Below are 56,403 nucleotides of genomic sequence, written 5' to 3'. Positions count from 1 at the left end.
CACCGGCACCGCCGCCGATACTGACCGTCCACATCAGAGGGAAAGACCCAAGTCCCATCAGAAAGGCACAGCCGCTCGCCATCGTTGTTCCCGCCAGCACGCCGATTGCGACTCCGCTATCTTTTCCGATCCCCATCACCGCGCACCTGCCTTTAATGAGCATTGTTCTTCATTCGGATCGAATCTTACTATGCCCAAAATAAAACAGCTCTATAAGCCGGATCAGTACCGGATCATAGAGCTGTTTGCCATGGTATGGCTGGATAGTCAATACGCTAATGTAGATTATGAATCGTGCAGAATGCAATCCGCGAACAGAATGAATTTCGGAATGCGGAAAAAGAGTTCGGCCCGATCCTGGAAGCTTGGTGACGGCAGGGTTCCCTGATGAAGCCATTTCCGGAACGTTCCGGGATGAATATGCATCCATTCGCTGACGTCGCTGACGGACAGATCATGCACCATGCACAAACCCGTGAGAATCTTGTTGTCTACCGGCGAGCGTGTGAGCGTTCTGCGCATAAACCGTGATGATGATGGCTGGCATATAATGGGACTGTTGGCCGTAACGGTGCGGTTGAATAGAATATGATGCGGATATCCGAGAAACTGGCAGACTTTATCGAGATTCTTTTTACCTGGAATCCGTCCTTCATAGACCCATGCGCTCACGCTTCGCGAAGAAACGCCGAGTTCTTCGGCCAGCTGCGACAGCTTGATATCGTTCGCCATCAATACCGCCAGCAGAACACGGTTGCGGATCTGGCAGCGGGAAGGCTTGCGAAAGCGCTTGACGCGTATACCTTTTCCCAAATATTTGCGGTTGATCAGAGACCACGCCTGAATTGAATGCTGTTCTTGTTGTGTAGGCATATTTCCTCCGAAGTTTTTCTTAGAATTCTACATTTTTATAGCTCTTATTTCAATAGTAACTAACGCCCATTTCTACGCCCTTTTTCCTAGTAAAATGCGGCTTGCGCTAATAGAAACAGGATATTTGGCATATGCCGCCTCCTATCATTCCCCATTAAATCCTTAAATTACCGAAAAGATTACAAAAATGGTTACTGAATTGAAATTGAACGGTTTCGGGATTCAAGGTACAATGCAATGGAACTAGATAAATAGAAATAATGAAAGATTCATCATCTCATAGAAAACTCATGGTGATGATCGAATGTGTTTTATTTCATTTTATACTGGATTACGAGATTCGATTGCATAGGTTTGCATTCGGGATGAGCGCTTTTTTGTCCTGCAAATCTATCAAAATACGCAGAAAAAGGTTGGTAGAGAGAATTGAAAAAGCTGTTACAGTGCACCAAATGGGTTTTATCGTTCATGCTTATCTTCAGCTGCGTTCTTTACGCAGGAAAAAACAATGCAACCGCAGAAGGAAGCTCGGCAAATTCGGTTAAATATTCTGTTTTTGCAGCCGTGAATGACACCCTTGTTACTTATCCGATGTCCCCGGTCATACATAAAGGCACTTTATATGTTCCGATTGTCCAAACAGCAGCGGCGATGAATGTGAGCGTGCAATACGCCAAGGGCAATGTCACGCTGACGCATAGCGTAGGGAAGTCCGTAACCTTGCCGGCAGACGGCAAAAACACGTTTGTTCAAAACGGCAGAACGTTTATCTCATTCCGCGTGATAAGTGAAAAGTTCGGTTTCGGGCTTTCTTATCTTCCCAATCAGAAAGTATACCGTGCTTTGAACAGCGGCGCTTCGCTGACGGATGCCCAATTCGCCGAAAAGTACGGCAGCTACATCAAACAGCATCTGGCTCAAACGGCTGTGCCGTCCAAGCCAAGCGGTTCCGGTTCCAAAACGATTTATATTACTTTTGATGATGGTCCGTCTCCATATACTCCGCAGCTGCTGAATGTGCTGGACCAGTATAAAGTCAAGGCTACATTCTTTATGCTTGGGAACCAGATCGCGAGTCATCCTGCATCCACGGCCCGCATCGCCAAGGATGGGCATGGTCTCGGGCTGCACGGAATGACCCACCAGAAGAATAAGTTCTATGCCTCGCCATACTCGGCACTGAACGAGATGAACATGGACAACAAAAAGCTGCATGACGCAGCCAAGGTGTACACCAAGCTGATTCGCGTGCCGTATGGCAGCAAGCCTTATTTTACAAAAGCTTACCGCGATCAAACGGCAGCTTCCGGGTATCATCTTTGGGATTGGAACATCGATTCCAACGACTGGAGATATCAGAGCAATCCTCAAATCATTTATAACAATGTCATGAGAGATATTAAAACAATGGAGAAAAAGGGCGTTACGCCGATTGTTCTGTTTCACGACCAGCATGCCACGGTGACCATCTTGCCGAAGCTGATCAAAGCGATTCAGGCAGAAGGGTACACGTTCAAGCCGATTACGAATGACATGAAGCCGGTGAATTTCTGGCATGACGAGCGTTAAAGTATTTTTAAGGCCCCGGTCTTCCGGGGCTTTTTTATGTGCATTTTTCTTTCAATCTATGAAATAGGCTACCAAACGGGTGACGTCAGACCTCGCAGAATGTCGACTCCTTTCATACGATATAGCAGAAGGCAGAAAGGGGGACGCTGACGATGAATTCGCTTGCAGTTAACAGTATAAGTGCTTTGGCCGGTAGTTTTTTAACGCTGGCACTCGGAGGATGGGATCAACTGTTATGGATTTTTCTGTTCACTATTGTCATCGATTATGTAACGGGAGTTTTGGCATCGATCAAGGAAGGGACCGGGTTGAAAAGCGACATTGGATTTTGGGGGCTGACGCGGAAAGCGTTGATGCTTGTCGTCATTGTATTGGCCCATCAAATGGATCTGCTGCTGAGCGGAGGAACGGACGTGATTAAAACCGGCGCCATATTTTTTTATATGTCCAATGAGCTGATCTCGATCACGGAAAATTACGGTCGGTTAGGACTTCCAATGCCGGGGAAGCTCCGCCGGGTGATCGCTGTCCTTCAGGATAAAGATAAGCAGGATGACAAGCCGAAGAGTTGAAGGCATATAACTTCTCTTTTCCTGCACGGGTGGATATGGTATATTTTTTTTGTAACCTTACGCGTTGGACAAGGAGAATGCATGCCATGATTAAACATATTGTCTTCATAAAATTAAAAGACAGAAGTTCCGAAAGCGTTGACAAAACGGCCGAGATTCTGCGTGCCATGAAGGGACAAATCCCGCAATTGCTTGCCATCGAGGTTGGTGTGGATGTCATCCATTCGGAGCGTTCATTTGATATTGCCCTCGTCACCGAGGTATCTTCCCTGGAAGATTTACAGGCTTATCAAGTGCATCCCGTTCACCAGGAAGTTGTTCGCCATTTGAATGAAGTAAAAGAGGTATCCGTTAGTGTTGATTACGAAATCTAGCAGATAGGAAGACTGATTATGAGCGATTTGGAATACCCGATGGAAACATTGTTTTTGCTTGTGGTGTTTATCGTGGCCATTTTTGTCACGTTTTTCTGGTTGAAGCGCCGGGGGAAAAAAAGAAAATAATATCTGCAGCATGGAGGTACAGGCCGTGTATTATGTAAACAAGGAACAAATCCAGCATCGTCTGGACGCGATTCCGCAAATTGCCCAAGGATTGACAACAGCAGCCGAGTCCTGGGACGGAGGCGTCGTGCTCGGGATGGTTCAGGAGCGGGCGCTGCATTTGGCGATTGAGGTCGTTACGGATGTAGGAAGTTATTTAATTGACGGCTTTATCATGCGCGATGCCAGCAGTTATGAAGATATCATGGAAATCAACCACGAAGAAAAGGTGTTCGACCAGGAAATCTTCGATGTTCTTCTAAAGCTGGTAAGTTTGCGCAAGCCTTTGGTGCAGGATTATTACTCATGGAGCCGGAGCGAGCTTCATCCGCTGACGCCGGTGCTGCCGGAAATCCTGAATAAGTTTGCTGCTCAGGTACGCGATTATATCCAGCAGGAGCTCGTAATGTAGTAATGGAATTTGAATTTTTGAACAATCAAGCCTGTAAGCCCATTCTGATATCCAGATTGGGCTTGTTGTTTTATGGCGTAATTTTTTTAAAAAAATAAAATGCTGTCCTTTGTGTCACGACAAGCCCTCCCTGCTTATAATATCCTACAAATAGGCATTAGCCCGTAAGGGTGAAGGGAGTGACACACCATGGCGGAATGGGGAGCTGTACTACTTGCTTGCGGATTCATATTGTTCGCCGCTGTAGCGATAATTCTTCTACATACCTTAAGAAGAGTGCTGCTGCGGACAGAAGACGTTCTTGGCAAAGCCGGGCTTGAGATCTCGCAGCTGGCTTCCGAATCCAAAGAGCTGCTCGTGCAGGCTTCGGCAACACTATCGCTGCTTCAGGACCGGGTGGAGGAAGTGGAGCCGTTCTGTGAATCGCTGAGGCTGGCCGGTGCCAGCCTGTCGAATACGCTGCAGCGGGCCGACTCCGTCACGAAGCAGATCACAGACTCTGCCATGGAACGCTTGGAAAGGGCCCACCGGGAGAATGAGCTCCGTTTAGCGGAAGCATTCCGGTGGCTGGATGCCGGCTTATCGGTCTGGCATTCCTTTAAGCGGCAGTCGCAACCCCCTGCGGACGATCATGCCTGAGCCGAAGGAGAGATGATAGTGATGAAGGAAAAGAACAAAAGCTTGTTGTGGGGCGCTTTGATCGGAAGTGTAGTAGGCTCGGTAACGGCACTGCTGCTTGCGCCGAAATCAGGCAAGGAGCTTCGTCAGGATATCGCTGAAGGCGCCAGAACGGTTGGAAGCAAGACTCAGGAGCTGGCAGGCAAGGTCGGTGAACAGGGAGCTAATCTGATCGTAAAGGTCAAAGATACAGCGGGAAACGTCATTTCGGATATTCGTGGCTGGCGCAAGTCGGAGAGTGATCCGGAAGATTCGGACGAAAGCTGCGAACTGGCCCAAATATCATCTTTTGCCGATGGCGGCGAACAGGAACCGGATTTTGCCGAGGAATCGAAGCAGGATGCAGGAGATTTATAAATTGCAGCATTAAACAGAGCGGGCCCGAATTCCTGTCAGCAGGAAGGAAGGGGCCTGCTTTTGCGCGTCAGGATTGAGCCTCCGGCTATTTGATAGCGCTGCAGAATTGATTTATGATGTGAGGTACGTTTGATCATTATTTTTCATATGTTAGCAAAAGAGAGAGCATAAATCGACAAAAGGAAGCGGTGTGTTCGTGCAGCAAGCAATCGCAATATTAGACTCGGGTGTGGGGGGCTTAACCGTCGTCAAGGAAGTCATGAGACAGCTCCCACGGGAAAAAATCATCTATTTTGGAGACACTGCCCGCACACCTTACGGACCCCGTTCGTCCGAAGAAGTAAGACATTTTACAGAGCAAATTGTGGATTTTCTCATTCAATTCAATCCGAAAGCGATTGTCATTGCCTGCAATACAGCAACGGCTGCGGCATTGGATTATATTTCGGAGAAGGTGTCCATTCCTGTCATAGGTGTCATCCATCCTGGGGCACGGGCGGCGATCAGCGCCACCAAGACCGGGAACATCGGCGTTATCGGAACGCTCGGCACCATTGGAAGCGGCGCATACACAGCAGCACTTCAGCAGCTTTCGCCTTATATACATGTGTTGAGTGAGGCATGTCCCGCGCTGGTTCCATTGGTGGAGAAAGGGCAATTCCGGTCAGATGAAACGACGGCAGTTGTCGATGATTCGCTTCGCGGCATGAAAAGCTCTTCGATAGACTGCCTGATCCTGGGGTGCACGCACTATCCTTTTTTGAAAGAGACCATTCAGGAGGTCATGGGTGAGAAGGTGAGGCTGATCAGTTCAGCGGACGAAACCGCGAGGGAAGTCAGCACCATCCTGTACGATAAGGGACAGCTGGCCAACAGCAATGAGAGCCCGGTGCATCAATTTTTCTGCAGCGGAGACGCGGATATATTTCAAAAAATAGCCAAAAACTGGCTTGGAGAGCACATCCGACGTACTCCGGTGGTTTGGCAGGTATCCAGGTTCAGCGATACGTAAGTTCAAACAGGATTCATGAGAGAACTCCGTTATAAGAACGGAGTTCTTTTTCGCATGGGCCAAGTCATCGGCGTCATACAATCTTCACAAGAGCAATGCTTAAGTGCGGTTTGAATCAAGCCGCGGGAAAGGAAGACGCCTATGCAGCAGTACACCGTACGTAAAGGGGATACCCTGGATCGAATCGCCGCAAGCCGGGGATTGTCTAGAGCCCACATCATCAATGCCAATCCTTGGGCAGGAGAGCAGCCGTATTTGCTGCCTGGACAGATTATTTTTTTGCCATCCTCCCCGAGAAGAAGATATGTTATTCAGCCTGGCGATAGCCTCGATCATGTAGCAGAGGCTTTCCAAGTCAAGGAAGCGATGCTGTTGGAAATGAATCCGGGCTTATCCCGGAGTTACTTTCCGGAAGGGCGTATCCTGGTGCTGCCCCATGCCGAGAAGAAATGGATTATACACCCCGAGGGGGAATACGGATACCAGCACCTTAATCATGATATCAGCCGGCTTACGAAAACCCATCCGCGAATTTCTGCAGGGACCATTGGTGAAAGCGTGCTTGGCAAGCCAATTCCCTATTTGAAGATCGGTGAAGGACCTAGAACCATTCATGTGAACGCTTCCATCCATGCGAATGAATGGCTTACGACGCCCTGCATTATGCGTTTTGTTGAGGAGTATGCCTGCGCGCACAAGGAGGGTAAGCGCTGGAACGGATATGACCCAAGACTTTGGTTTGCCCAGTGTACCTTATGGGTAGTGCCTATGGTTAATCCGGATGGCGTGGAGCTTGTCCAGGAAGGCGTTCAGCCGAATAATCCTTATTACGGGCAGCTGACCGATTGGAACGGGGGAAGAATTGATTACCGTCACTGGAAAGCCAATATCAACGGGGTAGACCTGGGGGATCAGTTTCCAGCCCATTGGGAGGAAGAAGTGCAGCGCCGCGGAAAAAAATCGCCTGGTCCGAGGGATTATGCGGGGGTCGCACCGCTCAGCGAGCCAGAAGCTGCTGCGCTTGCGGCTTTTACCGTGAAAACATCCCCGGATGCGGCCGTCTCCCTGCATAGCCAGGGCCAGGAGATCTATTGGAATTATCGTAACTATGAGCCGAAGGAAAGCAGGGAAATGTCGCGAAGACTTGGTCAGGCAAGCGGCTACCGTCCCGTCAAGCTGGAAGGCAGCGATGCCGGATACAAGGATTGGTTTATTCAGGAGTTCCGGCGTCCGGGATTTACGGTTGAAATCGGAATGGGCAAAAACCCGCTTCCGCTTGAGGATTTCGGTAATGCTGCTTTGGAGACCGGCATGATCGTAGCGGAACTGTTATCGATATGAAAACATTTTGAAACATTTTCTGTAAAATTACGTATAATACATGTGAGGGAGCGGGCGTCGGTTGCATTGAAACGTTCGTTTCCTCTTCTTATGAAAAATGCATATTTGGATCAAAGGAAGGAGTGCATCTGTATGAAATGGAGACGACTGCTCTCCATCCGGCGTTGGTCCCAGATGACAGGCCAATTGTGGCGTTATCTAAGCTCCTCACAGGTATCCATCTTGGACAAGCTTCTATTTCTGGTTCCGGTACTGCTGTACTGGGTTTTGCCGGATGTCATGCCCTTTGTCCCGATTGATGATATAGGCGTCACCCTAATCGTAATGGGATGGTTCGTATCCCGCATGGAGAAGAAGTATCCTTCTTTGACTTCAACAGTCATACATGGCCCCCCAAAGGGGAGAAAACGATAATGCCGTCTTGCGAAGCGAGAAACGTTTCTTTACAATGAGAAGAGCTTTAGTTTCATGTATCGTGTCTGAAGGATTCGCATGAAAATCCAATCTTTTAAAAACAGGAGATGCAGCCACAATGAAATGCAAAATTACGCGTAATGCTGCCAAAGTGCTACAAAAGGAACTGGAAAAAGAGGAAAACAGCGGACTTTCGCTGCGCGTGCTGGTGACCCATGCACATGGCGATCATGCTCATTATGGGCTTGATCTGGACAAGCCTGGCGAAAATGACGAAGTGGTAAGCACGGACAAGGAAATCGAAGTTCTTCTGGACCGCAATGAGCCGCTGCTCGACGGAGTGAAAGTGGATTATTTGTATTTCCCGAAGGAAGGTTTCGTCATTACCAACCCATCCAAAGGAAATCACGGCGACCACTAATGGTTATTTGATCATGGAAGAAAAGGGTGCGAATCATGGCCAACGATATCCGTATATGTGATAAATGCAATCATATACAGCTGAAAAGCATTGTTCCGAAGCTGAAGAAAATGGCTCCGGACACCGAGATCAAAATTGGATGCAAGTCGTATTGCGGTCCCTGCGGCAAACGGGCATTTATTTATGTGAACGGGCGTTATATCAGCGCGCAGACTGAAGCGGAAGCGCTCGCCAAAGTGGAGCCTTTCATCAAGTCTTAGCAGCTTACTGGAAAATGCTTACGGGATTGCCGTGCATAGTTCTCTGAAGGAAGCTCCATCCTACAAGGTGGATAGGAACTTTCGAGTGAAGGAGAGAGCAGCCCATGGCATCCAGATATGATTCCAGTCTGCAATCGCAAAATCCGATTTCCCAAGCACAAAATTCAGTGGAAAAGCTGCATTACGCGGTTTCCCAAGCTTTGTCCCATCCGAATGAGCAGATGGTTAAACAAGCCCAAAGCAGGCTTGCCCATACCGAGCGTGCGGTGGACCAGGCTGGTGACAGCCTGAATGGACAAGCCGTTGAATTGGCGGAGGAAATGCTGACAGAGGAAAAAAGCCGATTGGCTTCCCTTGCTTCTGACGAGCGCGGAGAACAAACGAAATAAGTTACCTGTCTGATCCTGCAAAGCGCCAAGCTTTGCGGGATTTTTTTCGTTTTTGGGGAGGGGCTTTTTGGGAATCATTCCTCGCTATGCTATAATGGACATGCTTTCTTAATCATGCATCTCATTATATATGGAAGGTTGTGAAGAACATGAAACACATTACGGACTGCACCATTCTGAACAACGGCGTTACCATGCCATGGCTTGGGTTCGGTACATACCAAGCGAAAGGCAATGAAGTGTATGAAGCGGTCAAGGTTGCACTGAAGACGGGATACCGCAGCATTGATACGGCTGCCGTATACGGTAATGAACAGGAAGTAGGCAAGGCAATTGCCGAAAGCGGAATTGCTAGAAATGAAATTTTCGTCACGTCCAAGGTATGGAATGATGACCAGGGTTATGATTCCACGCTGCGCGCGTTTGAAGAAAGCCAGAAACGGCTTGGACTAAATGTGATTGATCTGTATTTGATTCACTGGCCGGGCAAAGATAAATTCAAGGACACCTGGAAAGCGCTGGAGCGCCTTCATGATGAAGGAAGCATTCGCGCTATCGGCGTGAGTAATTTCCACGTTCATCATTTGGAAGAGCTGATGAAGGATAGCAATGTTGTGCCTGCCGTCGATCAGGTGGAACTGCATCCGGGACTGGTTCAGCAGGAACTGCAGGACTATTGCGGCGCACACGGAATTCAGATCGAAGCATGGGCGCCATTAATGAAAGGCAAGCTCAGTGACAATACAACGCTGCTCGGCATCGCCCAAAAATACGGCAAAACACCGGCGCAAGTCATTTTGCGTTGGGACATTCAAAATAAGATCGTCACGATTCCCAAATCGGTTACGCCTTCGCGCATCCGCGAGAACGCGAACATTTTCGATTTCGAACTGTCGCAGGAAGAGCTGAAGCAAATCGATGCGCTGAACGGAAATAAGCGGATCGGCACGGATCCGGATAAACTCTTTTTTTAAAACAATGACAAAACCCGGTTTGCCTGTTGGAGGCGAACCGGGTTTTTCTGTTCATAGCTTCAGCAATTAATGTTTGCGGGGAGGAAGAGGTCCGAGGAACTGATAATACTGGCACTCGATCCGTCCGTTATACAGCTTGCGTCTTTTGTCGGCTTTGCGTCCGAAGTAATGTTCGAACTGTTTGGTCGGGCTGATCGCAAAGAAGGACCAGGTTGGCAGCTGGGCAGCCGTATGACCTAACTGGCGGATCAGCTTCTCAACTTCATTCTTCTCGCTTAGGCGTTCCCCGTAAGGAGGGTTCGTAATTAAGCAGCCATATTCCCCTTCGGGCTTTGCCTTGGCCGCAGGAATCACGTTGAAGGTAATCTCCCGCCCAAAGCCTGCGCTTTTGGCGGCGGCCTTGGCCACTTCAATGGCTTGCGGATCGATGTCGCTCCCTGTCAGCTGCAATGGCTCGTCATCGCGAACTGAGTCGAATGCCTCTTCGCGTGCCTCCGTCCACAGCTTTTCGGGAATAATCCGCCAGTGCTCGGATGGAAAGGATCGGCGGAGTCCCGGCGCGATATTCCAGCCCATCAAGGCAGCTTCGATCAGAAAAGTGCCCGAACCGCAGCATGGATCGTATAGCGGGCGCGAGGCATTCCAGCGGCTGAGCTGCAGCATGGCAGCGGCCATTGTTTCCTTGATCGGCGCTTCCGTCACGAGCTTGCGGTAGCCGCGCTTATGCAGGGCTGGTCCTGTCGTATCGAGGGTAAGAAGGGCCATGTCTTTATGCAGGTTTACTTCAATGACATAACGCGCTCCATTTTCCTGAAACCAATCGGTGTGGTAGCTTTGCTTCAGTTTTTCTACGATGGCTTTTTTCACGATTCCCTGGCAGGCAGGTACGCTGCTCAGTTGGGAATGATGTGAGCGCCCTTCCACCGGGAATTCTCCGTCGGACGGAATCCAATCTTCCCACGGAAGCGCCTTGGTACCTTCAAAAAGCTCATCGAAGGTTTTGGCCGGAAATTCTCCCATTTTCACGAGAATGCGGTCCGAAGTGCGAAGCCACAAATTACAGCGGCAAATATCTTGGAGATCTCCAGCAAAAGTCACTCTGCCGTTCTCGACCTCCATGTCGGTATATCCCAAATCTTTAAGTTCGCGCGCCACGATGGCCTCGAGGCCCATCGGTGCGGTTGCAATCAGTTGCAAGCGGGGCATAAATCAATTCAACTCCATTTTCAGCCTTTATTTCATATGGTTCAACATAGAATTCGTTCTTGACTAAATGCGTGCAGCCGCTGCAGTTACGGATCGATCTTCCGATCGCTGTTGTCTCCGAATTTTCCGAATATACTCTAAAAGGTTAAAATTCGGAGACAAAGGCGAACGCTCCGCTTCTTCAGATCGATTCCGTTCCTTCCGCTACCATCGCTTCTTTGTCAAATACTAATCTGAATGTTTAGCCTATCATAAATAATGAATTGAAGCTCGAATAAGTCATCAATTCATTCTATAGAGATAGAATGGGATTGAAGCTCGAATAAGTCATCAATTCATTCTATAATAGTATAGGGTAATGTGAGGTTATAAACAAACCTTTAGTGAACACCATTGATAAGTGAATGATGAATGAAAAGGGGAGTCAAATGATGAGTCCTGAAGAATATGCGGACCATTTTCTTGAGAATGATCGTCAGCTTGCACGCGTAAAACAAAACATTGCCGATAAAGGCATGCCGGAAATCTCCATCGCTCCCGGCTATGGCCGGCTGCTGACTATGCTTGTGGCAGCAACCAAAGCCTCGCAGGTGCTGGAGATCGGTGCCTTGGGCGGTTACAGCGGCATCTGTCTGGCCAGAGGCCTGGCAACCGGAGGATTGCTTACGTCCTTGGAGCTTAAACAGGAATTCGCGGATGTTGCGTTGGAGCATCTGACCGAAGCGGGGTATGGTGATCAGGTCGAATACATGATCGGCCAGGCTGTCGATAATCTCGAGAAGCTAAAACTGGAAGGCCGGAAATTCGATTTCTTCTTTATCGATGCCGATAAGGAGAACTACCCGGTGTATCTGGAATATGCCATCGAGCTTGCGAATCCGGGTGCCATCATCGCAGGCGACAATACATTTTTGCGCGGCAGAACTTTGAATACGGACAAAAACGGACCATCGGTGCAGGCGATCCGCCGTTTTAACGAACAGATGGCGACCGATGAACGCCTGATCGGCACGATTTTGCCGGCATACGACGGATTGGCCGTCGCGATGGTGAAGACGCAAGGGAAATAGAAGTTTGCGATTAGCGATAGGCTATACAACGGGATGAATCAAAAAAAGGTGGTGCAGGATGTCATCCTGCCCACCTTTTTTTGACGGTTATGGAATGTTTAAAATATCAGGGGTGTGAACCGCTCCATTTTAACGGTATTGAGGCGCTTTACGATTTTTAAATAGCTTCAGCCGCACCCATACCATATTCAACAGGAGCAGGCAGCCGGAGATGATAAACAATCCTTCAATGCCAATGAAGCCCGATAAAAATCCGCCGACCAGCGCTCCCAGCATATTGCCTAGCGCAAGCGTACTTGTGTTGAAGCCGAATGCACGGCTCTCCATGCCATTTGGCGTATAAGAACGGATCAGAGCATTAACGCTTGGGAGCAGACCGCCCATGAAGATGCCCATGAGGAACCGGACGATGATCAATTGCCACACATTTTGAACGAATGCCTGAGGGATCAGGCATAGCCCTGCTCCAATCAAGGCAAAGGTGAGTATCCGATGCGCCCCCACCTTATCGCTGACCTTGCCGAGAATCGGCGAGGTAATCATATTCGACAATCCGGTCACGGCACTGACCATGCCCGCCCAGAATGCGATGTCCACAGCGGAGTTATGCAGTTTTTGCACATATAACGGAAGAAGTGACATCGGACTCATCATGGCGAACTGCAGCAGAAACGTTACCGCGAACAGAGCCGGTAGCTGCGGAATTTGGGCAAGCTCTTTGAAACCGGCAAGAACGGAAACCTGCGGCGCCTTTGCGGCTTCTTCGCGGTTAAAGTTCTCTTTAACCATGAACAGCGCGAGCAGCGAAGCGGAAAAGATCAAAATGCCGATGATGTAAAAAATAGGCCGGAAACCGAATACATCCGCGAGACCTCCGCCAATGAGTGGTCCGAGAATGGTTCCTGCCACGGAGCCGGACTGCATGATGCCCATCGCAAAACCCATCCGGTCTTTCGGGGTTGTGCTGGATACCAGCGAAATCGAAGCAGGATTAAATCCGGAAATCGTACCGTTCAGCAGACGGAGCAGCAGGAGCTCCCACGGACTGCGGGCAAAGCCCATCAATGTAATAACTATGGCCATCCCAAATCCGGAGCGCAGCAGCATAATTTTGCGTCCATAACGGTCGGACAGCTTTCCCCATAGGGGTTGAAAAATAAATGAGGTCAGGAAGTTGGCGGCAAAAATCAATCCTGCCCACATCCCGATTCGATGATCACCCTGAACTCCCAGATCCTTCGCCAGATACAGGGACAGGAACGGAGTGATCATCGTCATACCGGAGTTGACCAGGAACTGGCCAATCCAAAGCACAATTAAATTGACTTTCCACGATTTCAATGTGCTTTTCACTTCCTTTCACTTGTGACTGATTGCATGATGAAAAACACAGATTAAATCAGTATAACATATTTACCCAAACACCCCGAAAAGCAGATGTCATACTATTGTCATGGGATGTTAGGTGCACCCGGTTGTTACTTACTTTTAAAAAGGGCATAATATAGATTAGAGAAATTCTAAAAAACATTGGAGGCCTCTTCATGACCTACAACGATACACTTATACAAGCCAGCTATAAAAAGAAAGTGGATCATGTTCCTGTCTGGTATATGAGACAAGCGGGCAGGTACGACCCTGAATACCGTAAAATCAAAGAAAAATATACGCTTCTGGAAATTTGCCGGCAGCCGGAGCTTGCAGCGGAGATCACGATGATGCCAGTCCGCAAACTGGGCGTGGACGCTGCTATTTTGTATTCGGATATCATGAATCCGGTAGCGTCACTGGGCGTGGATTTTGATATCGTGAAGAATATCGGACCGGTGATTGATAATCCGATTCGCAGCAAAGCCGACGTGGAGAAACTCCGCCCGATCGACGTTGACAAGGATCTTTCCCATATTATGGAGACGATCCGCATTCTTGACCGCGAGTTGGAGGTTCCGCTGATTACGTTTGCCGGTGCTCCGTTCACGATTGCGAGCTATCTGATCGAAGGCCGTCCTTCCAAAAACTATATTTTGACGAAGACCTTGATGTACAGCGAACCCGAGGTATGGAATCTGCTGATGAACAAGCTTGGCGATATGGTGATTACATATGTGCGTTCCCATATTCAAAACGGCGGCAAAGCCTTCCAGATTTTTGACAGCTGGGTTGGAGCTCTTGCGCCAAAAGATTTCCAAAAGTATGTGCTGCCAACCATTACCCGTATCTTTGCCGAACTTTCAGATTTGAATGTACCTAAAATATATTTTCCGGGCGTAAGCTCCGGCGAGCTGCTTCCGACTCTTACACAGCTTCAGGCGGACGTCGTCGGACTGGACTGGAGAGTATCCATTGCGGAGGGCCGCAAACGTACCGGAGGCAAATTCGCGATGCAGGGCAATCTCGATCCATATATTTTGACGGCACCAATGGACATCATCAAGCAGTATGCCAAGGAAATCATTGATGAAGGCATTAAGGAGCCGGGTTATATTTTCAATCTGGGACATGGCTTGTTCCCTGAAGCATCACTCGATAAGCTGAAGGAGCTTACGGAGTTTATCCATGAGTACTCGGCAACTGCTTTGAAGAACGGAAAATAGAAATACCAACATAAATGAAGAGGTGAATGTTTCGTGAAAACAAAAGTAGGCGTGCTCGTGATGTCCTATGGAACTCCTGAAAGCATTGAAGGCATTGAAGCGTATTATACGCATATCCGCCGTGGAAACGCTCCTTCTCCCGAGCAGCTGGAAGAGCTGGCTGACCGCTATAAAGCGATCGTGGGCGGCGTGTTCCCGCTCCGCGAAAATACGAATCATCAGGTGGACAGCCTGCAGAAAGCCCTTAACGCCGACACACGTCTTCCTGAGGTTGAATTTGTCTGCTATCAGGGTCTGAAACATGCCAGTCCCTTCATTGAAGATGGCGTGGAGCAAATGGCCAAAGACGGTATCAAAAAAGCAGTCGGCATCGTGCTGGCTCCCCACTATTCGACCATGAGCGTGGAAAGCTATGTAAAGCGCGCTCAGGCGAAAGCGGATGAGCAGGGCGTTGAATTCACCTTCGTGAAGAGTTACCACCTGCATCCGCAGCTGATCGAAGCGCTCAGCGATCGTGTGAATGCGAAGCTTGATCTCTTCAAAGAGGCGGGCGCAGAACGCGACGAGGTGCGTGTATTGTTCAGTGCGCACAGCCTGCCGGAGAAAATTCTGGAGCTTGGCGATCCGTACCCGGAACAACTGCTGGAAACCTCCCGCGCCGTTGCCGAGAAGACGGGAATCACGACTTGGCAGTTTGCATGGCAGAGCGCCGGCCGTACGTCGGTGCCTTGGCTGGGTCCGGACATTCTGGACACACTTCGCAATCTCAGCAAGGAACAGGTCAAGCATGTGCTGGTGGCTCCGATCGGTTTTGTATCCGATCATCTGGAAGTGCTTTACGATCTGGATATCGAAGCGCAGGACGTCGCCAAGGAGCTGGATATGCGCCTCATGCGTATCGACATGCTGAACAGTGATCCGCTCTACATGCAGACCCTTTGCGATTCTGTTATTGATCAGCTCGGACAATCAAATATGGCCTAGAACAGAGCCGTTCTATCTATGGAGCCTCCCGCAGCAGCGGGGGGTTCTATTTGCTTCCGTGAACCTGATATAATAGTATGGATTCCGAGGAGAATCTATTAAAATATGAACATTTTTAAGGAGGAACGATGTATCCGCCGAGATCGCAGAAGAAACGTTCCGGTCAAAAAAACCGGAAATTGAGGCAAAGGCGTTTATGGTTGACCATGAATGCCGCATTGCTATTGATGATCGTCATTTTATTATCCTATTATTTTATCAACGACCGACAGACTGCAGCGGGGGTTCAGCCTCCGAATTCGGCTCCTGCTGATACAGAGAATAAAGAAAGACTGCCCGAAGACAAGAACTCCCCTCCGGATTCGAGTGCTTCCCCAAGCGATGTCCCTAAAGAGGAGACTACACAGGAGAAGGCTAAGGAGCCTGAGAATCCGGTCCAGCCGCCAAAGGATCAGGGTACACAGAATACGGATAAAGAACAGGTGCCAGAGGAGAAGAAAGACGTGCCTCCGACATCTTTGCCTAACAAGGTAAGCGGAGCAGAGGATACCTCGAAGAAAGATTCAGGTACTCCGGAAGCCCAAAGCACGGTTTATGATAACGGCAAGGCCGTCACCATTCATTTTGTGGGTGACATGATCTTCTCTGGCAAGGTGGAAGGTTTGCTGGAGAAACAAGGCTATTCATACCCTTTTACTTATTTGGGAGATACCTTCAAAAAGGATGACCTCACGTTAGGCAATCTCGAAACGCCGGTAACAACAGGCGGCGTGAGCGCCCAAAACAAGCAGTTTGTATTCAAATCCTCACCGAAAGCGCTGAATGCCCTGCATGCGGCTGGCATGGACGTTGTCAATCTGGGCAATAACCATATTCTCGATCAGGGAGAGGTTGGTTTACTGGATACGATCAAGTATTTGGACCAAAGCGGCATCCAATACGTGGGTGCGGGCAAAAATGCGGCACGCGCTTATGAACCGTTATTTTTCAAGCGGGGCGGCATGACCATTGCCGTCGTCGGCTGCAGCCGGGTGTATCCTGAACCGAATTGGGCCGCCGGGGCCAATAAGCCAGGTGTGGCGAGCGCCTATGATAAGGCTTCCCGTGTCCTTGCTTCGATTGCAGAAGCCCGTAAACAGGCAGACTTGGTTATTGTCATGGCGCATTGGGGCATTGAACGTTCCTTAACGCCTAATGACATCCAAAAAAAGCTCGCACATGATTTCGTCGATGCGGGAGCAGATCTGATCATCGGCGGGCATCCCCATGTGCTGCAGGGGCTTGAGCAGTATAAAGGCAAATGGATCGCATATAGTACAGGGAACTTTATTTTTACAAAATCGAGTACTCCTTCGACATGGAAAACAGCGGTGTTCCAGGCTACCTGCAAGCCAAAATCCGGCTGCAGCATGAAGCTTGTACCATACCATGCGGAGCTTGGGCAGCCGGTGCCGATGAATGCTCAGGAAGGCAGCCAGCTGATGAAAGAACTGCAGAAACTGTCCATCGGCGGCGTGAAAATCTCCGAAGATGGTGTAGTAACGCCGGGCTGAGCCAAGAATGTAAGAAGCAGAGTTTGGGGGGAGAAGGATGAATAATCTGTGTGTGGCTCATCGCGGTTTTTCCGGTAAGGCACCGGAGAATACGATGGCTGCCTTTCGTATGGCGATAGCGGAACCTTATGTACAGTGGATGGAAATTGATACCCAGCTTACGGCAGACGGGATTCCGGTGGTCATACATGATTTTAGTCTGGATCGAACGACAAACGGCAGCGGAAAAGTGAAGGATCATACCTGGCAGCAGATTCACCGCTTGGATGCGGGAAGCTGGAAAGGCAGAGAGTTTCATGGGGAGCGTATTCCCTCCTTGGAAGAGGTGCTTCACCTTAGCTGCGGCTGTGTTCGCCTGAACATAGAGCTCAAAACCTCGGGGAATATGTATCCGGGGCTTGAACAAGCGGTCATTAACCGGGTTTCATCTTTTCACATGGAGCAGGATGTCGTCCTGACTTCATTTGATGCGGGTGCACTGCTCAAGGCTAAGCAAATAAATCCGGATATCAAGACCGGTCTGATCATCGATGCCAGGCCAAAGGATTTGGTGGAGCGGCTGCAGTCCCTTCAATGCTCATTTCTGTCGATCGGGCATCCTAACCTGGATCATGAACTTTTAGAACAACTGCAAGCAGCAGGAATAACGGTGATGGGCTGGACGGTGGATGATGCCAAACGCATGAAGCGGCTGGCGAATATTTCCCCGGAAATTTTGATTTGCACCAATCGACCTGATGTGTGGAAAAAGACCTTTGGGTACTGAAAACCTCTACTAAACGACAAAAGGATGATGTGACGATGATTCATAACGTATATTGTGTTGGCCGTAATTACAAACTTCATGCTGCTGAACTCGGAAACGACGTACCTGAAGAACCTATGATTTTTATGAAGCCGTCTCATGCGGCTGTTGAATTGGAAGGTAAGATCTTAGCGCTTCCTCAAGACAAGGGAGAGGTCCACTATGAAGGAGAACTGGTTCTCCGCGTGAGCCGTTCCTATGAGCCGGGGATTAAGGTGGATGATCTGGTGGATAAAATGGCGCTCGGGATCGACTTTACCTTGCGCGATGTTCAATCGGTGATCAAGAAAAAGGGCCATCCATGGACGGCTGCCAAAGGCTTCCGTAATTCTGCTCCGATTTCCGGATTTATGGATTTCCCTGGCGTAGAAGCGACAGGAGCCCAGGATTTTACGGTACATAAAAACGGCTCGGAGGTACAGCGGGGGAATATTAAGGACATGATCTTTTCTCTTCAGGAGATTGTGGATTATATCGGCATCCATTACGGTCTCGGCGAGGGAGACATTATCTTTACGGGCACACCAGCCGGTGTTGGACCATGCGCTACGGGAGATACGTTTGAACTCCGTTTTGGAGACCAGCTTCTGGGAAGCTGCGTGATCGGCTGATTATGGCATGGCTGATCGGAGGACTGTGCGCTCTTATCGTCGCTGGAGGGGCTTACTTAAAACGTTCGCTTACCCTGTCGGGAGCGGCAGCCGCCTTTGTCATGGGGACGATCTATTTTGGCGCGGGGAGTTTGCTATGGTTTGGCATTTTGCTGGTGTTTTTCATCAGCTCTTCGCTGCTTTCGAAGTTCAAACAAGCCAACAAGGCGGAGCTTGAGCAAACTTACGCCAAAACGGGGACGCGTGACGCCGGTCAGGTGCTGGCCAACGGCGGCGCTGGCATGCTTCTGTGCATTCTGAATGCTATATGGCCTCATACGGGTTGGGTGTATGCCTTCATAGGCGTTATGGCTGCCGCAACTGCGGATACCTGGGCAACGGAATGGGGAGGACTTAGCCGCAGGCCTCCGCGCTCCGTGCTTACGGGAAAGGTGGTACCTCCGGGCACTTCAGGCGGTGTAAGCTTGCTGGGAAGCACGGCAGCAGCTCTTGGCGGACTGATGATCGCTTTGTTTGGCTGGCTGTTTGCTTATGGCGCTGGAATGGATCATATGCTATTGCATTTCCTGATCGCAGGCATTTTTGGCGGGCTAGCGGGTGCTTTTACCGATTCTATTATCGGGGCAACGCTGCAAGTCATGAACGGATGCCAAGTATGCGGCAAGGAAGTCGAAGTGCTGACGCACTGCGGACAGCCGACCCGTCAGATCCGGGGACTTCGCTGGATGAACAATGATGCGGTGAATTTTCTGTCATCCTGCATCGGCGGCCTAGCGGCGTGGGCTTTGTCCCTTTTGGTGTGAATCTGACGTTGATCGAATATCCTGAACGTGCAGTAGACAGTAGGAGGCGGTACCAATGGGCAGTTTACACAAGGACAAGCATGAAGCCATCTTGAATGCGGGTTATGATCTTTTTGGAACCCATGGCTTTTACGAAACCAAAATGTCCGATATTGCGGAGCTAGCCGGCATCGCCAAAGGTCTATCTCAAGCATTTTATGGAGAAGTACACCCGAATCGTTGTAGGAATCCTGGAGACGGTTTGCCGTGAAGACGCCGTGCTATACGCGCAAACCTATATCGGGATGCTGGACCGGCTGAAGATGGATATACTGTATCATCCGGATTTTGATGAAGATGATTTAAGCAAAAGAATCCGTTTTGCCTCAGGCTTATTCATTCATGGTTTCATGCCGGCAAAGTCCTAGGAAAAAAAGGCTTATCTTTAAGAATAGACCGTCCGTATAACATGAACTAAAGAACAGGCGAGCCATTTCTATTACAGTGGTATAGATCGGGAACGCTTAGAGATGCTTTAGTTCATTTTATATTCGAAGACGGTTTTTTCTGTTATGAACAGGGCTGATTGCGGATCTTGCCTACCGGAGTTGTTTATATCGGCATGGAGCATATGCTAAAATAGTATTACGAATTCCAATTCAGAGAGAGAAGTAGGGAAAATAAAGATGAACATTATGACCGTTGAACATATATCCAAAAGCTATGGCGAGAAGATCCTGTTTGAAGATGCATCTTTCGGCATGGAAGATCAGGACAAAATCGGTATCGTTGGCGTAAACGGAACGGGGAAGTCCACGTTTTTGCGCGTCATCGCAGGATTGGAACAGCCGGATGAAGGCGGGATCTCGATCGGAAATCAGGTCAGAGTTCGTTTTCTGGCGCAAAATCCGGATTTTAATCCGGAGAATACCGTGCTTCAGCAGGTTTTTGAGGGGAATGATCCCAAACTGAAGGTGGTAAGGGACTATACGGAAACCATGGAGCTGCTTGAATTGAATTCCGCGGATACCGGACTGCAGGAAAAGCTGATGAAGCTGAATCAGCAAATGGAGTCACTTCAGGCCTGGCAAATGGAGAGCGAAGCGAAAATCATTTTATCCAAGCTTGGCATTGAGAACTTTGAGGCAACCATGGGGACGCTGTCCGGCGGCCAACGCAAGCGCGTCGCTTTGGCGCAGGCCCTGATTGAGCCTTGTGAATTGCTGATATTGGACGAACCTACGAACCATATTGACAATGATTCGGTCATTTGGCTGGAACAGTATCTTCAAAAGCGCCGCGGCGCTCTGCTCATGATTACGCATGACCGCTATTTCCTGGATCGGGTAGCCAATGTCATGCTGGAACTGGACCACGGGAGATTGTTCCGGTACGAAGCCAATTATTCCAGATTTCTTGAGCTGAAGGCCGAGAGAGAAGAGCGCGAAGAAGCATCCGAACAAAAAAGACAAAATCTGCTGCGGAATGAGCTGGCCTGGATTCGCCGCGGAGCTAAAGCCAGATCGACCAAACAAAAGGCACGGATCGACCGTTTCGAAGCGTTGAAGGACCAGCAGGGCCCGACACGCGGCGGTTCTGTTGATATGGCTGCAGCTTCAACGCGTCTGGGACGTAAAATTATTGAGCTGGAGCACCTCGGCAAAAATGCCGGCGAAAAGGTTCTGATACGGGATCTCAACTATATCAGCGTGCCTGGAGACCGCGTGGGTATCGCGGGACCGAACGGAAGCGGGAAATCGACGCTGCTGAATATGATTTCCGGAAGATTGCAGCCGGATGAAGGAGAGGTCATCACAGGCACGACCGTGAAGATCGGCTATTTCACGCAAGAACATCAAGACATGGACGGCAACATGAGGGTGATCGAATACATCAAGGAAGAAGCAGAGGTTATCCGCACAGATGACGGCAGCAGCATTACCGCCTCCCAGATGCTGGAGCGGTTTCTGTTCTCGCCAGCCATGCAGTGGACGCCGATTTCCAGACTGTCTGGAGGAGAAAAGCGCCGGCTTTATTTGCTGAGGGTGCTCATGTCTGCACCTAATGTTCTTCTCTTGGACGAACCGACCAATGACCTGGATATCCAGACGTTGGCTGTTCTGGAGGATTATCTGGATGATTTTCCGGGCGTCGTCTTCGTTGTATCCCATGACCGTTATTTCCTGGACCGGACCGTGGATAAAATCATGGCTTTTGAAGGTGAGGGACGTATTCGCGTCCATGTCGGCAACTATACCGAATACAGCGAATGGTTGGCGAAGAATAGCGAGCCTGCCGCAGCTGAGCGCCCTGTTGATAAAGGTAAGACGACTGCGCAGGCTGCAGCACCTGAAGGGACTCCCCGCGAAAAGCTGAAATTCAGCTACAAGGAGCAGCGGGAGTACGAACAAATCGATGAATCGATCGAAGCCTGTGAAACTAAGTTGGTGGACATTCAGAAAAAAATGGAGGAATCCTTTAGCGATTCGGCTCTGTTGCAGGAGCTGATGCAAAAGCAGCAGGAAACAGAGCAGGAACTTGAGCATCTGATGGAACGCTGGACCTATTTGAATGAGCTGGCTGAAAAAATTGAAGCAAGCAAAAATTGAAAATGTACGGGGAAAGACATGCTAAATCAGCTGATTTAGCGTGTCTTTTTATTTATTGTCCAGATGATGGGGTGAAAATACAGGCGAACACTTGGTTGACATTCAGGATTACATATGTAATATTATCAACAAGGATTACACGTGTAATCACACAAGGGGGAATATGGTTTGAATAAACTGCCCATCATCTCCGAGGCGGAGTGGGAAGTCATGAAAGTATTGTGGCAGAGCTCCCCGATGACCGCAAATGAAGTCATTGCGAATCTCGCTTCCCGGATGGACTGGAGTCCAAAGACCGTACGGACGCTATTGAATCGTTTGGTGGCTAAGGAAGCCATCACCTATCATCCAGACAGCAAACCTTACTCCTATTATCCGCTCATTACCGAGGAAGAATGCCAGAAGGCGGAGACCAAAAGCTTTTTGAAGCGGATCTACAGCGGTTCTTTCAAGCCGCTGATGGTGAACTTCCTGAAGGATGAAGAGCTCTCTTCTGCCGATATTGAGGAGCTTAGAAGGCTGCTGGATGAAAAGTCGGATTCAACGAGGAGGGACTGAACATGGAAGTGCTCACGAACCCCTCAGTAAACCACTTTTTTGACTGGGTCATTCAAACGACCGTATTGGCAAGTATCATGACCGTTCTCATCCTATTGATTAAAGCCGTCATGAAAAACCGTCTGAAGCCGGGCTGGCATTACGTCCTATGGCTGCTATTGATGCTGAGGCTGCTGATCCCGTCCGGACCGCAAACGGAATTCAGCATTTATAATTTATTTCCCTGGACGGGAGCTGCAACGCAAAGTGCGGCAATTCCACCGGCAATCAGCCCAGGCGACGAAGGGAAATCTCCTTCTTCCCCACAAGCGTTTTTGCCTGCTATTCATCCGGAAAGCAGCGGACCGCACACGGTCGATTCGATGATAGGATCAAGCAATAGATGGTCCCTAAAACGGGTAATGATAAGCATATGGTTAGCGATTGCCGTATTGCTATTGATCCACCTGCTTGCAGTAAATCTATTGTTTTCTATGAAGCTTCACCGAAAGGCGCAACCGGCATCAGAGGATGAAGTGATGGTTCTGGAAGAGGCAAAGAAAGCGATGGGTATCAGACGGAGAGTACGCCTAACCTACTCCTCTGTCGTGCCTACACCGACATTGTTCGGCTGGATTCGTCCACATCTTGTAATGCCCATGAACAGCAAGAGCCTCGGGGTAGAACAGCGGCAGCACATTTATCTGCATGAGCTGGCTCATATGAAGCGTGGCGATATTGTTGTGAATTGGCTCATGCATCTGGTGCTCGTGCTACATTGGTTCAATCCCTTGCTCTGGTACGCTCTATTCCGAATGAGAGAGGATCAGGAGCTTGCTGCGGATGCGCTTGCTCTTCGAAAGATCGAACCGGAGCGTGTAGCGGAGTATGGACATACAGTTATCACGTTGCTGGAAAGAACGAAGCAGCGTGCGCATATTCCCGGAGCAGCAGGCTTGTCAGGCTCTAAGCAGCAGCTGAAGAGGAGGATTATCATGATTAAAAACTTCAGAAGAAGATCGGTCGGCTGGACCGTAGTCGGCTTAGCCTTGGTGGTGGCATTGAGCGGATGCGCGCTCACCAACGGAAAAACAGCAAGTAACGGCGACGCGTCCCCGCCGCCTGCGACCACACCAGCGAAAGAGGCGCCGACGGAAACGCAATCCGATGCACAAGGCAAAGATGCTGGCGAAGGCGATGCACAAGGAACGAAAGATGCCCAGAACGGTTCGGCGGCAGATACGTCTTCCAAGAGCGGCACCCCTTCATCCAATCACACCGACAGCAATCAAGGCAGTACCGGTTCCTCCGGTGCCAAGCAAACTTCATCCGGCGGGTCCGTCACGAGTGGACATGAACGGCAGCTTAAAGATATTTACGCGTTGGCCAAAAAAGGGAAAGTACAAGGCGCCGATTTCGTTGCAGGCAAGACGCTAATCGACGAAATCCACGCAGCTTGGGGTGATCCGGACCGTCCATGGCAGCCAAACGACCGGTATGCCTATGATTCCTATTCTCCCGGAGCGGGCAGGGGCACATATGCCTTTGGCATCGGCCGCGGGGAAGTAGTATACGACATCCGGTATTTCGGTTCCCAGGCGGACAAAAGCGTGGCCTTCAATCAGATCAGCTTCGCCGAGATCCAAAACACGTTTGGCAAACCAAGCTCCATGAAGACCAACAGCGGTGACGATATCCTGACTTATGAGCTGGGGGCATACGAGTTGAAATTTGTAGGACCGCATAAGACAGCACGTCTGGACCATATTTCCGTATATTCTCCGAAAGCAGCGGCTCCAATGGGCGGCTCGACAAAATAATATAAGCAAGATTTACAGAGTTACTCATAGAAGACGTCTTCTGCTCGAAAAAACGGCTATCCTTAGTCTCATGGACCAAGGATAGCCGTTTTGTTATCGATCTAGGTCAAACCATTAAGCTTTTACATAAGCAGCGAGCAGTTTGGTCGTATTGAAAATCGCCTGCTTATGGGTGCGTTCCATGGCATGGGATGCATGAACGCCGGGACCGATCAGAGCAGCACGGATATTGTTTCCGGCGGATAAGGCAGCGGAAGCGTCGGAACCGTAGTGAGGATAAATATCCACCGCGTATGGAATGCCTTCTGCTTGCGCAAGCTCAATCAATTTGCTGGTCATGTCATAATCATAAGGACCGGAGGAGTCCTTGGCACAGATGGACACGTCGGTCTCCTTGCAGCTGAGATCATCGCCGATACAGCCCATATCGACAGCAATCATTTCATCGATGTCGGAAGGAATGTAGGCAGCACCATGACCCACTTCCTCATAGTTGGAGATGAGGAACTTCAGGTTGTATTTGGGTTTCCAGCCTTCGCGCTTCATCGATTCAAGCAGGCCGAAGAGCGCGGAAACGCTGGCTTTGTCATCGATATGACGGGACTTCACAAAGCCGCTCTCCGTAATCACCGCACGGGAATCAAACGAAACGAAGTCCCCGACGGAAATACCCAGCTTCAGCACGTCATCCTTGGAGTCCACAAGCTCGTCGATGCGGACTTCCATATGATCCTCTGACCGTTTGAAATCACGCGCATCGCTGTACACATGCACGGAAGGATGGGTGCTCAGGATGGTACCTGTATACGTTTTGCCGCTGCGGGTATGAATGACGCAATATTCATTTTCGATGCTGTTCATCATGAATCCGCCAACGGATGTAAGCCGCAGCGTCCCATCGGATCTCACCGCGCGAACCATGGCTCCCAGCGTATCCACATGCGCGCTGAGGCCAAGGGTACGGGAGGTGTCTTCGCCTTCAACTTCGAGGATGGCGCCTCCTTTTTGGTTCCAGGACAACGTGACGCCAAGGGAAGAGGCCTCTTGTTCGACGAGCTTCATCGCTTGAGCCGTAAAACCGCTTGGGCTTGGGGTATCAAGAAGTTTTTTCAAAAAGGTTAATATGTATTCTTCGTTTGGTTGTATCGACATGGTGATGTCCTCCTTTTATGTCATTCGTTCGAATTAGGTTGGAAGCTGATCATTTTCCTTGGAAGTACTCGTGCCTTCATCTTCCGGGAGCGGAGCCGTGTAGCCGGTTTCGTTCTGAATGTGCGTGAGCTGGGCGGACAGAAGCTTGATTTCCTTCTGCAGCTTATACTGTCTGAAGATACCGTAAGACCCAACGATAATTCCGCCGATAAGCGTACAGCCGACAATTAGCAGGATCAGCGGGATATTGACTTCACTGAACATAAAATTAACCCGCACAGGGTCCACGTTGATGACTGCAAAAATAGCGGTTAACAGCGCAAATACCAGTCCGGCAATAAGTGACCACTGGATTTTCATACGGACACCTCCTCTAATAGACAGTATAAAATCCCTTGACCACAGCGGACAAGGGATTTTATACCTCTAAACTGCATTATTTCGTCAATTGCTCCAATTGTTCGATGACATTTTCAAAGACGCTCATCGCTTCGCGAATCGGCTGCGGCGAAGACATGTCAACGCCGGCTTTTTTCAGGATGTTGATGGAGTAGTCGCTGCCGCCGCTCTTCAGGAAGCCGAGATAACGGTCAACGGCAGGCTGGCCTTCTTCAAGTATCTGCTTGGAGAAGCTGGTAGCCGCAGAGAATCCCGTTGCGTACTTATACACATAAAAGCTGTTGTAGAAGTGAGGGATACGGGCCCATTCCATTTCGATATCTTTATCGACGGCCATTCCTTTTCCATGATATTTCACGTTCAAATCATAATAGATTTCCGACAGAGCCTGAGGCGTCAAAGCCTCGCCTTGTTCGGCGCGCTCATGGATGAGCTTTTCGAATTCCGCAAACATTGTTTGACGGAATACGGTGGTGCGGAACTGATCTGCATAATACGTCAGCAGGTACATTTTTTCCTTCGGATCCGTCGATTTTTTCAGAAGGTAATCCATGAGCAAGGCTTCATTGGTTGTGGAAGCTACTTCAGCCAGGAAAATGGTGTATTGTGCGTCACGGTATGGAAGCGTATTGTCCGAGTAGTAGGAATGCAAGGCATGGCCCATTTCATGCGCGAGCGTGAACATGCTGTTCAGGTTGTCCTTGTGGTTCAGCAGTACGAACGGATGCGTGCCGTAGGCTCCCCAGCTGTACGCGCCGGTACGTTTATTTTCATTCTCGTACACGTCGATCCATTTATTGTCGTAGCCTTCCTGCAGGGACTTCAGATAATCCTGGCCAAGCGGCTTAAGTCCTTCGGACACGGTTTTTTTAGCCTCGTCATACGTAATGTCCATTTTGTACTCATCCACAAGGGGAGCAAACAGATCGTACATATGAAGCTCATCGACGCCGAGCAGCTTTTTCCGCAGATTCATGTATCTGTGGAGGAGCGGCAGGCTTTCATGGATGGTGTCGATCAGATTGGAGTACACTTCTTTCGGGATGTTGTCGCCGTAGAGGGACATTTCCAGTACGGAAGGATATTTGCGCACGTTCGAATAGAACATGTTTTTGTTGACGTTCGCGTTCAGCGTTGCGGCAATCGTGTTCTTTTGCTTGGCATAGGTGGCATATACCGCTTTAAAAGCACGCTCGCGCACTTCGCGGTTCGAACTCTCCAGGAACTGGATGTAGTTGCCGTGGGTCAGCTCGACTTCCTTGCCTTCTTCGTTCTTGATCTTCGGAAATTTGATATCCGCATTGTTCAGCATGCCGAAAATCGTTTGCGGCGCCTGGGAAAGGTTGCCGACTTGCGCAAGCAGAGCCTCTTCGTTTTTGGTAAGAATATGCGCTTTTTCACGCTTCATTTCGGTGAGAGTGAACTTATAGGCGGCAAGTTCCGGATCTGCAATGAACGCATCCAGTTTGTCATCAGGCAGCGAAAGGATTTCCGGAGTTACAAAAGAAAGAGCCTCGCCGATCTGCACGCTCATTTTTTTCGCTTTTTGGGAAAGAGCTTGGTATGTAGGATTTGCTGTATCTTCGTCATGATGCAAGTGAGCGTAAACATAAAGACGTTCGGTTTTAAGGGAAATGTCGTCTTCCAGTGCAAAGCATTCTTTCACGGATTTGGCGTTATCCAGCTTGCCTTCGAATTCAGCCATTTTCTTCACTTCCTGTTGAAGCTCGGCATAAGTTTGGTCCCAGGCTTTCTGACCGCCGACCAAGTCTTCAACATTCCATTTGTTCTCTTCAGCTACTTCAGAGCGCTTCAATAATTGTTCCATGGGAATCCTCCTTAAATGTTGGGATGAAATGTTATGGGTTCCACTTGACGAAACCGCAGGAGGAAAGAGGGGAACCGCACCCACAGTGAACGTGAATGCGATGGCAAGCCTAAACGTCTTGTTGAAGTCCACAAGCAGGGAGCCTCCTTTACAGGAAATATGCTCCTTAGTATGAACTTTTCCCCTCAAAAATATTTATTTTTTCCTTCAAGGGCTGGAACCCATGGTGAAGAGACTGTATACAATAAGAAAAAAGGCAAACAGGATCATGACGGCGGCAATGCTCGCCAGACCCCGTTTCAGCTTCTGCGGAACCGAGTTTCTCATCATGATGAGAACGGCACCAAGACAGAAGGCGGAAATAATGAAGATAAGAGTGCTATTATATTCCATTTTGAAGGACTAGACTCCTTTAAAGGCGGCCATGACTCGGCGCCATTCATCCATATTATCTTCGTACTCTTCCTTGGGAAAGCGGGTATCGGCCCACTGCATGAGAGCCGGGCGGCTCATGAAAGTATGGGTTTCCTCACCCCATTGATCCGAGATTTCCCGAAGGACGATATACCGTCCCTGAACCTCGACGGTCATCATGTTCCATTTGTCTTTTTTGTATATTTCATGTTTTTTGATCATATGCATTCTCCGTTTGCTCTTTTGGTAAAATGATACCGCAGAGGAAGCTCCAAAAGCAAATGAAATGATGGATTTTCGTCAAAAGAGCGATTGCATTGTCAAGTTGCATGCAGTATAATGTACTTATTCGCCACATATGGCGGTATTTTTAGGAGGTTGTTCATTTGAAAGGTACAGTTAAATGGTTTAACGCAGAAAAAGGCTATGGCTTTATTCAAGTTGAAGGCGGCGAGGACGTATTCGTACATTTCTCCGCAATCCAAGGAGACGGCTTCAAAACTTTGGACGAAGGTCAAGAAGTTGAATTCGAAATCACTGAAGGCAACCGTGGCCCTCAAGCTGCAAACGTAACTAAATTATAAGATCGACTCCGATAACGGATTTCTTATAGCTTTGGTTAAATAAAAGCCTATAAAAGCACAGTTCTCGTCAAGGGAACTGTGCTTTTTTGTATGTATTCTGAGGAGTGGAACTTAAGCTTGTATTCCTCAGCTATTGCCGCTTTTCACACCTGGCAGCAGCGCGCTCTGATATCCGATGCTACTTGCGATTAGAAACTGGGCGGCATAATAGGTGGTCATGATCCAAACCCCGGAGTATTCGATACCTGAGATGAACATGTTCCACGAAAGGATCGAGTCGGAGGCAATGAACAAAAGTGCACCGCAAATAGCCGGCAGGCTGCCCGACATGATTGCGAAGAATCCCATCAATGAAATGACAATCAGGTATAGGATGACGGGAAAAGCCATTCCTTCATTGCCGCCGTTTTGCAGACCTTGAAGCAGTCTCCATCCCATAAACCCCGCAAAAACGGTAATCGGTACGATGGATAGGAAGCGAATGCGCGAGAACCTCCAGCGGGCGGCAAAGGCAGACAGGTAAAAAAGATGCCCGATGAGAAACGCGGACAAGCCGATGAGGAACCAGTGCAAAAGTCCGTCACCCAGCATACAAAAGAAAAGGCCCGATAATGTTAGCAGAGCATATCTTTTTTTGGCCGCAGGTACCCGCAAATAAGCGTAAATCAGGATCAAACCCATGGGGATCAGTTTGAACAAAAGGCTGTGAAGCAGGAAAATATACAGCAGTCCCATGATCAGGATAGCGGCGGGCAGCAACCGTTTTAACATACGTTGAACCTCCTAGGAACGGGAATCTGTCGAATTTTAAATATATTTCGAGAAGTAAGGAAAAGATTCCTTTATTATTTGATAGAACGCTTACATGCAGTGGTCAAGCGAATGGAAGCCTTTTCTTTATATTGTATTTCAAGCTTTGACGACCCATGACGTGATCTAGTTTATTTGTGCTATTTTCAGGTCCATATTATAATAAAGAACATTAGGATAGATACAAGTAGACAACAATGTGGAGGCACCGTCTTGAATGAAAATGGGCAAAGTCAATATCAAGTTCCACGAAACCCTATAAGCTTAATGGGACGAGTGTATAAGCATGTTTTGCCAGAAGTGAGGAAGGAATTGAACGGATGGCGCGTGGCTGCCGACCAAATTCCGGATCCCGAGCTTCGCAAGCAGGCCCTTGCCAGCATTGAGACCAAGCAGTTTCATTGCGAGGGCGGAGGCATATATGCTGCCGTCCCGTTGCCGGACAGATTGGTTCTGACCAAGCTGATTGTCGCTTATCAGACGATCAGCGATTATCTGGATAATTTATGCGACCGCAGTACTTCCATGGATCCGGCTGATTTCAGGCTTCTTCATCAATCCATGCTCGATGCCACCGATCCGGAGGCGGAGACGGTAAATTATTACGCGCTGCGTCAGGAGCAAAATGACGGGGGATATCTGCGCAGCCTGGTAACGACATGCCAGAGCTGCATCCGACAGCTCCCCGGCTACTCAGCTGCCATGCCTTACATCCGGGATTTGGCGGGGCTGTATACCGACCTGCAGGTCTACAAGCATATCAAGCCCGAACTAAGAGAACAGGCGCTGCTGGATTGGTGGGAGCTTCACCGTGAACGGACACCTCATCTCCAGTGGAATGAATTTGCTGCAGCTACGGGCTCGACACTGGGCGTATTTATGCTGTTTCTTGCCGCGAGCGACAAGCACTTGAACGATACGGCTGCGGCCTCCATTCATGCGTCATACTTTCCACATGTTTGCTGTCTGCACATTATGCTGGATTACCTGATTGATCAGGAAGAGGATCGGCTTGGCGGAGATCTTAATTTTTGCAATTATTATGATTCTCCCGATAGTATGCTGGACCGGATTGCCTTGATTGTGGAATCGGCGCGCAAGGATGTACTATCCATACCTGTGCCGCCGTTTCACCGGATGATCATTGAGGGACTACTGGCAATCTATTTGTCCGATCCGAAAGTCAGCGAGCAGCAGGAAGTTCGCTCCGTATCCAGACGCTTGATGAAGGGAAGTCCGCTGACTCGGCTTTTCTTTTTCGTTAACAGCCGCTGGATCCGCAAACATTTGTATGAGTGATTACGAGGAGGAATTTTTCATGACAGTGAAAAAGATTGCAGTACTAACCAGCGGCGGGGACTCCCAAGGGATGAACGCGGCAGTTCGCGCGGTGGTTCGCAGCGGACTTTATCACGGACTTGAAGTGTACGGCATTCAGCGCGGTTACCAGGGACTGTTGAATGATGATATTTTTTCCATGGATCTTCGAAGCGTAGGAGATATCATCCAGCGCGGAGGCACGATTTTGCAATCTGCACGCTGCAAGGAATTCATGACCGCAGAAGGACAGCAAAAAGGTGCTGAAATTTTGCGCAAGCACGGGATTGACGGGCTGGTTGTGATCGGCGGCGACGGATCTTACCATGGTGCCAACAAGCTGAGCAAGCTTGGCATCAAAACGATGGCACTGCCGGGCACCATTGATAATGATATTTCATATACGGATTTCACCATCGGCTTCGATACCGCTGTAAGCATCGTCGTGGATGCGGTTAACAAGCTACGCGATACGATGTCCTCCCACGAACGTTCCTCGATCGTTGAGGTTATGGGCAGACATTGCGGCGATATCGCCCTGCATGCGGGACTGGCTTCCGGAGCGGAGACGATTCTCGTACCTGAGGTTCCACATGACATGGACGAAATTACCGAGCGGATGAAGCAGAACTTTGCCCTGGGTAAACGTCATAGTATCGTTATTGTCGCTGAAGGCGTAGGAAGCGGGGAAGACGTAGCCAAAGCGCTCACGGACCGCTGCCCAACGCTTGAGCCTCGCGTAACGGTGCTCGGACACATTCAGCGCGGAGGTACGCCAACTCCTGCCGACCGGAATCTCGCAAGCCGTCTTGGTGATTTTGCGGTACGGAAGCTTATTGAGGGAGAATCCGATAAAGCCTGCGGTATTATCAAGGGAGAGCTCGTGCTTACAGATATCGACAAGGTGGTTAACAGCAAGAAGGATTTCAACATGGAAATCTATGAGTTGGCTTCCCGGCTGTCTCAGTAATCCGGAGCTGTATATGCTAAAGAAAAAGCCTTGCAGAGATCATTCTCTGCAAGGCTTTTTGGCATAAAGATACAACAAAGTATGAACCTATAGACGCTACATTATGCGGATGGAGAAATCCGCTGGTTGGCGCGCTGAACTTTAACCAGACGTCCCAGTAGAAGGGTGGCGCCAACGGCGAGTCCGGTGATGAGTCCGATCCAGAATCCGTAAGCGCCAAGCTGCGTGAAGGTGGCAAGGACGTATCCAACCGGCAGACCGATGACCCAATACGAGATGAATGTAATGATAAACGCAGGATTGACATCCTTATAGCCCCGCAGGGCCCCTTGAACCGGAGTCGCGATGGCATCGGAAATCTGAAAGAATATAGCGTATATCAGGAAATGCTGCGTCAACGCGATGACATTGCTTTCATCGGAATAAAGCCCTGCAACATATTTGCCTGCCACGAGCAGCACAACGGCCGTCACGAGCGAGAGGGCTACCGCCGATAGAATGCCTAGGATGCTGTACTGGCGCGCATCCTTGAGCCTGTCGGAGCCCTTTTCAAAGCCGACGAGGATCGTGAGCGCCATGCTGATGCTAAGCGGTATCATATACAGCGTTGTAGCGAAGTTCATGGCTGCCTGATGGGCTGCGATCGTCAGTGTGTCGAAGCGGCTCATGAGAAGAGTAACGGCTGCGAAAACCGCAGTCTCGAAGAAAATGGAAAACCCGATCGGCACGCCGATTTTCAGAAGCTCCTTCCATGCTTTCAGGGATACTCCATGGAAAGTGCGGAAGATGCCGAATGAAGCGAAGGGCTGAAGCCGGGTAACGAAAAGGACCGCAATGATGAACACGCACCAATACGTAATAGCGGATGCGATGCCGGCCCCTGCGCCTCCAAGTCGCGGGAATCCCCAGTTACCGAAGATGAGCAGGTAGTTCAAGAAGATGTTGATCGGCAGAGATATCAATGTGATGGTCATCGAAACGCGGGTTTGGCCAAGCGCATCGATATAGCTTCGGATAACGGTATATCCGAACATCGGAATAATGCCAATCGACAGGTAGCTCAGAAAACGAAACGCGATATTCCGGACATCGTCTTCCAGATTCATAAAGCCAAGAATCGTGGGAAGCAGAAGACTTCCTATGGCTAAAATGGCGACCGCAAGCAAAAGGGCAAGCCATAACCCCTGCATGACATGATAAGCTACCTTTTTAGCATGTCCGCCGCCCATTAAATGGGATACGATCGGTGTTATGCCCATCAGGATTCCGCTCAGACCGGTCTGGAGCGGTATCCATAGACTCGATCCGATGGCTACGCCTGCCAGATCGGTAGAACTTGCTTTGCCCGACATGTTGGTATCAAAGAAGGTGATGGCGGAAAGAGCGATTTGCGTAATAAGAATGGGCAGTAATATAACCAGAAATTGTTTTGATTTTTGTTGCAGCGTAACCGTTGGTTTCATAGCATGTATGCCTCACAGTTTTTGAATTCTGACATCATGGTGACAGTAGTCTATTGTAGAGCAGAAGGCCGTGTTTGAACAGGGGAAATCCGAAAAGCCGGCAGCGCGCCTGAAACGGAAGCTGTCCAGCTTTATTTGTCCGCATGAGAAAAACCCGGCCTGAGCAGCCGGGTTTTAATTTGAAGTTATGTCGAAGCTTTTATTTGTAATCCACACCCTGGGAATAACGGTTGGTCGCATTCCACAGCAGGTATTCGTCGATTTTCATGTCCTTCAGGGCACGTATTTGCTCCTCGACTTGAGCCTTGCCGTACTTGATGTAATGTCCGCTGCCAAGCCAGCTGGCCGTGAAATCCTGAATCCATGGGCGCACGATTGGTTTTTGATCTTCAAGCGGAGTCAGTTTTTTGAACGTATCCGTCATTGAACCCTTAATCGTTTTGTAGGGTTCTTTATCCGGATCCTTCGCTCCGAACCAGCCTGTCGTGTAATGGCTTGGATATACCATGGGACTGATAACATCGACGTTTTCGGAGATCTTGTTGAAGTCCTGTCCAATCCCTTCTGCTGCAGGAACGGATGCTGCATATCCGAAAATATCAACCGATACACGGACGCCCAATGGAGCGAGCTGTTTACGTGCGTATTGAACGAATTCGGCGACGGCATCCACGCGAGACTTGCCGTTCTTGATGTACTTCAATGAATCGGCACGCTTCTCGAATCCTTCGGGAAAGCGAACATAGTCGAATTGGATTTCCTTGAATCCGAGCTTGGCCGCTTCTTTGGCGATTTCGACGTTGTAATCCCAAACTTCCTTACTGAAGGGATTAACGAAGCTGTCGCCTTTGCCGTTTTTCCATACGGTTCCATCACTGTTAACAAAGGAAAGATCAGGACGTTTTTTGGCAAGAACCGTATCTTTAAACACGACGACGCGCGCAATCGGATAAACATTATGTTTTTTCAGACGGTCCATCAGTCCGTGAACGTCACGAATAAATGGTTGGGGATTGCCCTTTTTGATCAGGTCCGGATTATCCGTCTTGTACGTTATGTATCCTGCGTCATCCTTGATGTCGATGACCATTGCATTCAGTTCCGTCTTGTCCAACAGATCAAGAAGCTGGGTCATCCGGGAGCCGCCGGCGCTGTAAGCTGTTACGTATACACCTTTGACCTTGGGAGCTGTCACCTGGGGGTCTACCTTGGCTGGCGGGTTGTCCGCACTTACGGCCACGTCTTTTTGCTGCGAAGCAATGATGGCTGAATTAATGGATGATTCGATGATTTTTGCAACTTGATGATTGTCGTTCTGCGGATGATGAGCCGCGCTGCTGCCCAAAATCATCAGCAGAGCCCAGATGATGTTCATAAAAATTCTCTCCCTTGTTAGCGTTCACATTATGATTATATAAGAACAAATGAGCTTAAAAACAACAGGTTTGTAACAATTTGGCGGAATAATTCGAATGGAGGCACCCCTCCTAGTTTTAATAAACCGAACGGTTCTGTGTTAAACCATTTTATACTTTCTAGCTTTGCCTAGGTGTGCCTGAAATACGTATGCAGCAAGGGATTGGCAACATTTTTACAATTTTGCGAATATCGGAAAAACAAAAATGCCGCCTGCTTTTCAGTATGAAACAGGGACTGAAAAACGGACGGCATGATCAATCTTCATACTACTTCCCAAAGCAATCTTAATTATTGGAGAGGCGCAGAGCTTTGATGTTCACAGATACTGTACTGGATAATCTCCATAGCATCATCTTGTTCCAGGATACCCAATCCGTCCCGCAGCACGATGAGTGAATTCAGTTCATTGTGCTTCAAGAAAGGCATCATATCGGGGAACCACTTCATGACGATTTGGGACAACTTTACCGTTTCCATTTCCACAAAAATCACCCTTTCCTCTCGAGATTCTTTGAGCCCTAAATACTCTAAAGCCAAGGAGAATCGGAAAAGCGTTTAAGTGCTTGGAAAAATTCGGGTCAATCCTAATCTCATGGAACTATTGCAGGAACCGCGCACCATTAATATACCACAAAACACCTCTTTTTTACACAGCGGACCTAAAAATCAGCTTCTGCGGAAGGAACCCATGACGCCGACCGTTTCGACGATGTTGACGAATGCCTTGGGATCCGTTTGCTTGATGATCCGTTTCAGTTCCTGAAGCTCATAGCGGGTAGTGACGGTCATGAGCATATCTTTGGATTCATGCGAATAGGCGCCTTCGGTTTTAATTTTGGTGATGCCGCGCGGTCTCACTAACAGTTGTTTCAAGAGCTCTTCGGTTTCGTTGGTGATGATGTATACCGTAACCTTGAAATGGCTGACATGAATCATATCCACGATTTTGCCTGTCACAAAAATCGATACCATGGAAGCCAAGGCCAGGTTCCAGTCTTTTTGCAGATAGCCGGCGGCCAGGATGACGAGTCCGTTCATTGCAACAAGCACGTTGCCGACGGGGAAATCACGATAGCGCGTTACGATGGAACCGGCGATATCGAATCCGCCTGACGAACCGCCCGCACGAAACGAAATGCCTGCGCCGATTCCGACCAGTACACCTCCGAACACGGCTGCCAGCAGCGTATCTGAGGCGAGGGGATTGACCGGCACGATGGCGATAAACCAGGTGGTAGCGACTACCGACACAATGCTGAGGATGATGAACCGCTTGCCCAGCATGAACCAGCCCGCAACCAGGATCGGTACGTTAAACACGAAGTATAGGATACTGAGATCCACGGGGGTAAAATAATTCACCAGCATGGATAGGCCTGATACGCCGCCGCTGAGCAGCTGGTGCGGGACCAGAAAGAGATTGAATCCGCACGCGATGAAGGCGGCACCCAAGATGACGACGAGATATTTCCAGATATTGCCGAGCCGCAAAGTGCTCCACCTCTATTTCATATTTAATATTGTAAAGTGAAAAGAAAATAAACCTTTGTTTTCAAGCCGCTGGTGTTTGTAATTTATTTTGTGATATAATGTATTAGATGTTCTTGAGTAGGCTTGTACAATAGTATTATTCTGACATTGTTTCAGGAGAAAAATTACCGTTTACTTAAATTCTGTAGGCTGTTTTTGCCCTGGATAAACGCTATAGAGAATATAAGCCATGCAATAAATTTTGAAGAATGGCTAACCTATATAATGTTTACCGCTACTTAAGAATACAGACAAGATTGTGGAATGTCCACTATATAGAAGGAGTATGAATATTTTGAAAAATTTCGCAGATTTAGGCCTTGAACCAAAGGTTCTTCAGGCCATCACAGAGCTTGGATTCGAGGAAGCAACACCGATCCAGGCGCAGTCGATTCCGATTGCTATGTCCGGGCGCGATATGATCGGCCAAGCGCAAACGGGTACAGGTAAAACCGCAGCTTTCGGCATTCCTCTGATTAATAAAATTTCCAAAGACACGGATAAAATCGTAGCGCTGGTTATGACCCCGACCCGTGAGCTTGCTATCCAAGTTGCTGAAGAGATCGGAAAGCTGACACGTTTTAAAGGCATCGGCTCGCTTCCAATCTACGGCGGTCAGGATATCGGACGCCAGATTCGCGCATTGAAAAAGAAACCGCAAATTATCATCGGTACACCAGGACGTTTGCTCGATCACATCAACCGCAAAACCATTCGTCTTGATGATGTCGAAACCGTCATCCTCGACGAAGCCGATGAAATGCTGGATATGGGCTTTATGGAAGATATCCAATCCATCCTGAAGCTGGTACCGGATGAGCGCCAAACCATGCTATTCTCCGCAACAATGCCGCCAAATATTCAAAAACTGGCTCAGCAATTTTTGAAAAACCCTGAACATGTATCGGTTGTACCTAAACAAGTCAGCGCACCACTGATTGACCAAGCATATATCGAAGTACCTGAACGTCAAAAATTCGAAGCGCTTTGCCGTTTGATTGATATGGAATCGCCAGAGCTTGCCATCGTATTCGGACGTACAAAACGTCGTGTCGACGAACTGTCCGAAGCTCTTCAAAAACGCGGATATTCTGCAGACGGCCTTCATGGCGACTTGTCCCAAAACCAACGTGATACCGTTATGCGTAAATTCCGTGACGGAAGCATCGATGTTCTTGTTGCAACAGACGTCGCAGCTCGCGGACTCGACGTATCCGGCGTAACTCATGTTGTCAATTTCGACCTTCCGCAAGATCCGGAAAGCTATGTACACCGTATCGGACGTACAGGCCGCGCGGGTAAAGAAGGAACAGCATGGTCTTTCGTTACACCTCGTGAAATCGATCATCTGCACTTGATCGAGCGCGTTACACGTCACCGTATCACCCGTAAGCCGCTTCCTACGCTCGCTGAGGCGATTGAAGGCAAACAACGTATCATCGCAGAACGCCTGCTCGAAACCATCGAATCCGGCGAATTGAACGAATACAAAGGCCTTGCCATTCAGCTTCTTGAACAGTACGATTCCGTACAGCTCCTCTCTGGCGCTATGAAGATGTTGACAGGGGAGAAACGCGATTCCGAAATCCAATTGACACCTGAGGATCCGATTCGCGTGAAGCGCCGTTACAATAACGGTAAGCCAGATCTTCGCAACGGCCGCAAACCATCCGGTAACTATGGCGGATTCCGTGGAGGCAATAGCGGCGGTGGAGGAAGAGGCGGATATAACCGTGACCGCGATAATAACGGCGGACGCGGCGGATACAACCGCAGCAACAGCAGCGGCGGTGGTCGCAGCGATTCCTCTTATCGTGACAGCGGAGATCGCAAACCGCGCACGAACAGCGGAGAAGGAAGAAGACCTTCCAAACGTGACGATTCCTACAACAGCTAATAGAACGAAATGAAGAAGAGCCGAAGTGCAGAATTGCACTTCGGCTCTTTTTTTAGATATCAGAAAGTATAAGCTTTTTGGATTCGTATCATATCGCACTCACGGAAGGTTAATTCCTGTTTACTTTGTATGAACCCTAAGTTAGAAAATGAATGCGCGTGTGATGATAACCAGCAGGATGAAGAGCACCAGAATTGCTCCAGTGGAACCCCACATACCCATACCATAACCGTATCCAGCAACATTAGACATTTATAATTACCTCCTTAAGTGTTTGATTCCCTTGGGTTACTGTGTATATTATGAGGGTTCATGTCTTGAGGTATAGACCTATACCCATATCCCGGAAAATTAGGCTCTGGCAATGTAAGGCTAAAATGCGGTATATTATTATGTACAGGCATAGATAGTGGAGGAGGAGGCTTTTTCTTGGAATTTAAGGGTGCAATGGGCGGTATTTACAGAATAACAGAATGGATTACCCGCTTTGCTTACAGTAACATCCTGTGGATGTTATGTTCGTCGCCGTTTTTCTTTTTCCTGGTGACCAAAATGCTGGTAACAGGTGCGAATGAGTCGCTTCAAATGAATTGGGCTATGGGTATTGTGGCACCGTTTACATTATTTCCTGCAACAGCCGCGCTGTTTGCGGTTGTCCGTAAATGGGTGATGGGTGATCCGGATGTGAAAATCTTCAGCATGTTTTTCAGATCCTACAAGGAAAATTATAAGCAAAGCATGATCGGCGGCGTGTTCTACGTTCTATTGCTGGTTATCATGCTGGTCGATTATACCGTTTATATGACGCAGTTCAGCAATCTGCAGATCATCGGTATTGTGATGCTGATATTGCTGATTGTGCTGTTCGTTTCGTTGTTTAATTTCTTCTCGATGATTGTTCACTACCATATGGGCATTTTACAAATTCTCAAAAATGCGGTGCTTATCACGATCATTCGGCCGCTTCGGGTCATTACCACCGTTCTGGGAAGTGCTGTGGTGCTGTTTATCGGATCGAAGTATCCGGCGCTCATCTTTTTCTTCGGGGGTAGCTTGATCGCTTACTGGGCATTCTTCAACTTCTACGCGACGTTTACGAAGATGCAGGAACAGGCCGAACGTATTAAACTAAAGGAACTTGAGGAGCAGGAAGCAGCTGAGCTTGAAGGGAACTCGAATGCATACGATAACGACCCGGAAGACGAAGATTATCGGGAAAAGGAATCGGTTAAAAAAGATTAGCAGGAAATTCGAGCTTTTATCGAATGTTCTCCATCAACGTTTACATTCTGTTGAAATAGGTCTATAATAAGACTACATCCTGCGATGTTCGCCACGGTTAATCGTTGTTTTGAACCAATGATAATGTCTAGGGAGATCATTACGAAGCGTAGCTGAAAAGCCCTGTCTATATGACATGGGGACTTCAAAAGCGCATCCGAGGTCACCCACCTGCCAAAGCAGGTTCAGAAGACAATTTAACCGGACGGCATAGGCGGGTTTTTATTTGAACAATTACCAGACACTCCGTTTGCGGATCATTTCCGGAATTCAGGGGTGTTTTTTGCCTGTAAAGGCACATTTTACCCGAGTTTCTCTTTTGTTCTGTCCCTAACAATGATACACTGTTAAGTATTGATGATGCTTACTACAAAGGGGGAAAGGTCTTGTCGTTAAAGAGAGTTCTAGTGGGGATCGTTCGAAGCCAGGAGGGTACAAGCGACCGGGCAAAAGATCCTAAGATGAAGACGCGCTATTACAATTTATCGAGAGACAAGGCATGGGAGGAAATATCCTCGACACTGAAAAAAATTCCGGGTTACAAAGTGCTTCATGAAGTTCCTTCTGTCGGTGAAATTACGCTGGAGAAAAGAACATCTCTCGGACGCACAATAGATATTACGGTTTCCGTATTATCGGTTGGTCCCGTTCGCAGTGCAGTGGATATGTACTCGGCTTCCAGAGGCTCCATGGGTGACCTCGGAGCGAATTACCGCATTATTTTGAATCTGTTTTCAGCACTCGACAAAAAATTGGCTAAATACAAAACAACCCAATCATAAGACTGAAAAAGCGAGAGAAAGGACAAGGCTCTTTCTCCCGCTTTTTTTAAGATTATAGATTCTATAACTTTCAGCGTAGCTGAACCATTCTATAATCGCAGAAAAACTACTCTTAATGCGGTCTGTCATCTGTGGAAAACTTCGGCCTTAGAGCAATTCTTTAACAGCGGCTACCGCTTTTTCATAATTCGGATGCTCGGTCATTTCGGGCAGATATTCCACGTACGTAAGTTTATCGTTTTTGTCGACAACGAAGATGGAGCGCATATCCAGACGGAATTCCTTGATGTGAACACCGTAGGCTTGTCCGAAGGACATATCTTTGTGATCGGAAAGTGTGACCACGCGGTCCACACCGGCTGCACCGCACCAGCGTGCCTGTGCAAACGGGAGATCGGCGCTGATAGTCAGGACGATGACTTCGTCTCCCAGAGCCCCGGCTTCTTCGTTGAAACGGCGGGTTTGAGCATCGCATACTCCCGTATCGAGGGAAGGTACAACGCTGATCAGTTTGATTTTGCCTGCATAATCCTGAAGTGTAGCTTGTTCAAGCAAATTTTTACTGACAGTAAAATCTGGTGCCTGATCTCCTGCTTTGAGTTCTGGACCTACCAATGTGAGCGGATTGCCTTTGAAAGTGGCAACACCTGTACGTTCTTGTGTCATGATGATTCTCCTTTCGGATCTGGAAATTGGCGAATCGTGCCAAGGATCATTATAATCTTTTTAAAAAGGCATTGTCCAATCAGTTTGCTAGGGTATGCTGATGATTGAGCGAAAATAAAGCGAGCGGATCATTCGGGCGACCCAGGTCCCGGTGGTTCTAGCAAAGGAAGTGTAACATGTTATTTGTTCGCTATGAAAACTGGAAAAGTTATTTAAGGTACTACCCCATTACGACGATATTATTTGTGGCCAATATCATTATGTTTATTGTAGTGTCTTTCAACGGAGGCTCCTCAAATAATGATACGCTCGTCAGGTTTGGCGCTTTGACCAATGTGGATGGCTACAATGAGTGGTGGAGATACGTAACGTCGATGTTCCTTCACGGAGGCTTCTCTCATCTGTTGTTTAATGATTTTGCGATCCTTGTATTCGCGCCTCCCCTGGAACGGCTCCTTGGAGCCTGGAGATACGCGTTGCTGTATCTTCTGAGCGGCGTGATCGGCAATATTTTGTCTGTTGCCCACTATAATCGGATTGGAGAGACGCTGCTGACGATCGGAGCTTCAGGAGCCATCTACGGCGTCTACGGGGCGTTTCTGTACATTGCCCTGCTGCAGAGAAACGGGATGGACGACTCGTCGCGAAAGACGGTGTATGCGCTGCTGATTGTTGGCGTTATCTTTTCCATGGTATCACCGGGAATGAACATTAACTGGATGGCTCATCTGGGTGGATTGGTCGGCGGATTTTTTATTTACGGATTAATGGCAAGAATGTTGAGGAAGAGAGTTAAACGGTCATAACGACATAAATTGAACTAAAGAATGAGTGCATTCTTCTTCTAACTTTCGTTCATTTTATATAGCGGACTCACGTAAAAGCAGAATGGAGCGAGTAACAGGTGGAATTAAGACAGTTGCAGTATTTTTTGAAGGTAGCGCAGAAAGAGCATGTCACCCAGGCGGCGGAAGAGCTGCATGTGGCCCAGTCTGCGGTTAGCCGTCAGATTCATCAGCTGGAGGAGGAACTGGGAGTCCAATTGTTCATGCAGAAGGGCAGAAACCTGCAGTTAACGCCTGTAGGCCAGTTGTTTTGCAAACGGGTGGACAGCATTCTGAAGGATTTGGATAAGGCTGTCGTAGAAGTTCATGAATTTCTCGACCCGGAGCAAGGCGAAATCCGGATTGGTTTTCCACACAGTCTGGGCATCCATCTGATCCCTTCTGTCGTTGCTGAATTCAAGCGGCGGTATCCGAATGTGAAATTCAGATTCAAGCAGGGGATGTTTCCTTCATTGATTCGGGACGTAATCTCGGCTGAAGTTGACCTGGCTTTCATATCACCTTTCCCGGAGAAACATGAGCAGGTGGAGGGTGAGATCATGCTGACGGAAGAGCTGTATGCGATTCTACCTCCGAACCATCCGTTGGCCAAGGAAGAGAGCATTGCCTTGAATCAGTTGAAAGAGGACAAATTCGTCTTGTTCAGCAAAGGTTACTCCCTGCGGCCGATTGTTTGGCATGCCTGTCTTGAAGCTGGCTTTACTCCAAAGATTGCTTTTGAAGGTGAAGAAACGGATACGATCCGCGGGCTGGTAGCTGCGGGCATGGGCGTGAGCATTTTGCCGGAGATGGCATTGTTCCAAACGAATCCGCTGCAGCCGGCGAGAGTGAGAATTTCGGAACCGAAGGTGACGCGTACGATTGGGCTGATTCACCGTTCCGATGACAAGCTGCCGCGGGTTGCGCAAGCGTTCCGATCCTTTCTGCTCAGCTATTTCGGACTGCAACAACAAAATGGAAATCAAAAAAACACCCCGGTCGGTTCGTAACCGACCAGGGTGTTTTTTTGATTCATATCTTAATCGCGATTATTGTTCGTAAAGATCATGATGTAGCGGAGCAGCTCCAGAACGGAAATGAGCGCGGCAGCTACATAGGTAAGAGCGGCAGCATTCAGAACCTTGGCGACGCCTCTCTCCTCATCATTCGATATATAACCCTCGGATACCATGATGTCACGTGCCCGGTTGCTCGCATTGAACTCGACAGGCAGCGTAATCAGCTGGAATGCAACGGCAACGGAGAAGAAGATGATACCGATGCCGAGCAGCCCCATCCACTGGAACAGGAAGCCTGCGATAATCAGCAATGGTGCAATCCCCGACGCGAAATTGACAACCGGGAAGATCCGGTGTCTCAAAACCAGCATAGGATAATGCTGCTTATGCTGGATTGCGTGTCCGATTTCGTGGCAGGCTACTGAGATCGCTGAGATGGAGCTCTCATAATAGACCGGCTCAGACAATCGGACAACGCGGTTGATCGGATCGTAGTGATCGGACAATGCACCGCGTACAGGCTCGATCGGGATATCATGCAGACCGTTGCTGTCCAGCATGTGCCGCGCGGCATCGTAACCGGTCATGCCGCTGGTTGCTGGTACATCAGACCATTTTTTGAAGGTTCCCTGGACCCTGAACTGAGCCCAAAGTGAAAATCCGAACGCAATAATAATTAGTATGAACATTCCCATGTTACACCCTCCTGCTTGTCATAAGAAAAATCTATCGAAGCACTTTCTAAGAAGACAGACCGCGTTAAGCAGTTGTTTTCCCTGCAGAGATAAGGATGTTAGCCTTTGAAGATTTTTTCTTATCTCTTAAAAAGGTACTTCTTATGATGAGACCTGCTACAGCGTAGGTCCCTGCTCAAGGAAGAGTCTAATTGCTTCGATGCAAGCCGCTCCTTGCGGGAGCAAATTCAGCAGCAGATGGCGGGCTTGCCCTGGTTTCATGCTTTTGAGAAGGGGGCTAAGCTCCTTCACCTCGCGTTCAAGCTGCTGCATATGCAGTTCCAGATAGGTAAGTTTGTCGGAAACCTGATGGATCTCAGGCCCGGCATCCCACTTATCAAGCGTTTGCCTGATCTCTTCCAGAGTATATTTCTCTTGTTTCAAATCATTAATACGTTTGAGACGGAGTAAGGTTTCATGGCTGTACAAACGATAATTTTTAAGAGTGCGTTTTTCGGGAGAAATGAGCCCCAGTTTGGTGTAATAATCAATCGTACGCTCGCTTACAGCCCCAGCTTTAGCCAATTCGCCGATACGGTATAGCTTTATATCCCCATCTAAAATCACCTCGCCGGAAAATAATCCATGATTGAGAATTAGTACAACTTTAATTCCATCCATGTACTCATTGTAATAAAAGATTTATGAAAATATGATACATGAAAGTTAACCATACAGTCAAACGTTACACTTTAAACATATTACAACTCACGTTATGTAATATTACATTTTGTAAAATTATGAAAAATATCTTGTCAATTACACTTCTTCCTGCTTATAATGTGATTAATAATTTCGTTATATGTAATATAACCTAACATTAAAGAGGAGTGGGGAGTATGAAGAGAAAGTGGTTTGGCGGTGCTTTGGCATTTCTTGCATTAATGGCTTTTCCGGCAACGGTGTTTGCGGATGACGGGCCAACGAACGTGCAGCTCCAAGCGGGACTCAATACCTTCTTTGTATTCATGGCAGCCATGCTCGTGTTTTTCATGCAGGCAGGATTTGCATTACTGGAAGCCGGATCGGTGCGGATGAAGAATGCCGGTCATATTGCAGGCAAAACCGTGTTGACGCTCGGTATCTCCATCATCGTATTCTGGGCCTTCGGTTTTGGACTTGGATTCGGTAACGGGAACAGCCTTTTCGGAACCACCGGGTTTTTCATGACTGGCGATTCCATGGCCAAAGCCTTTGATGCGCTATCCGCATCCGATGTATCCCTTTCTGTGAAATTCTTATTCCAGCTCTCCTTCGCGGCGGTGTCTCTCGCCATAGCTTGTGGCGGTATGGCCGAACGTGCCAAACTGAGTGTATATATTGTTTTCGGAGCATTGTTCATGATCGTCATTTATCCGGTTGTAGCTCATTGGGTGTGGGGCGGCGGCTGGCTCGGACAACTGGGCATGCAGGATTTTGCGGGTTCGACGGTCGTTCATTTAACAGGCGCGACTGCAGCCTTGGTCATTACCTATATGCTGAAACCGCGTCTTGGCAAATACAATAAGGATGGCAAGCCGAACAGCATACCCGGCCATAATCAAGTCCTGTCCGTGCTGGGCGTCTTCATCCTCTGGATCGGGTGGTTTGGCTTCAATCCCGGCAGCACCTTGTCGGCAATGATGGACGGTTTCTTCGGCTATGTGGCATTAACGACGAATATCGCGGTTGCAGCCGGAGCCATTGCAGCATTGTTGATTTCGTGGGCAGTCTTTGGCAAGGCGGATATACCAAGCATGTTGAACGGCGTGCTGGCTGCCCTTGTAGCGATCACGGGCTCTTGTGCCTTCGTGGATGCATGGGCAGCGGTAGTCATCGGTGCTGTGGCGGGTATCGTAACTTTCTTTACGGCACAATGGTTTGAGCGGGCAGGTATTGATGATCCGATATATGCGTTCTCCGTTCACGGCATCGCAGGGATTTGGGGCGCCATCTCCACAGGGCTGTTCGCGACTCCGAAGCTGGTTGAAACCACAGGCGTCGGAAAACCGGGTCTTTTCTATGGCGGTGGTCTGGAACAGCTTGGTGTTCAGCTACTGGGGGTTCTCGGAGCATTCGTATTCGTGTTCGCGATTTCGTTCATTATTATTGGATTGATGAAAGTGACGATGGGTATCCGCGTTTCTGAAGAAGAAGAAATGTTAGGGCTGGATATCAGCGAACACGGAACTTACGGTTATCCTGAGCAAATGAAGCTGATTGCCGATGCGGCTGCTGTAAAGCCTTCTCCTGAGCTGTCAGCAGTTAAACCGGCAGGAGCCGGAGAAGCTTTTAATTAAGAAACGTAGAGCTTACAAAGTTTGCGGAAATCATAGCTACCGGCGGCGGTTTGACAGGAGGTGCAGCGGTGGAGCCCATGAAATACGCGGATATTGAACCGGACTTGGAAGGCATAAGATACGCAGCTTCAAGGGAACAGTTGAGGAACAAGAGACAGGAATACCAAGGACAGCTTGAACGCTTATATACCGTTTTGCCGATTGCAGAATGGACATCATTAGTGAACGATATGCATGACGATGTTGCAGCCAGGGCGGCTATGATATGCGAATATGAGCTGGACGCGGCGGGTTACGGCCCGCCTCCGGTTCCTTATGCATTTGTCGTATTCGGAAGTTCGGGACGCCGTGAGTCTACGCTCTGGAGCGATCAGGATAACGGGCTGATCCTCAGTAATGAAGCTCATGAAGACAAAGAAATGTATTTTCACGCATTTGGGCGCCACTTGTCCAATTTGCTGGAGTATTTGGGATATGAAAAGTGCAAAGGAAAAGTCATGTGTTCCGAGCCGCTGTGGCGAAAGACCCTTGAAGATTGGCAGCGGCAGATGACCTGCTGGCATCAAGATTTTAGCTGGGAGCCTGTCCGCAGTTTGATGATTGCTTCGGATATGCGTTTTATTGCTGGAGACCGAACACTTGCATCGGCATGGAGGCATTTTTTTGAACAAAGCTTGCACGAATCGCCGGAGATGAACACAGCCATTTTGCGTAATACGGTCAGGCATAAGGCGACCTTGAACATTCTAGGTCAGGTGGTTACGGAACGCTTTGGTGAGCATGCTGGAGATTTCGATGTAAAATACGGGGTTTACATTCCACTGGTCAATAGCATTCGGTACATGGCTTTGCAAGAAGGTATCAGTGAAACGTCGACGCTGAAACGGCTGGAAAGACTGACGCTGCTAGACGGTGGCAACATGCTGTTCGAGAACTGCCAGCGTGCTTTTCTGACGGCGCTGACGCTCCGCGCTGCTGCATCCTTTACGGTAAAAGACGGCGTGTACTCCAGCAGCGGATTCCTGCCGCAGTCGGAGCTGAAGAAAAAACCGCTGCTATATAAACTTCGTGACAGTCTTACGACAGTGAGACGCACTCACCGAGCGCTGCAAAGAAGATTGCGATTTGCGGAGAGGGGAAGACCATGAAAACTCCGGAGCGCGGTAACGGCGGATTCTGGAGCATGTTGCGCCAAGGCGGGGTGCCGTCGGCAATTGCATCCGTGATGGGAGGAAATTCGGCACAACAGATGGCTTTTATCCGCTCTCTGATGAGAGAACAGCGTCGGCCGGAAATGCTGCATACACCATTACACAAGCTTAAAACCGTCATTTTTGATCTTGAAACCACCGGGTTCCGCGTTCAGCAGGGGGATGAAATATTGTCCATCGGAGCGCTCAAGGCTGAAGGCGAAGATATTATGGAAGGAGAGCCCTTCTACACACTGGTTCAAGCCAAACGGCCGGTTCCCCGTCAAATCACTGAGCTCACAGGTATTACCCAGCCCATGATTGACCAGGCGCCGCCGCTGATCGACGGGTTGCATGATTTTATGAATTTCGTGGGTGATCGCGTATTGGTAGCGCATGCGAGTGCACATGACAAGTCTTTTTTGAATGCCGCTCTCTGGAAGACATCCAAGGTGAATCTCAGCCATCGCGTCATTGATACGATGATGATTGCACGCTGGCTGGAACCTTATCGCCAAAGCTACGCACTGGACTCCTTACTCATGGGACGGGGAATTCCTATAGAAGGAAGGCATCATGCGCTGGAGGATGCGAGAATGACCGCGAAACTCTGGGCTTCTTACCTGAGGGATATTGCAGAGAATAGCCGAGCGGATACGCTTGGAGATCTATATGCCTGTCTCAGTCATGCCTGACATTGCATGCTTGAAGACTGAAACCACCATCTGTTCCTTTAAGGATGGAATACCCGTTTAACTGGATGATTCCCTCTGTCTTACCGGGGCTGCCGATCAGATATGCTGTGAGCATACCGCCAAAGAGCGGCAGTTGCCGCAAATCTTCTTCAGAGGGAACCGGAAGCGAATGAGGGTGCGAATGAAAGAGGCCAACCAGGTCTTTCCCCCGCAAGCATTCTCTCGTCCAATCCTCGGGATGAAGAATAAAACGGTGCAGCGGGTCAGGCGCTACGTTGCGCATCGGAACGAAGGTATCGATCCGCATGCCGCCCGCTGTAGCTTTACCCCGCAATACACCGCAGGCTTCATAAGGTAACCTGAGAAACAGGTGCTCGGCTATTTGCCTTCCGCACGAGGCGCTGAGCCAAATTTCTTGCCTGGTTTCATGAAGTTCTGTCAACCGTAGTTCTCCCCTCTCGTATGGCCCCTGCTATGAAGCAGGGGCATTTTTTTGTCATGTTATACATGGTCCCGCCTACGAATTAAATATCGTACTTGTTTGCCGTTTTCGCCTGAACGGTTCTTGTGCAAGTTGTAATTTCTGATTTTTGCAAATTTCTTTCAAACCATTTGTAAGTTACGGTGAAAAGAGGGTACAATACAAGATAGAATCTCTATGAAAAGGAACGAAGACATCCATGAAGCGTAACCTATATATTCTTCTTGGCGTCATCGTATTGATCGGCATCGCAATTTATCAGAATGCGGGACCTGGCATTCAGTCGGTTTTCTCGCATGAAAAGGTGATGCCAACCGAGACGGGGCCCAAGGCGGGGCTGCTTGCCCCTGCGTTTACTGCCGAAGGTTTAGACGGAAAAGAGTATCACGTCGGAGGACAGCAGGACAAGGCAATTTTAGTGAATTTCTGGGCCTCCTGGTGCAGCCCTTGCCAGCAGGAAGCTCCGGAGCTGAACGCCTTGGCCGAGAAATACAAAGATAGCCTGAACATCTATGGGGTCAACGTGACCAAATACGATAATAAGAAGAATGCCCAGAAATTCATTGAAAAATATAGCGTGAATTTCCCGGTGATGCTTGATTTGAAAGCCGATATTTACGAAACGCAGTATAAAGGGCTTGCTTTCCCGACGAATGTGCTCATCGACAAACGCGGGGTCGTCCAGGAAGTGGTGCTGGGCATTTTGCCTCCGAAGGACTTGGAAAAGAAAATAAAGCATCTTGTGAAATCCTGATGTTAAGAGAAAAACCCCGGTGTCCAACAAGGACAGCGGGGTTTTTTTCTCGCTCTTCACGGGAAGGATTAAGGATTAATGGTTGACAAGACCCCGCTGCTCTGCGGAATCTCCCTCCTGATCACGCTCGTTAAGCAGGTTTTGCCCGAGCAAAGCGTACCGCATACTGTCCACCAGTGCCTCCCAGCTCGCTTCGATGACGTTGCCCGATACCCCGACGGTATTCCAGGAATTGTTGATATCCCGGGACTCGATCAGTACGCGGACCTTGGCAGCGGTTGCGTCCTTCTCATCCAGAACACGAACCTTATAGTCGGACAGGTGCATTTCCTTAATGGCCGGGAAGTATTGAACCAGCGCTTTCCGCAGCGCATTGTCGAGCGCGTTGACGGGACCGTTGCCCTCGGCAGCCGTATACACGTTGTTGCCGGCAACGTTCAGTTTCACGAACGCTTCGGAGACAACCGGCCGTCCGGCTGTTTTTTCAACCAGCATCTTAAACGATTCAAACGTGAAAAGTTCCTTCATGTCCTCGCCGGCTTCGCGCAGCAGGAGCTCAAGGGATGCATCCGCGGCTTCGAATGTATAACCTTGATGCTCGAGATCTTTGATTTTGTCGATAACCTTACGGGATTGTTCATTCGTTGAATCGAAATCAATACCCATATCATGGGCTTTGGAGACGATGTTGCTTTGTCCGGCTAGATCGGACACCAGCACCCTCTGTTTATTGCCAACCCATTCCGGAACGATATGTTCGTAGGTTCTGGAGTCCCGCAGGATCGCGGACACGTGAATGCCGCCCTTGTGGGCGAAGGCCGCATTTCCGACATAGGGCTGATTTACCGGCATATTGACGTTTGCGATTTCGCTCACATAACGCGCGGTGTTGGTCAACTGCTTCAGACGATCCTCGCCGATACACTCATAACCGAGCTTAAGCTGCAGGTTCGGGATGATGGAGCAGAGGTTGGCGTTGCCGCAGCGCTCGCCATAGCCGTTAATGGTCCCTTGCACCTGACGGGCGCCGGCCTGGACGGCACTGAGCGTATTGGCAACCGCGAGTTCGCAATCGTTATGGGTGTGGATGCCGAGGTTTGCCTGCGGCAATCCGGTGTGAAGCGTCGTGACGATGCTGCTGATTTCATGTGGAAGCGTTCCGCCGTTGGTGTCGCACATGACAAGCCAATCCGCTCCGGCTTCCTGGGCTTTTTTCAATACGGAGACAGCATATTCGGGGTTGTTTTTGTAACCGTCGAAGAAATGCTCCGCGTCGAAAATCACCTCAAGACCCTGCTGCTTCAGATAGGCGATGGAATCGTAAATCATGGCCAGGTTTTCTTCAAGCGTCGTTTGAAGTGCGGTATGCACGTGGAAGTCCCATGATTTTCCGACGAGCGTCGCAGCCTGGGCACCGGACTCGATAATGCGTTTCAGGTTCGCGTCCTGATCTGCGTGGCTATCTTTGCGTCTCGTGCTGCCGAATGCCGTGATTTTGGCGCTGAGTCCGAGCTGCTGCACTCTTTTGAAAAATTCGATGTCTTTGCTGTTGCTTCCCGGAATCCCACCTTCAATATATTGAACACCAAGATCATCGAGCTTTTTGGCAATTTTGAGTTTATCGTCGGCCGACAAGCTGACTCCTTCTCCTTGGGTGCCGTCGCGCAGGGTTGTGTCGAAGATGGATATGGACTTTGACATGAAGCGTCCTCCTTTGGAAGTCTTATAAATTCGATTTTTATTTATAGTTTAATATTATAACATTTTTACGCGGGAATGTAACAAAGAATTCCGTGTTTTCCCGCATGTGGTTTCTTGACCTCCTTTTCGAGGAACGTTATGCTGGAAGTAATGAAATTTGCGAAGGTGATAAGGACTCATGAAGAGTGATGTTGACGCCTATTATCCATCAAACGGAAGGGTCATTTTACATGTCGATATGAACGCTTTTTATTGCTCTGTCCATGAAGCGGAGGAACCGGAAAAATACCGCGGCAAGGCGACGGCAGTGGCCGGAAGCATTGAGCTGCGCAAAGGAATCATCGTCACCTGCTCCTATGCCGCAAGACAGCGGGGGATATCTACCGGCATGCACGTGAATCGGGCGCTGAAGCTGTGTCCTGATCTCATCGTCATCCAGCCCAATTTCCATTTATATCGCAAGTACTCGAATGCATTCATGAAAATAGCCTATTCCTATACGCCGCTGATGCAGGCGACTTCCATTGACGAATGTTATCTGGACATTACCGGTTCAAGGCAGTTCGGCACGCCGCAGCAAATCGCGGAGGAAATTCAGCGGAGAATAGACGAAGAGCTCGCGCTGCCGTGTTCGGTAGGAATCGCCCCGAATAAACTGCTTGCCAAGATGGCCTCTGACATGAAAAAGCCGAGAGGGATATCGGTACTTCGGATCCGCGACGTAGCCCGTATTCTATGGGATAAACCTTGCGGAGAACTATTCGGAATCGGCGGCAAAACGGCTGAGAAGCTGAGGAAAATCGGGATATACACCATTGGACAGCTGGCAAAAACGGAAGAGGAAACGCTCACCCGGGCTTTTGGAGTTGTCGGCGTCTGGATGAAGCAGGCTGCTAACGGTATCGATCACTCGCCCGTTCTGGAAGAGCGGGAACAGAATAAATCGATCGGCCATACCACGACGCTGCCAACCGATATCCAGGCACGCGAGGATGTTAACCGGGTACTGCTGAACATCAGTGATCAGGTTGCGCGCAGGCTGCGGCGCCAGGAGCTTGTTGCAGGCGGCATACAGATCACGATACGCACGCCGGATATGAAAACCATCACGCGCAGCCGGGCGTTGGCTACGCCTACTGAAAATGCAAATGACATATACGATGAAGCACGCCGCCTCTATGCTGAACACTGGAACTGGGATAAACCGGTGAGACTGCTTGGAATTACACTTCAGCAGTTAACGCCGAAGTGCGAATCGGCCATTCAACTGGATCTATTTGAATACGAGAAGCAGCCGAAGAAAGAATCGTTAACGCAAGCAATGGATATGCTCCGCAACAAGTTCGGGGAGAATGCGGTCGTCACTGCTGGCATGCTGGGCGATGATCCTTCAGTTCTGCTCCGCAATCATAAGTTGAGGGGAACTTCGCTGCAGATGGATTATGTTAATAAAGAGGGACTGGATCTTCCTTAATCATTCAATATATACAGCATGAAGCCAAGAAGTAAGTGATATTTATCATAGGCTTCCCCTGGAAAGATGCTATAGGATAAGATTTGCGACCGGATTAGGCCGTACGAAATGCTGTTTTTGCAATAGGAGGCAGAGGGAATATCATGGCAAAATACTGTTGGGTTGATAAGGATACGTGCATATCCTGCGGGGCGTGCGGAGCCACGGCGCCGGACATCTACGATTATGATGATGAAGGGCTTGCGGAAGTGGTATTTGACGGAGATGCCAATCAGGGAGTGACGGAAATTCCGGAGGGGTTGTTCGACGATCTTCAGGATGCGACGGACGGCTGCCCGACGGATTCCATCAAAATAGCAGACAGTCCCTTTCGGATCGCTGTTGAAAAATAGAGAAATACCTGAAACATCCTTCTCGGGTTTAGGCCCGATGGAGGATGTTTTTTTATGCTCCGTCAGCCGATATATATATAACAACACAATTGTAATGATGGAGGAACCCGTGGTGAATTCACTTTACCTTAAAAAATATGTACAGATGCACCCGGATAACAAAATGGGTTGGTATCTGCTTGGCAAGGAATATGAAAAAGAAGGGCAATACGGAAAAGCCAATTATTGTTTTAATCAGTCCGGTGGAATATACGAGGCATTCGAAACGAGCAAAATGCCTTCAGATATATGGCAAGAATACGAATCGAAGCTGCTGCAGCAAGCACATGAGAAGCACCGCCGATCCGTCCGAATGCGGCGTACGCTCGTTATTCTGATGCTCCTCCTGCTTGCGGTGGTTCCGTCGGTGGATGCGCCGGGACAGGGCAAGAAGGTAGAGGAGGCTTTACTTGAAAAACAAACTGACGGTTTGAAGGATCTTCCGAACGATTCCGAAGGCCAAAGCGCTCCGGCAGAGAATACGTCTGATCCGGACCGGGTAATGTTTACGGCAGCGCAGGAAGGCGGCTTCGGAGCCGGGGGATTGCAAATCGAACCGGGTCCATTCACCCATACTCAGTTATTAAGGGGGAAACTGGCGGTACTCGAAATGAAAAAAGAAGGGAACTGGCTGTTATGGGGCAGGCATCTTCCTCTTGGCTATACGCTGGAAAACAAGGGAGCCGGTGCACTCAGCTACCAGTCGTACAATTCCAAAACTTGCAACTGCCAACCTTCGAACGCAAGCGATTTGTCAGAAGAAGCATTTGCTTGGACAGGAGAACAAGAAGAACAGGCGCTGTTATACAGCGCAATCAAAGCGTATAAGAACAACACAGGCGGTTTTCCTGAGAAGTTGGGTGATCTTCTGCGCCCATTCCCGGGCAACTGGGTATCCGGCACGACGGATGGAATGAAAGAAGCTTTCCAGCCATTATTGCAGCGAGTGAAGGCGGAAGCGGCAGGACAGGAACCGCCGGATTCAAAGCAGACAGCAGGAGGCTCGAAAGAGGCGGGAGCATTCTCTAAGACATGGGGCGACAAGCCTTTTTTTGAGGAGCCGCTGAAAATCATTGTGGATAAGGGCAATCACCGTCTGGCCGTAGTCAGCGGGCGCATGATCCTGCGTAATTACAAGGTTGGGCTAGGAGGCATACGAACCCCGGAAGGAAATTACGTCGTGACGGATAAAGTGATGAATCCAAATGGCCGCTCGGACGGGGAATTCGGGAGCAGGGGGATGCAGCTTTCCGGAACGAATTACGCCATTCATGGCACGAATGAGCCTGACAGCGTCGGAGCGGACGAATCGCAGGGATGTGTCCGGATGAGCAAGGCGGATGTAGAGGAGCTGTTTGATATGGTTCCAATGGGAACGCCGGTACTGATAAGTAAAGGGGTTTTGCCTGATGAACTGCTCGTCCCTAAGGAAAGATTCCAAACGAAACGGGAACAGGATCAGGCGAACCCACGGAAAACGTACCACTGGCTGTAATCAGGTGTTAAAGATAATGAGCACAACGATCAGCAGAATGAGAAGCAATAAACTGAGGCCGGACCAAAAAATAGCCTTTCTGTTCACTTCTTCCTTTTTTTGCTGAAGTGTCGGAGGCTTGCGCTTGGTTGCCATAGAGTTCAACCCTCTTTCTATCATATTCAGTGGACACTTCAATTGTAATGTGTTTATCCCTAAAATGCCAGCAAGACAAGGGCAATATCTAGCTGAAGGACAAGGTAAAAAACTTTTCTTTTATTGCGGAAAAGGATAAACTTAAAGGTAGAGAACATATCAGTGGATGGAGAGGAAGAGTAACAGGTGCTGTACCGAAATGTAGCAAAACCGTTTTTTTTCAAGATGGACCCTGAAAAAGCGCATCATTTGGTGATCGGAGGTTTACATACAGCCGGATCTTTACCGGGAGGCTCCGGTCTTCTGAAAGGCATGTACGGCGTTAGCGAAACGCCGGATCTGGCAGTTGATTTATTCGGACTTCATTTCCCTACTCCGGTCGGATTGGCGGCTGGATTGGATAAAAACGCGGCAGCCGTTGAAGGCTTTTCCTCCATCGGTTTCGGATTCATGGAAGTGGGAACCGTCACGCCGAAGGGACAACCGGGCAATGATCAGCCCCGTTTATTCCGCTTGCCGCCGGACGAGGCGTTGTTAAACCGGATGGGCTTTAACAATGAAGGCGCGGAAGCCATGGCGCGAAGGCTGTCCGGGCTGAAAACAAGACCCGTTCCCGTCGCAGTCAATATCGGCAAAAACAAAGTGACTCCCAACGAGGAAGCTTATAAAGATTATCAGGAATGCATCCGTAAGCTGTATCCGTACGGTGACTTCTTTGTTGTGAATATCAGCTCGCCGAATACGCCGGATTTGCGGAATTTGCAGTATGGCAGCGAGCTTTCCTCGCTGATCATGCATATTATGGAAGAGATGCGCTTGCAGGCGCAAAAATACGGTGAATCCAAGCATATCCTGGTGAAAATCGCTCCGGATGTAAGTAATGAGGAGCTGGAGATGATGGTGGATGCCCTCGCGGTGAGCGGGATTTCCGGAATTATTGCCACCAATACAACGATTGGCCGGGATGGTTTAACTCATCCGAACAAGCAGGAAACAGGCGGAATCAGCGGCAGACCGCTGCGGGCGCGCTCCACGGAGGTTGTTTCCCGGGTATACAGACAGACTGAAGGAAAACTGCCGATCATCGGGTCGGGAGGCATTTTTACCGCTGAGGATGCTTACGAAAAAATCCGGGCTGGAGCAAGTCTGGTCGAAATTTATACAGCTCTTATATATGAAGGTCCCGAAGTGAACCGCCGGCTTCATGCCGGCCTCAGGGAGCTTCTGCGTCGGGATGGATTCTCACATGTTTCCGAAGCCGTAGGAGCTGACCATCGCTGAAGGAGACAGACAGGAGGCATGTGAATGGACGGCAGGGATTGGGGATTGTTTTTACTACCGTATGAGCAAACCGTTGAAGAACTTAAAGTCAAATTCAAAACCATGCGGGCGGAATTGAAAAAACGCGAAGAATACGCGCCGATCGAGTTTGTGACAGGCCGCGTGAAACGGATTTCCAGCATTTTGGAGAAGGCGAAGAGGTTAAACGTGCCGATGGACCAGCTGGAAACCGGAATCGAGGATATCGCCGGCATTCGCATTATGTGCCAGTTTGTAGAGGATATCCGGCGTGTGGCCGAATATATCCGCAAACGGAAAGACCTGAAACTCTTATACGAAAAAGACTATATTACGAATTACAAGGAGAGCGGCTACCGCAGCTTCCATATGATCGTCGAGTACCCGGTGCAAACGGCTCTGGGGCAGAAGCAGGTTCTTGCCGAGATTCAGATCCGGACTTTGGCTATGAACTTCTGGGCGACGATCGAGCATTCCTTAAGCTACAAATATCGCGAAAGCCTGCCGGATGAAATGAGACGGAGACTGTCGAAGGCAGCCGAAGCGGCTGCGGTACTCGATAACGAGATGTCCAGCATCCGTGAAGAAATTCTGGTAGCTCAGAAACAATTTGAAGATGATTCAAATGTGACCTCCCGGGTTCTGACGTTGATTCACCAGCTGTACTTCTATCATCTTGTCAATGAAGCAATGGAGTTCCAAGAACGGTTTAACCGGATTTGGGCCAACCAGGGCGCAGAGCGAGACATGGAGGAGATGAAGGAGCTGCTGGAGGATGTGCTGAAGCTGATGAAGGCTTACCGCAAGGAAGATTCGAACGAGGATTAGATGATTGGCGGGCGAAATGGAATAGCATATCGCGTAGAACGGCCTGCTGTCCTAATGGACAGCAGGCCGTTTATTTCGCATGCATGAACCTTGGACAGCCGGACCTATAGTCCGATACAATATAATGACGGTTCAACAAGCAGGAATGAAGCGTTTAATATCTTTCG

General features: G+C 49.0%; 63 protein-coding genes and 1 other RNA gene (1 of these 64 cut by a window edge). 43 read left to right on the top strand and 21 right to left on the bottom strand.

The genetic code is table 11. The features are described 5' to 3' along the window. Together GRF59_RS09365 and GRF59_RS09360 are read right to left on the bottom strand one after the other, a co-directional pair. A protein-coding gene (locus GRF59_RS09365) for a hypothetical protein (RefSeq protein ID WP_160497306.1) crosses the window boundary here: on the bottom strand, positions 1-136 show its 5' portion. Its footprint begins 62 nt before the window's first position; 136 of the gene's 198 nt are visible here — the first part of the coding sequence; its start codon is at positions 134-136; the stop codon falls past the left edge of the window. A 149-nt stretch (positions 137-285) separates the two neighbouring features. Next, positions 286-873 (bottom strand): helix-turn-helix domain-containing protein, encoded by a 588-nt coding sequence (locus GRF59_RS09360; RefSeq protein ID WP_160497305.1) that lies wholly within the window; start codon positions 871-873, stop codon positions 286-288. 468 nt (positions 874-1,341) lie between these two features. Here GRF59_RS09360 and GRF59_RS09355 point away from each other — a divergent pair, with 468 nt between their 5' ends. The 13 genes from GRF59_RS09355 to GRF59_RS09295 all read left to right on the top strand — a co-directional run bounded on the left by GRF59_RS09355 (position 1,342) and on the right by GRF59_RS09295 (position 9,814). Then, positions 1,342-2,442 carry a polysaccharide deacetylase family protein gene (locus GRF59_RS09355; RefSeq protein ID WP_237391690.1) on the top strand — a complete coding sequence of 367 codons (1,101 nt, stop codon included), beginning with the start codon at positions 1,342-1,344 and terminating at the stop codon, positions 2,440-2,442. A 152-nt stretch (positions 2,443-2,594) separates the two neighbouring features. Next, positions 2,595-3,014 carry a phage holin family protein gene (locus GRF59_RS09350; protein WP_160497303.1) on the top strand — a complete coding sequence of 140 codons (420 nt, stop codon included), beginning with the start codon at positions 2,595-2,597 and terminating at the stop codon, positions 3,012-3,014. A gap of 86 nt (positions 3,015-3,100) precedes the next feature. After that, positions 3,101-3,388 (top strand): Dabb family protein, encoded by a 288-nt coding sequence (locus GRF59_RS09345; RefSeq protein ID WP_160497302.1) that lies wholly within the window; start codon positions 3,101-3,103, stop codon positions 3,386-3,388. Between the two features lie 154 nt (positions 3,389-3,542). Then, on the top strand, positions 3,543-3,968 hold the full coding sequence (locus tag GRF59_RS09340; RefSeq protein WP_160497301.1) for a HepT-like ribonuclease domain-containing protein: 426 nt from the start codon (positions 3,543-3,545) through the stop codon (positions 3,966-3,968). Between the two features lie 189 nt (positions 3,969-4,157). Next, positions 4,158-4,607 (top strand): DUF948 domain-containing protein, encoded by a 450-nt coding sequence (locus tag GRF59_RS09335; protein WP_160497300.1) that lies wholly within the window; start codon positions 4,158-4,160, stop codon positions 4,605-4,607. Positions 4,608-4,628: 21 nt separating this feature from the next. Further along, positions 4,629-5,003 carry a YtxH domain-containing protein gene (locus GRF59_RS09330; RefSeq protein WP_160497299.1) on the top strand — a complete coding sequence of 125 codons (375 nt, stop codon included), beginning with the start codon at positions 4,629-4,631 and terminating at the stop codon, positions 5,001-5,003. A 196-nt stretch (positions 5,004-5,199) separates the two neighbouring features. Continuing rightward, a complete protein-coding gene (gene racE / locus GRF59_RS09325; protein WP_160497298.1) occupies positions 5,200-6,015 on the top strand; it encodes a glutamate racemase in 816 nt (271 codons plus the stop codon). A 141-nt stretch (positions 6,016-6,156) separates the two neighbouring features. Then, positions 6,157-7,356, top strand: a complete 1,200-nt coding sequence (locus GRF59_RS09320) for a M14 family metallopeptidase (protein WP_160497297.1) — start codon at positions 6,157-6,159, stop codon at positions 7,354-7,356. A 132-nt stretch (positions 7,357-7,488) separates the two neighbouring features. Next, positions 7,489-7,770, top strand: coding sequence for a hypothetical protein (locus GRF59_RS09315; protein ID WP_160497296.1), 282 nt, complete (start codon positions 7,489-7,491; stop codon positions 7,768-7,770). 118 nt (positions 7,771-7,888) lie between these two features. Beyond that, the gene (locus GRF59_RS09310; protein ID WP_160497295.1) at positions 7,889-8,191 is read left to right on the top strand and encodes an iron-sulfur cluster assembly accessory protein; all 303 of its coding nucleotides are present in this window, start codon (positions 7,889-7,891) and stop codon (positions 8,189-8,191) included. 35 nt (positions 8,192-8,226) lie between these two features. Continuing rightward, positions 8,227-8,451 carry a YuzB family protein gene (locus GRF59_RS09305; RefSeq protein WP_160497294.1) on the top strand — a complete coding sequence of 75 codons (225 nt, stop codon included), beginning with the start codon at positions 8,227-8,229 and terminating at the stop codon, positions 8,449-8,451. A 104-nt stretch (positions 8,452-8,555) separates the two neighbouring features. Then, on the top strand, positions 8,556-8,840 hold the full coding sequence (locus tag GRF59_RS09300; protein WP_160497293.1) for a hypothetical protein: 285 nt from the start codon (positions 8,556-8,558) through the stop codon (positions 8,838-8,840). 149 nt (positions 8,841-8,989) lie between these two features. Then, positions 8,990-9,814, top strand: a complete 825-nt coding sequence (locus tag GRF59_RS09295) for an aldo/keto reductase (protein ID WP_160497292.1) — start codon at positions 8,990-8,992, stop codon at positions 9,812-9,814. Between the two features lie 66 nt (positions 9,815-9,880). Here GRF59_RS09295 and GRF59_RS09290 read toward each other — a convergent pair whose 3' ends face one another. Beyond that, positions 9,881-11,020, bottom strand: a complete 1,140-nt coding sequence (locus tag GRF59_RS09290; protein WP_160497291.1) for a THUMP domain-containing class I SAM-dependent RNA methyltransferase — start codon at positions 11,018-11,020, stop codon at positions 9,881-9,883. A 428-nt stretch (positions 11,021-11,448) separates the two neighbouring features. On the opposite strand from GRF59_RS09290, the gene GRF59_RS09285 reads away from it, so the two are divergent. Next, positions 11,449-12,090: an O-methyltransferase gene (locus GRF59_RS09285; protein ID WP_160498206.1), complete on the top strand. Its 642-nt coding sequence runs from the start codon at positions 11,449-11,451 to the stop codon at positions 12,088-12,090. Between the two features lie 129 nt (positions 12,091-12,219). Here the strand turns inward: GRF59_RS09285 and GRF59_RS09280 are convergent, their stop codons facing one another. Beyond that, on the bottom strand, positions 12,220-13,431 hold the full coding sequence (locus tag GRF59_RS09280; RefSeq protein WP_160497290.1) for an MFS transporter: 1,212 nt from the start codon (positions 13,429-13,431) through the stop codon (positions 12,220-12,222). 203 nt (positions 13,432-13,634) lie between these two features. Between GRF59_RS09280 and hemE the strand changes: the two genes are divergently transcribed. The 11 genes from hemE (at position 13,635) to GRF59_RS09230 (ending at position 24,385) form a co-directional block, all read left to right on the top strand. Further along, on the top strand, positions 13,635-14,684 hold the full coding sequence (gene hemE, locus GRF59_RS09275) for a uroporphyrinogen decarboxylase (protein ID WP_160497289.1): 1,050 nt from the start codon (positions 13,635-13,637) through the stop codon (positions 14,682-14,684). Between the two features lie 33 nt (positions 14,685-14,717). Continuing rightward, positions 14,718-15,668, top strand: coding sequence for a ferrochelatase (hemH, locus tag GRF59_RS09270; protein ID WP_160497288.1), 951 nt, complete (start codon positions 14,718-14,720; stop codon positions 15,666-15,668). Positions 15,669-15,796: 128 nt separating this feature from the next. Continuing rightward, positions 15,797-17,221: a CapA family protein gene (locus GRF59_RS09265; RefSeq protein WP_160497287.1), complete on the top strand. Its 1,425-nt coding sequence runs from the start codon at positions 15,797-15,799 to the stop codon at positions 17,219-17,221. 37 nt (positions 17,222-17,258) lie between these two features. Then, positions 17,259-17,987, top strand: coding sequence for a glycerophosphodiester phosphodiesterase (locus tag GRF59_RS09260; protein WP_160497286.1), 729 nt, complete (start codon positions 17,259-17,261; stop codon positions 17,985-17,987). Positions 17,988-18,022: 35 nt separating this feature from the next. Continuing rightward, positions 18,023-18,637 (top strand): fumarylacetoacetate hydrolase family protein, encoded by a 615-nt coding sequence (locus tag GRF59_RS09255; RefSeq protein WP_160497285.1) that lies wholly within the window; start codon positions 18,023-18,025, stop codon positions 18,635-18,637. Between the two features lie 2 nt (positions 18,638-18,639). Further along, entirely contained in the window at positions 18,640-19,440 is an 801-nt protein-coding gene (locus GRF59_RS09250) for a DUF92 domain-containing protein (protein ID WP_160497284.1), read from the top strand. A gap of 55 nt (positions 19,441-19,495) precedes the next feature. Then, on the top strand, positions 19,496-19,690 hold the full coding sequence (locus GRF59_RS30120) for a TetR/AcrR family transcriptional regulator (protein ID WP_341480034.1): 195 nt from the start codon (positions 19,496-19,498) through the stop codon (positions 19,688-19,690). Then, entirely contained in the window at positions 19,638-19,847 is a 210-nt protein-coding gene (locus tag GRF59_RS30115) for a hypothetical protein (protein WP_341480033.1), read from the top strand. Before GRF59_RS30120 ends, GRF59_RS30115 begins: the two co-directional genes overlap by 53 nt. A gap of 258 nt (positions 19,848-20,105) precedes the next feature. Next, positions 20,106-22,028 carry an ABC-F family ATP-binding cassette domain-containing protein gene (locus GRF59_RS09240; protein WP_160497283.1) on the top strand — a complete coding sequence of 641 codons (1,923 nt, stop codon included), beginning with the start codon at positions 20,106-20,108 and terminating at the stop codon, positions 22,026-22,028. Between the two features lie 168 nt (positions 22,029-22,196). Continuing rightward, entirely contained in the window at positions 22,197-22,586 is a 390-nt protein-coding gene (locus tag GRF59_RS09235; protein ID WP_160497282.1) for a BlaI/MecI/CopY family transcriptional regulator, read from the top strand. Positions 22,587-22,588: 2 nt separating this feature from the next. Continuing rightward, positions 22,589-24,385, top strand: a complete 1,797-nt coding sequence (locus GRF59_RS09230) for a M56 family metallopeptidase (RefSeq protein ID WP_160497281.1) — start codon at positions 22,589-22,591, stop codon at positions 24,383-24,385. Positions 24,386-24,499: 114 nt separating this feature from the next. Here the strand turns inward: GRF59_RS09230 and GRF59_RS09225 are convergent, their stop codons facing one another. The 5 genes from GRF59_RS09225 to GRF59_RS09205 all read right to left on the bottom strand — a co-directional run bounded on the left by GRF59_RS09225 (position 24,500) and on the right by GRF59_RS09205 (position 28,400). Next, the gene (locus GRF59_RS09225; RefSeq protein ID WP_160497280.1) at positions 24,500-25,537 is read right to left on the bottom strand and encodes a M42 family metallopeptidase; all 1,038 of its coding nucleotides are present in this window, start codon (positions 25,535-25,537) and stop codon (positions 24,500-24,502) included. A gap of 33 nt (positions 25,538-25,570) precedes the next feature. Beyond that, positions 25,571-25,897 (bottom strand): LapA family protein, encoded by a 327-nt coding sequence (locus tag GRF59_RS09220; RefSeq protein WP_160497279.1) that lies wholly within the window; start codon positions 25,895-25,897, stop codon positions 25,571-25,573. Between the two features lie 76 nt (positions 25,898-25,973). Beyond that, on the bottom strand, positions 25,974-27,764 hold the full coding sequence (pepF, locus tag GRF59_RS09215; RefSeq protein WP_160497278.1) for an oligoendopeptidase F: 1,791 nt from the start codon (positions 27,762-27,764) through the stop codon (positions 25,974-25,976). Between the two features lie 207 nt (positions 27,765-27,971). Further along, positions 27,972-28,157 carry a DUF3810 domain-containing protein gene (locus tag GRF59_RS09210; RefSeq protein ID WP_160497277.1) on the bottom strand — a complete coding sequence of 62 codons (186 nt, stop codon included), beginning with the start codon at positions 28,155-28,157 and terminating at the stop codon, positions 27,972-27,974. Between the two features lie 9 nt (positions 28,158-28,166). After that, positions 28,167-28,400 (bottom strand): hypothetical protein, encoded by a 234-nt coding sequence (locus GRF59_RS09205; protein ID WP_160497276.1) that lies wholly within the window; start codon positions 28,398-28,400, stop codon positions 28,167-28,169. Positions 28,401-28,564: 164 nt separating this feature from the next. Here GRF59_RS09205 and GRF59_RS09200 point away from each other — a divergent pair, with 164 nt between their 5' ends. Beyond that, positions 28,565-28,762 (top strand): cold shock domain-containing protein, encoded by a 198-nt coding sequence (locus GRF59_RS09200; protein ID WP_127599896.1) that lies wholly within the window; start codon positions 28,565-28,567, stop codon positions 28,760-28,762. A 126-nt stretch (positions 28,763-28,888) separates the two neighbouring features. Here the strand turns inward: GRF59_RS09200 and GRF59_RS09195 are convergent, their stop codons facing one another. Continuing rightward, positions 28,889-29,533 carry a lysoplasmalogenase gene (locus GRF59_RS09195; RefSeq protein ID WP_160497275.1) on the bottom strand — a complete coding sequence of 215 codons (645 nt, stop codon included), beginning with the start codon at positions 29,531-29,533 and terminating at the stop codon, positions 28,889-28,891. Positions 29,534-29,839: 306 nt separating this feature from the next. Between GRF59_RS09195 and GRF59_RS09190 the strand changes: the two genes are divergently transcribed. Next, complete coding sequence (locus GRF59_RS09190) at positions 29,840-30,871, top strand: tetraprenyl-beta-curcumene synthase family protein (protein WP_160497274.1); 1,032 nt, start codon at positions 29,840-29,842, stop codon at positions 30,869-30,871. A gap of 19 nt (positions 30,872-30,890) precedes the next feature. Further along, positions 30,891-31,859, top strand: coding sequence for a 6-phosphofructokinase (gene pfkA / locus GRF59_RS09185; RefSeq protein WP_160497273.1), 969 nt, complete (start codon positions 30,891-30,893; stop codon positions 31,857-31,859). 101 nt (positions 31,860-31,960) lie between these two features. On the opposite strand, the gene GRF59_RS09180 is transcribed toward pfkA, so the two are convergent. The 4 genes from GRF59_RS09180 to GRF59_RS09165 all read right to left on the bottom strand — a co-directional run bounded on the left by GRF59_RS09180 (position 31,961) and on the right by GRF59_RS09165 (position 36,232). After that, a complete protein-coding gene (locus tag GRF59_RS09180; RefSeq protein ID WP_160497272.1) occupies positions 31,961-33,322 on the bottom strand; it encodes an MATE family efflux transporter in 1,362 nt (453 codons plus the stop codon). A gap of 199 nt (positions 33,323-33,521) precedes the next feature. Beyond that, positions 33,522-34,697: a putative glycoside hydrolase gene (locus tag GRF59_RS09175; protein ID WP_160497271.1), complete on the bottom strand. Its 1,176-nt coding sequence runs from the start codon at positions 34,695-34,697 to the stop codon at positions 33,522-33,524. A 332-nt stretch (positions 34,698-35,029) separates the two neighbouring features. Beyond that, the gene (locus GRF59_RS09170; RefSeq protein ID WP_202128521.1) at positions 35,030-35,218 is read right to left on the bottom strand and encodes a hypothetical protein; all 189 of its coding nucleotides are present in this window, start codon (positions 35,216-35,218) and stop codon (positions 35,030-35,032) included. Between the two features lie 189 nt (positions 35,219-35,407). Then, positions 35,408-36,232: a YitT family protein gene (locus tag GRF59_RS09165; RefSeq protein ID WP_202128520.1), complete on the bottom strand. Its 825-nt coding sequence runs from the start codon at positions 36,230-36,232 to the stop codon at positions 35,408-35,410. Positions 36,233-36,566: 334 nt separating this feature from the next. Between GRF59_RS09165 and cshA the strand changes: the two genes are divergently transcribed. Beyond that, complete coding sequence (cshA, locus tag GRF59_RS09160; protein WP_160497269.1) at positions 36,567-38,168, top strand: degradosome RNA helicase CshA; 1,602 nt, start codon at positions 36,567-36,569, stop codon at positions 38,166-38,168. A 141-nt stretch (positions 38,169-38,309) separates the two neighbouring features. Here cshA and GRF59_RS09155 read toward each other — a convergent pair whose 3' ends face one another. Next, positions 38,310-38,420 (bottom strand): sporulation protein YjcZ, encoded by a 111-nt coding sequence (locus GRF59_RS09155; RefSeq protein WP_160497268.1) that lies wholly within the window; start codon positions 38,418-38,420, stop codon positions 38,310-38,312. Between the two features lie 177 nt (positions 38,421-38,597). Here GRF59_RS09155 and GRF59_RS09150 point away from each other — a divergent pair, with 177 nt between their 5' ends. From GRF59_RS09150 to GRF59_RS09140, 3 genes are all read left to right on the top strand, one after another. Further along, on the top strand, positions 38,598-39,410 hold the full coding sequence (locus GRF59_RS09150) for a YesL family protein (RefSeq protein ID WP_160497267.1): 813 nt from the start codon (positions 38,598-38,600) through the stop codon (positions 39,408-39,410). A 73-nt stretch (positions 39,411-39,483) separates the two neighbouring features. Next, a non-coding RNA gene (ssrS, locus tag GRF59_RS09145) (6S RNA) lies at positions 39,484-39,674 on the top strand. Positions 39,675-39,835: 161 nt separating this feature from the next. Next, positions 39,836-40,231, top strand: coding sequence for a DUF1499 domain-containing protein (locus tag GRF59_RS09140; protein ID WP_160497266.1), 396 nt, complete (start codon positions 39,836-39,838; stop codon positions 40,229-40,231). A gap of 147 nt (positions 40,232-40,378) precedes the next feature. Here the strand turns inward: GRF59_RS09140 and tpx are convergent, their stop codons facing one another. Continuing rightward, entirely contained in the window at positions 40,379-40,897 is a 519-nt protein-coding gene (tpx, locus tag GRF59_RS09135; protein ID WP_160497265.1) for a thiol peroxidase, read from the bottom strand. Positions 40,898-41,073: 176 nt separating this feature from the next. Between tpx and GRF59_RS09130 the strand changes: the two genes are divergently transcribed. Together GRF59_RS09130 and gltC are read left to right on the top strand one after the other, a co-directional pair. Continuing rightward, positions 41,074-41,703 carry a rhomboid family intramembrane serine protease gene (locus GRF59_RS09130; RefSeq protein ID WP_160497264.1) on the top strand — a complete coding sequence of 210 codons (630 nt, stop codon included), beginning with the start codon at positions 41,074-41,076 and terminating at the stop codon, positions 41,701-41,703. Between the two features lie 98 nt (positions 41,704-41,801). Then, complete coding sequence (gene gltC, locus GRF59_RS09125; protein ID WP_160497263.1) at positions 41,802-42,731, top strand: glutamate biosynthesis transcriptional regulator GltC; 930 nt, start codon at positions 41,802-41,804, stop codon at positions 42,729-42,731. Positions 42,732-42,760: 29 nt separating this feature from the next. On the opposite strand, the gene GRF59_RS09120 is transcribed toward gltC, so the two are convergent. Further along, positions 42,761-43,435, bottom strand: coding sequence for a zinc metallopeptidase (locus GRF59_RS09120; RefSeq protein WP_160497262.1), 675 nt, complete (start codon positions 43,433-43,435; stop codon positions 42,761-42,763). 156 nt (positions 43,436-43,591) lie between these two features. Continuing rightward, on the bottom strand, positions 43,592-44,095 hold the full coding sequence (locus GRF59_RS09115; protein ID WP_160497261.1) for a MerR family transcriptional regulator: 504 nt from the start codon (positions 44,093-44,095) through the stop codon (positions 43,592-43,594). A gap of 218 nt (positions 44,096-44,313) precedes the next feature. Here GRF59_RS09115 and GRF59_RS09110 point away from each other — a divergent pair, with 218 nt between their 5' ends. From GRF59_RS09110 to GRF59_RS09100, 3 genes are all read left to right on the top strand, one after another. Beyond that, positions 44,314-45,753: an ammonium transporter gene (locus tag GRF59_RS09110; RefSeq protein WP_160497260.1), complete on the top strand. Its 1,440-nt coding sequence runs from the start codon at positions 44,314-44,316 to the stop codon at positions 45,751-45,753. Between the two features lie 68 nt (positions 45,754-45,821). Continuing rightward, entirely contained in the window at positions 45,822-46,901 is a 1,080-nt protein-coding gene (locus tag GRF59_RS09105; RefSeq protein ID WP_160497259.1) for a DUF294 nucleotidyltransferase-like domain-containing protein, read from the top strand. Further along, on the top strand, positions 46,898-47,638 hold the full coding sequence (locus GRF59_RS09100; RefSeq protein ID WP_160497258.1) for an exonuclease domain-containing protein: 741 nt from the start codon (positions 46,898-46,900) through the stop codon (positions 47,636-47,638). The genes GRF59_RS09105 and GRF59_RS09100 overlap by 4 nt, the downstream gene beginning before the upstream one ends. On the opposite strand, the gene GRF59_RS09095 is transcribed toward GRF59_RS09100, so the two are convergent. After that, complete coding sequence (locus tag GRF59_RS09095; protein ID WP_160497257.1) at positions 47,625-48,080, bottom strand: M67 family metallopeptidase; 456 nt, start codon at positions 48,078-48,080, stop codon at positions 47,625-47,627. The genes GRF59_RS09100 and GRF59_RS09095 overlap by 14 nt on opposite strands. Before the next feature lie 238 nt (positions 48,081-48,318). Between GRF59_RS09095 and GRF59_RS09090 the strand changes: the two genes are divergently transcribed. Beyond that, complete coding sequence (locus GRF59_RS09090; protein ID WP_160497256.1) at positions 48,319-48,873, top strand: TlpA family protein disulfide reductase; 555 nt, start codon at positions 48,319-48,321, stop codon at positions 48,871-48,873. 75 nt (positions 48,874-48,948) lie between these two features. Here the strand turns inward: GRF59_RS09090 and cimA are convergent, their stop codons facing one another. Further along, positions 48,949-50,574 carry a citramalate synthase gene (gene cimA / locus GRF59_RS09085; protein WP_160497255.1) on the bottom strand — a complete coding sequence of 542 codons (1,626 nt, stop codon included), beginning with the start codon at positions 50,572-50,574 and terminating at the stop codon, positions 48,949-48,951. Positions 50,575-50,752: 178 nt separating this feature from the next. Here cimA and GRF59_RS09080 point away from each other — a divergent pair, with 178 nt between their 5' ends. From GRF59_RS09080 to GRF59_RS09070, 3 genes are all read left to right on the top strand, one after another. Next, the gene (locus tag GRF59_RS09080; RefSeq protein WP_160497254.1) at positions 50,753-52,048 is read left to right on the top strand and encodes a DNA polymerase IV; all 1,296 of its coding nucleotides are present in this window, start codon (positions 50,753-50,755) and stop codon (positions 52,046-52,048) included. 143 nt (positions 52,049-52,191) lie between these two features. Further along, a complete protein-coding gene (locus GRF59_RS09075; RefSeq protein WP_160497253.1) occupies positions 52,192-52,440 on the top strand; it encodes a ferredoxin in 249 nt (82 codons plus the stop codon). A gap of 112 nt (positions 52,441-52,552) precedes the next feature. Continuing rightward, positions 52,553-53,974, top strand: a complete 1,422-nt coding sequence (locus GRF59_RS09070) for a L,D-transpeptidase (RefSeq protein WP_341480032.1) — start codon at positions 52,553-52,555, stop codon at positions 53,972-53,974. Here the strand turns inward: GRF59_RS09070 and GRF59_RS29955 are convergent, their stop codons facing one another. Further along, positions 53,975-54,109, bottom strand: coding sequence for a hypothetical protein (locus tag GRF59_RS29955; RefSeq protein ID WP_272914970.1), 135 nt, complete (start codon positions 54,107-54,109; stop codon positions 53,975-53,977). 186 nt (positions 54,110-54,295) lie between these two features. Between GRF59_RS29955 and GRF59_RS09065 the strand changes: the two genes are divergently transcribed. Next, complete coding sequence (locus GRF59_RS09065) at positions 54,296-55,390, top strand: quinone-dependent dihydroorotate dehydrogenase (RefSeq protein WP_160497251.1); 1,095 nt, start codon at positions 54,296-54,298, stop codon at positions 55,388-55,390. Between the two features lie 24 nt (positions 55,391-55,414). Then, the gene (gene yjbM, locus GRF59_RS09060) at positions 55,415-56,236 is read left to right on the top strand and encodes a GTP diphosphokinase (protein WP_160497250.1); all 822 of its coding nucleotides are present in this window, start codon (positions 55,415-55,417) and stop codon (positions 56,234-56,236) included. Positions 56,237-56,403 lie beyond the last annotated feature (167 nt).

Origin of the sequence: Paenibacillus dendrobii, from assembly GCF_009807035.1 — a bacterium.
Lineage (GTDB): Bacteria > Bacillota > Bacilli > Paenibacillales > Paenibacillaceae > Paenibacillus_AQ > Paenibacillus_AQ dendrobii.
Note: the sequence above shows the minus strand (reverse complement) of the source record. Positions and strands in the feature narration are given on the sequence as shown.

Bases quoted from the DNA above. Each gene is read 5' to 3' on its own strand.
- GRF59_RS09225 (WP_160497280.1), bottom strand. From the start codon at position 25,537: ATGTCGATACAACCAAACGAAGAATACATATTAACCTTTTTGAAAAAA.
- GRF59_RS09080 (WP_160497254.1), top strand. From the start codon at position 50,753: ATGAAGAGTGATGTTGACGCCTATTATCCATCAAACGGAAGGGTCATT.
- GRF59_RS09090 (WP_160497256.1), top strand. From the start codon at position 48,319: ATGAAGCGTAACCTATATATTCTTCTTGGCGTCATCGTATTGATCGGC.
- GRF59_RS09220 (WP_160497279.1), bottom strand. From the start codon at position 25,897: ATGAAAATCCAGTGGTCACTTATTGCCGGACTGGTATTTGCGCTGTTA.
- GRF59_RS09285 (WP_160498206.1), top strand. From the start codon at position 11,449: ATGATGAGTCCTGAAGAATATGCGGACCATTTTCTTGAGAATGATCGT.
- GRF59_RS09250 (WP_160497284.1), top strand. From the start codon at position 18,640: ATGGCATGGCTGATCGGAGGACTGTGCGCTCTTATCGTCGCTGGAGGG.
- GRF59_RS09205 (WP_160497276.1), bottom strand. From the start codon at position 28,400: ATGATCAAAAAACATGAAATATACAAAAAAGACAAATGGAACATGATG.
- GRF59_RS09345 (WP_160497302.1), top strand. From the start codon at position 3,101: ATGATTAAACATATTGTCTTCATAAAATTAAAAGACAGAAGTTCCGAA.
- GRF59_RS09355 (WP_237391690.1), top strand. From the start codon at position 1,342: ATGCTTATCTTCAGCTGCGTTCTTTACGCAGGAAAAAACAATGCAACC.
- GRF59_RS09240 (WP_160497283.1), top strand. From the start codon at position 20,106: ATGAACATTATGACCGTTGAACATATATCCAAAAGCTATGGCGAGAAG.
- GRF59_RS09120 (WP_160497262.1), bottom strand. From the start codon at position 43,435: ATGGGAATGTTCATACTAATTATTATTGCGTTCGGATTTTCACTTTGG.
- pfkA (WP_160497273.1), top strand. From the start codon at position 30,891: ATGACAGTGAAAAAGATTGCAGTACTAACCAGCGGCGGGGACTCCCAA.
- GRF59_RS29955 (WP_272914970.1), bottom strand. From the start codon at position 54,109: ATGGCAACCAAGCGCAAGCCTCCGACACTTCAGCAAAAAAAGGAAGAA.
- GRF59_RS09335 (WP_160497300.1), top strand. From the start codon at position 4,158: ATGGCGGAATGGGGAGCTGTACTACTTGCTTGCGGATTCATATTGTTC.
- GRF59_RS09175 (WP_160497271.1), bottom strand. From the start codon at position 34,697: ATGAACATCATCTGGGCTCTGCTGATGATTTTGGGCAGCAGCGCGGCT.
- pepF (WP_160497278.1), bottom strand. From the start codon at position 27,764: ATGGAACAATTATTGAAGCGCTCTGAAGTAGCTGAAGAGAACAAATGG.
- GRF59_RS30120 (WP_341480034.1), top strand. From the start codon at position 19,496: ATGGGCAGTTTACACAAGGACAAGCATGAAGCCATCTTGAATGCGGGT.
- GRF59_RS09260 (WP_160497286.1), top strand. From the start codon at position 17,259: ATGAATAATCTGTGTGTGGCTCATCGCGGTTTTTCCGGTAAGGCACCG.
- GRF59_RS09310 (WP_160497295.1), top strand. From the start codon at position 7,889: ATGAAATGCAAAATTACGCGTAATGCTGCCAAAGTGCTACAAAAGGAA.
- GRF59_RS09155 (WP_160497268.1), bottom strand. From the start codon at position 38,420: ATGTCTAATGTTGCTGGATACGGTTATGGTATGGGTATGTGGGGTTCC.
- GRF59_RS09210 (WP_160497277.1), bottom strand. From the start codon at position 28,157: ATGGAATATAATAGCACTCTTATCTTCATTATTTCCGCCTTCTGTCTT.
- cimA (WP_160497255.1), bottom strand. From the start codon at position 50,574: ATGTCAAAGTCCATATCCATCTTCGACACAACCCTGCGCGACGGCACC.
- GRF59_RS09320 (WP_160497297.1), top strand. From the start codon at position 6,157: ATGCAGCAGTACACCGTACGTAAAGGGGATACCCTGGATCGAATCGCC.
- GRF59_RS09195 (WP_160497275.1), bottom strand. From the start codon at position 29,533: ATGTTAAAACGGTTGCTGCCCGCCGCTATCCTGATCATGGGACTGCTG.
- yjbM (WP_160497250.1), top strand. From the start codon at position 55,415: ATGGACGGCAGGGATTGGGGATTGTTTTTACTACCGTATGAGCAAACC.
- GRF59_RS09230 (WP_160497281.1), top strand. From the start codon at position 22,589: ATGGAAGTGCTCACGAACCCCTCAGTAAACCACTTTTTTGACTGGGTC.
- GRF59_RS09115 (WP_160497261.1), bottom strand. From the start codon at position 44,095: ATGGATGGAATTAAAGTTGTACTAATTCTCAATCATGGATTATTTTCC.
- GRF59_RS09305 (WP_160497294.1), top strand. From the start codon at position 8,227: ATGGCCAACGATATCCGTATATGTGATAAATGCAATCATATACAGCTG.
- GRF59_RS09130 (WP_160497264.1), top strand. From the start codon at position 41,074: ATGTTATTTGTTCGCTATGAAAACTGGAAAAGTTATTTAAGGTACTAC.
- GRF59_RS09075 (WP_160497253.1), top strand. From the start codon at position 52,192: ATGGCAAAATACTGTTGGGTTGATAAGGATACGTGCATATCCTGCGGG.
- GRF59_RS09265 (WP_160497287.1), top strand. From the start codon at position 15,797: ATGTATCCGCCGAGATCGCAGAAGAAACGTTCCGGTCAAAAAAACCGG.
- hemE (WP_160497289.1), top strand. From the start codon at position 13,635: ATGACCTACAACGATACACTTATACAAGCCAGCTATAAAAAGAAAGTG.
- GRF59_RS09330 (WP_160497299.1), top strand. From the start codon at position 4,629: ATGAAGGAAAAGAACAAAAGCTTGTTGTGGGGCGCTTTGATCGGAAGT.
- GRF59_RS09190 (WP_160497274.1), top strand. From the start codon at position 29,840: ATGGGACGAGTGTATAAGCATGTTTTGCCAGAAGTGAGGAAGGAATTG.
- GRF59_RS09170 (WP_202128521.1), bottom strand. From the start codon at position 35,218: ATGGAAACGGTAAAGTTGTCCCAAATCGTCATGAAGTGGTTCCCCGAT.
- GRF59_RS09315 (WP_160497296.1), top strand. From the start codon at position 7,489: ATGAAATGGAGACGACTGCTCTCCATCCGGCGTTGGTCCCAGATGACA.
- GRF59_RS09180 (WP_160497272.1), bottom strand. From the start codon at position 33,322: ATGAAACCAACGGTTACGCTGCAACAAAAATCAAAACAATTTCTGGTT.
- GRF59_RS09290 (WP_160497291.1), bottom strand. From the start codon at position 11,020: ATGCCCCGCTTGCAACTGATTGCAACCGCACCGATGGGCCTCGAGGCC.
- GRF59_RS09300 (WP_160497293.1), top strand. From the start codon at position 8,556: ATGGCATCCAGATATGATTCCAGTCTGCAATCGCAAAATCCGATTTCC.
- tpx (WP_160497265.1), bottom strand. From the start codon at position 40,897: ATGACACAAGAACGTACAGGTGTTGCCACTTTCAAAGGCAATCCGCTC.
- GRF59_RS09110 (WP_160497260.1), top strand. From the start codon at position 44,314: ATGAAGAGAAAGTGGTTTGGCGGTGCTTTGGCATTTCTTGCATTAATG.
- GRF59_RS30115 (WP_341480033.1), top strand. From the start codon at position 19,638: ATGGAGAAGTACACCCGAATCGTTGTAGGAATCCTGGAGACGGTTTGC.
- GRF59_RS09100 (WP_160497258.1), top strand. From the start codon at position 46,898: ATGAAAACTCCGGAGCGCGGTAACGGCGGATTCTGGAGCATGTTGCGC.
- GRF59_RS09295 (WP_160497292.1), top strand. From the start codon at position 8,990: ATGAAACACATTACGGACTGCACCATTCTGAACAACGGCGTTACCATG.
- GRF59_RS09350 (WP_160497303.1), top strand. From the start codon at position 2,595: ATGAATTCGCTTGCAGTTAACAGTATAAGTGCTTTGGCCGGTAGTTTT.
- GRF59_RS09360 (WP_160497305.1), bottom strand. From the start codon at position 873: ATGCCTACACAACAAGAACAGCATTCAATTCAGGCGTGGTCTCTGATC.
- GRF59_RS09255 (WP_160497285.1), top strand. From the start codon at position 18,023: ATGATTCATAACGTATATTGTGTTGGCCGTAATTACAAACTTCATGCT.